Raw genomic sequence first — 56,482 nt, forward strand, 5'->3', positions numbered from 1 at the left:
CAGAATAGTCCGACCTGCGGCTTTTACACCAGCTTCCACGACGCAGAAAAAATTGTTCGCACTCCTGACTTCATAGGTGCGAATGCGACCGGGAAAAGTTATCTCGTGAGGCACGATGGGTTAAATGGAAGTCACCTCAGCCCTGTATTTATAAACAGCGCCGGACAATCGGATGCAAAAAATCAGCGTATGAATTATGCCTTCATGCAACAAGTTAGCCGCCATCTTCCAGCGTGGGTAATTATCTACCTCTCACCAAAAGAAGATAAGGGTTTACCTGCCGTTGTATTACAGCAAGGGAAAGTGCATTTTTTCTTTCGCGAAAAATAAAGCTGATCGCATCAGCGGTTGATCTTAATGTCCGCTCTGTGCCAGGAGCGGACATTCTCTGCGAATGAACATATGCACTGATAGCTGACTACCCAAATATTTTAGGGCACTCGTTCAGCTTTAGCTTAAGCGCCCCCACAATCATCTGGTTGCTGGAAGCATTTAATGGGAGATGATGACTAAGCAAGGCACTGGCAATGTTTCTTTAGCGATCGAAATTATGTCGGTCACTCACCAATGGTTTACTGCATTCAAAGATTCGCGTCGAAAATAGGTTAAAAGCGAACCACTTTTCTCAAGGGCTTTTAACCGAAATGGCAAATTATTTCTTTAAGAAAAGACTCTCCCACCATTTATTCAGAATCGAATGAGTCATATGGAAAAATACATTGAGATTTATAGGGGCTTCTTTATGAGACCATGAGGCTCCAAAGGTTGATTTCAATGGAGTAAAATTGGAGGTAGGTGGGCATACTGCTTGTTCAGCTAATCCAGAATAGTTGTCCGGTGGAGAACACATAGGTTGGGGGAAAGGTTTCCCAGCATGAAGCGCCAGTGACCGTAATCCATATATGGATTTGAATATTTTGAGTAAATTTTTCTCCTCCCATTCTATTTTTCCACTCTCCGGTCTTATTGGTGGGGCATCAGGAAGGAAATTGACGCAAAAGTCACAAAATTTCTTGGTTGCTCCAAATGTTCCTTCAAATTGTTTAGCGATATCTTCAATCAGCCCGTCAACATTATGGCCCAATAATCTATCAAACAACTCTGGTTTGGATGCTTTGAATCTTTCAACCTTATTGCCCTTGTTAGAGTCCCAGTTTCCAGCTGCCACTTCTAACGCTGAAACCATTAATAACCAAGCTAGATTTGGTGACGATTCACAAATCCAAAGGCTATCTTGGAAATTTCGAGCTGCCTTAATTAGTGAGTTAAAATCCTTTTCTGAAAGCTTGTAAATATCGTTTAATAATTTCAACTGTGAAATTTCAATATGTTTTATTGCTGAAGGAACTACAAATGATCCTTTTGACATTAAAGGTGGTGGAGGGTTTTGCTCTGCTCTTGGGTGACCATATTCAGGTGTATAACTACTATATTCTCTGACAGTTGAGCCTGCGTGTGCTCTTACGCCTAATTTCAAGCTAACCAAAGCTGCAATTTCATCACTAAGCCAACCGCCATGGAAGTCATCAGTATGTGGCTTTTCATCCATAAAAGACAACCTTGCTGGGTCTAAAGCAGACGAGGCTCTCACCGTTAAGGTTGGTTTTACACCAACATCTTCTAAAGGGATCATATTTAGGAAGGAATAAACAAAATCCCCTTTAGCTTCATCTGTGAATCTACTATCGGAATAAATTATGAATTCAGATATTCCGAACACATCACTCTTAGATTGAAATAGCTTACAGTTTTTATAAGAGAGTAAACTAGCTCTCATAACTTCATCTTTTTGAGTCATAAACTCATCCATTTTAAGTTTCCCTTGTATAATTCAAATCTAATCAATTTCATTAAAAAAGTCACTACCCCCACCTTTGCATTCCCTCATAACTCACTTTCGATATGATGACCTGCTCCCCGTTGATCTAAACAGAATGCAGTTTGCAATGTCTGTTAATCGCACTTAGCAGACGTAACGTTCCACCCGCCATAAAACCTGGTAGCTATACAAACACGCCAGCCTGTTATGTTAATACGCGTTCCCCCCATCAACGAGGAATCGCGCATGACCCCACATCCGCTACGCCAGATCATCGAATCCTGCGACCACGCCATCACCACCAAAAACTATGACGCCTTGATGGAGTATTACGCCGAAGACGCGGCTCTGGTGGTCAAGCCCGGCATGACGGTTAAAGGCAAAGAGAACATCCGCAGCGCGTTTATCGCCATCTCTGATTATTTTCAAGGCCAGCTGATCGTCGAACAAGGGGAGATGCAGGTGATCGAAGGGGGTGATAATGCCCTCGTTATCATGGAAACCGTTCTGCGTTTTCCTGATGGCCAGGGTGGGATAACGGAATTGTCGCGCCGCGCGACCTATGTTTTTCGGCAGGAAAGCGACGGTCGCTGGCTTTGTACCATCGACAACTCCTACGGTACATCGCTTCTGGATACGGTGAACCGATCGCGTTAATCACGCTTTCAAAGGGGCGCTGCCGCCCCTCCATGCCAGCGCCCTTAGTGTGTAGTGATGCGCGGCTCCCTCACAAACTCAGCCAGCAGCCACACCATATCGTGCAGCAGGCCCGTCAGCTCTTTCGCTACGTGAGCGGGCAGCGTTCCACCCATAACCGCCTGCGTCAGCGCCAGAACATAGTCCACCTGAGTCAGGGTGTCCTGCCAGCAGTCCGGCACGCAGGAGTTCAGTTTCTCACCCATGATCAATTGCGCGATCAGATCTGGCGGAAGATCGACGTCGCAGAGTTCCCGTAGCTTACGCAGAGCCTGAAGGAGACGCTCGCAGAGCGCCGTAAACATCTTCGCATCCTCGATTTCGACCAGCACGCTCACCAGCGCGGCGCAGTTGTCGGCGACGTCAAACAGATCGGCATCAGCCGGAAGCGGCCGGGAGATAAGTTGCAAAATGAAGCTTTCGTCAGACGGGAGATAAGTCAGGGTCGGGATAGTAGCCATACAAGGCATCCTTCTATATGCAGTTCATTTAACCACCCAATGAGTTCCTACGCTCGGGGGGTAGCGCTGACAGAGGTAGGAATACCGCCCATATAGAAAAACGGCCAGCCTTACGGCTGCTCCGCCAGCGCCACCGCAATTGTAGCGGGATCGGTGCTGCCGCGACATACGAAATGTCACTATATGGTAGATGCGGGTTCCTACGCCCGATTGCGGATGTGCCGCAACGCAGGCACTTTACGACCCCGATCGGTCGAAGAAAAGACATAACCCTGAATTTCACGCGGTTAATTTGCGGTTTGCGAGGCGCCTTCCAGAATAACAACGCTGCCCTAGATTTTAAGCGTATCAATCACCGCTCTAAGCGCGGGCGACACGTTACGGTGCGGATAATAGAGGTACAGCCCGTCCATGCGCAGGCTATAGCGCTGCAACACCCGGATCAGCGTTCCGCGCTCCAGATCGTCAGCCACCAGCTCCACCGGGACATAGGCCAGCCCAAGCCCCAGCCGGGCAGCTTCGGCCTCCATGTAGCTGTCAGACAGCGCCCATTGCCCCTCTGGCCGATGGGTGATTTTTTTCCCGTCCTGCACCAGCTCCCACTGATAGTCACTACCGTCGGCAAGCTGGTAGGCAATGCAGGGGTGCGCCACTAAATCCGCAGGCGTCTGGGGAAAACCGTAGCGTCTGAAGTGTTCCGGGGCAGCCACTGCGGCCATTTCCATATCAGGCGTGATACGCACTGCAATCATTCCCTGCCCCACTTCCGGCCCCAGTCTGACACCCGCATCGAACCGCTCGGCGATAATGTCGACGAAGCGGCTTTCATTCATCAGTTCCAGCCTGATGTCCGGGTAACGCTGTTTAAAAATGGCGAGCTTTGGCAGCAGACATTTGTCGATAGCGTGCTGGCTGGCATTAATGCGTACCGTGCCGGACGGCGTCTGACGATAGTGTGCCAGGGTCGCCAGGCCCGTATCGAGCGTATCGAACGCGGACTCGGCGGTCCGGTAAAGCTGTTCCCCCGCGTGCGTTAGCGACAGCTTGCGCGTGGTGCGGACCAGAAGCTGAACACCCAACCGCTCTTCCAGCTCGCGAATCGAGCGGCTGATGCCGGATTGCGCCAGCCCAAGCCGCTGCGCAGCCGCCGTGAAGCTCCCTTCCCGCACCACCTGCATGAACAGGTACAGCTCATTGTAGTTTTCCCGCTTCGCCATCACGCCCCCTATTTATAACAATATGATATGAATCCTAGCAGCTTTCGGCCTCTAATCAGCACTATTTCTGCTAACTATAATGACCGCGACACAACAACCCAGGGTCCATTTTTATGAAAACATTCACCCAAAAACTGTCCGTTGCGATGCTGCTATGCGCATCATTAAGTGGAGTGACAACAATGAGTTATGCAGAAACCACCAACCCAAACGCACCGGTTTCGATGGTGACCACATGGGATAAAACCTTCGCCGAAAGTGACAAAGTCGATCACCGCAAGGTGTCCTTCCAGAACCGATACGGGATCACCCTGGTAGGCGATCTGTATCTTCCTAAAAACCGTGGTGACCGCAAGCTGGCGGCGATTGCGGTCAGCGGGCCGTTTGGCGCGGTCAAAGAGCAGTCCAGCGGCCTGTATGCGCAGACCCTGGCGGAGAATGGGTTTGTGACCCTGGCGTTCGATCCGTCCTATACGGGCGAAAGCGGCGGCCAGCCGCGCAACGTTGCGTCTCCGGATATCAACACCGAAGACTTCAGCGCGGCGGTGGATTTCCTGGGGTTGCAGAAAGAGGTTGATCGTAACCGCATCGGTATTCTCGGCATCTGCGGCTGGGGCGGTATGGCGCTGAATGCGGCCTCCATGGACACCCGCGTGAAAGCGGTCGCCACCAGCGTGATGTATGACATGAGCCGGGCGATGGGCCACGGCGTGGGCGACGGGAAAGATCGCTATTCAACGTCTGACCGCCGTGCCGTTCTGCAGTATCTGAACGCACAGCGCTGGAAAGATGCAGAGAACGGTACCTTCGCGCACGGCGGCCATGACATTTATGTCGATGAGAACGGCAAGGTGACAGCGGCTGAACGTATTCTGCCAGAGACGCTGCCAGCAGACCCGAATCCGGTACTGAAGGAGTTCTATGACTACTACCGCATGCCGCGCGGCTTCCACGCGCGTTCCGTCAACTCCACCGGCGCGTGGACCGCGACCACGCCATTATCCTTTATGAATATGCCGCTGCTGAGCTACGCCGGGGAAATTACTATCCCGACGCTTATCGTCACCGGTGAAAAAGCGCACTCCCGCTACTTTGCAGAAGATGCGTTTAAGGCGGTCGGCAGCAAGCATAAGGAACTGGTGATTGTTCCGGGCGCAAACCATGTCGATCTCTACGACAATGCTGCCGGGAAGATCCCGTTCGGCCAGTTTGAACAGTTCTTCAAAACCAGCCTGAAATAAACCTCTCCGCCGCCCGTCTTTAGCGGGCGGCCCTTCGTGAAAGATGACTATGTCCACTCTGAATCCTACCACCTCACAGAATGAGGCACGCGCGCACTGGGGCGGTATTTTTGCCATGACCCTGTGCGTATTCGTCCTGATTGCCTCGGAATTTATGCCCGTCAGCCTGCTTACCCCCCTTGCCAGAGATTTGGGCGTTACGGAGGGGCTCGCTGGCCAGGGGATCGCCATCTCCGGCGCGCTGGCGGTTCTGACCAGCCTCTTCCTTTCCCGGCTTGCCGGGAATATGAACCGCAAACACCTTCTGCTGGGCATGACGCTCCTGATGGCGCTCTCGGGGATGATTATCGCTTTCGCCCCAAACTATCTGGTTTACATGACCGGCCGCGCGCTGATCGGTATCGCTATAGGCGGATTCTGGTCCATGTCTGCCGCAACGGCCATTCGCCTCGTTCCGCAGCATCAGGTATCTCGCGCGCTGGCGATATTCAACGGGGGGAACGCGCTGGCGACGGTAGTCGCCGCCCCGCTCGGAAGCTATCTCGGCGCCACCATTGGCTGGCGCGGCGCCTTCCTGTGCCTGGTTCCCGTGGCGATACTGGCGTTCCTCTGGCAATGCTTTAGCCTGCCCGATATGAACGGCAATAAAAATACGGCGTCACGCGCATCCGTCTTTCGGCTATTCCGCCAACGGGTGGTTTCCATCGGTCTGCTGGCCTGCGGCCTGTTCTTTATGGGACAGTTTGCGCTGTTTACCTATGTGCGTCCGTTTCTCGAAACCGTGACGCAGGTTACCCCCTCCGGCCTATCGCTGATTTTACTCACCATCGGCATTGCGGGTTTTGTTGGCACACTGCTCGTTGCCATTGTTCTGAACGCGGCGTTTTACCTGACGTTAATCGCCATACCCCTGCTGATGGCCGTCATAGCAGGCGCGTTGATACTGACCGGCCACAGCATGTGGATCGTTGCCCTGCTGTTAGGCTTCTGGGGGATGCTGGCGACGGCGGCACCCACGGGATGGTGGACATGGATTGCGCGAACGCTGCCGGAAGATGCCGAAGCAGGTGGCGGGTTAATGGTCGCCGTGATCCAACTTTCTATTGCGCTAGGCTCAACGGCGGGCGGTATGGTGTTCGATCATAGCGGCTGGCAGAGCACGTTTGCATTGAGCGGAATATTGCTGCTGTGTGCAGTAGTGCTGACGTTTATCACATCGCGGCAAAAAGGAGTGATGCGATGATTTGACCGAGAATAGAGCTATATAATTTTTTAATGTATATATTAGCCTGCCGTTAATTGAATGTTCCATTCTGGGCTAGAATTAACATTATTGATAGCAGGCTATTCATATAAAAATGAATTAGTTTCACTGTATTCATAATTAATGTTTACATGTCCACTTTCAATGTCCGATTTGAAATCAATCTAATTACCTGCTGCATGATTAAAATCAAATAACAAACATAAATATTATAATAATCGAATATCACAGTGCCTTATCATATTCACGATAACAATCCTGTTATCTCTCGTTCTATGATAAGGATTACAGATGAAAGCATTGCCAAAAGTCGTAAAAGGCTCTGTCAACGAACTTTCAGGTAAAAGTATCGTACCTGTCGTTGCGGGTATTGTTGCTGGGATGATAGCGGGTGCGAGCGCCCCTGCGTTCGCCAGCAGCAGTACACCAACAATTGCACCAACGCACTCCAAGATTGCCGCCAGCAACAGCATACAGCAACCTGGTACGTCTGTTTTACTGGCTAAACCTTCTCTGGATGGACAAGCATTCGCGGCGCATTACAGCCACTCAAGTCATGCAAGCCATTCCAGTCATTATTCCTGCACGCCTGGCTCTACGTGCTAACACTCAAGGCCAGCTGCAGGCTGGCCATTCTGGAAGGAGATGCTCATGGATAACCTCAAACATGGAAAGAATGAATTAGGGGAATATTTTTTGTTGCCCCTAAACAAAACACTCTATAGCCGTGAAGCTATAATGAAAACATGCTACGCGTTTACTGATGATTTCTTCATTCATGCCATCAAATCAGAAAATGAAGATGTTGGTATCTGTATCTACCCAAAAAACGAAAGCGTTAATGATATCAATACCGTAGCAAAGCACTTTTTACATTTACTTCATGAAAATCAGATGCGTCAAATCATTCATGATGAAACTTCAGCCTTACATGAAGAGATCGTCAGGAAAGCATTCTCCCCGGCCGCCGTGTTTGTTGAAAATCGGGTACAGGCTGACACTCAAGATATTTTAAAATCGGTAGTATAAGACGATGATAATCAAGCTTGACCCACATTTTTATACTCAGGGCGCTATAGAGAATATAACCCAACAATTCAATGATTATTTGAGTGCCGAGTTTACCATTAAAGAGGCATTCTGCCTGAGGATAAATATCAATAAAGAATATCTCTCAGATGCACCTCTCATTATCAATACCTTCCTGACTAACATCCTTGATCTCAGTATACAGGACATCATGCACAATGAGCGTTAGATTTAAATCTCCCGCTGAGTTTGCTTCTCAGTCATATCAACTACTTCCATTCAGATTCAGCCAACTGGATGACGGAAACTATTTCCTTTCGACTGATTATGGCGAGTGGATGTGTATTAGCCCTTCACAACTCACTACGCTCATCAATAAGGAGAAGATTGAAGATGAAACGCTTTGGTATGAACTGAAGGCCAAACACATGGTCAGTAACGGAATTGATGACAACCAGATCGCTTTGCTCTCCTCACGATACAGAACAAAGAAATCATTCCTGGAAAACTTTTCTCAGCTCCATATTTTTGTCCTCACCGTTCGCTGCAACAATTCTTGCGTCTATTGTCAAGCCTCTCGTAAGAGCTGCCAGTCCGATCAATCTCGTTATGATATGAGTCCGGAGACCCTTGAAAAGAGTATTGATTTATTCTTATCTATGCCTTCAGACAAGCTTACGCTTGAATTTCAGGGGGGAGAGTCCACGCTGAATATGGGCCTCATCCGTCAGGCCGTCGCTGTGGTCAACAGGAAAAATACCCGAAAAGATATTCAATTCGTGGTTTGTACAAATTTGTGCGAGTTGAATGACGAAGATCTCGACTTTTTGCTAGAGCATAATTTTTCAATCAGCACATCGCTCGATGGCCCTCAGGCGTTGCATGATGCTAACCGTAAATATGCAAAATCAGGTGCATGGAGTGCGCTCATTTCAACGCTTAATAAACTCAAACAGCGTGATGCGTTTGACAGAGTTAGCGCACTGATGACAACGACCCGGCCAAGCCTTGATATGGCTGAAGAGATTATAAATGAATATGTAAGCCATGGATTTCGCAGTATTTTCATCCGCGAACTTAATCCTTATGGATTCGCACAGAAATACTTCCATAAAATCGGGTATACCACGGAACAATTTCTGGCGTTTTATGAGAAGTGTCTCGATTACATCATTCGCATTAATCACGATGGAATTGCATTTCGCGAATCCTATGCTGCATTGATCATGAAAAAGCTCATGACGCCTTGGGCAACAGGGTTTGTGGATCTTCAGTCCCCCTGTGGCTCTGGTTTTGGGGTCACATTGTATAACTATGATGGAAACATCTACCCAAGCGATGAAAGCCGAATGATGGCAGAAACGGGCGATCAGCATTTCAAAATGGGGAGTGTTTTTGAGAATAGCCCAGAAGAACTTTTCTTTGGCTCAGTCATGCAAGAACTCGCCTCTGCAGGAGTCAATGACTGCCTGCCCGTCTGCTCTGACTGTGCGTTTGCTCCCTACTGCGGCGCAGACCCTGTTCGCCGCTATCAGGTAACAGGTTCAGTTTATGGCCATCCGGGTAAAGACGATTTCTGTTTAAAAAACAAAGGTATTATTTCGATGGTTATTAAACGATTCGTTGAAGGCGATCGCGAGACCCGTCGTGTTCTGATGCAGTGGGGAATGAAATGAATACACAATGTACTGACGATACGCTTTTTCTTTCTACTCAGGCAGAAAGCATCTGGCACCTGAAGGCAGCGCTATTTGGTAAAGTCGCTGTCGAATTAAATGAAATAGCAGCGGATAGCATTGTCTTTCTGACCTCGAGCAAAACGATACCACTGTCAGCCTTTCCCCCTGTACGCGCAATCATTTGTACAAAGAACAATCCGAACGTTGACGCCTTAATCGCACAGGTGGAGACACCGGTTATCGTCGTTTCAGAAGAAACTGTATTCAGTGAGGGCGATGTAATAACCATCAGCGAGCGGGGGCGGATCCATCGCTTATTTCGTGCAAGCTCTCAGAACAACGCATTCCTGGTAACTGAAGTTTGCAACAACCTCTGTGTAATGTGCCCGCAACCTCCTAAACCGGAATCAGCAATTAACCAGGGTGATACTGAGCAGCGGATCCTAAAAACTCTTGCCCTTATTGATGACAAGCACTTTCCGGCAGCACTTTGTATTACAGGTGGCGAACCGACAATGTTAAACGAAGGACTGCTTCATGTTATTGAGGCGATTACAGAAAGGAACCAACAGACGTTAATACACTTGCTAACGAATGGCCGCTACTTAAGTCATGAGGACTATACGGCGCGTCTGGCACAGAAAAGTAATCATCATTTGCTCGCCGGCATCCCCCTCTTTGGTCATGTTTCAGAGATTCACGACTATGTTGTTCAATGCGAAGGGGCATTTAATCAAACAATGGCCGGTTTGTTAAACTGTTACAAACACGGGATAGACATTGAACTGCGCGTTGTACTGAACAAAGTAACGGTAAAATATTTGACTGCGCTGGCAGAATTTATTTCCCGAAATCTTTTTTTCGTTAAGCATGTTGCGCTTATGGGCATGGAGAACATGGGATATGCAAAGCTGAACCGGGAAGCCGTATTTATCGATCCCTGGGAGTACAAGGATACGCTATCCGCCACCATCGAGATCTTTCAGTTTTATGGCATTGATGTAAGGGTCTTTAATCTTCCTTTATGCATTGTTAATGAAGACACACAAGCCTATTGCAAACAGAGTATTAGCGACTTTAAAAATACCTGGAGCCCTGTTTGTGCCTCCTGTATGAAACGCGACGCATGCTGCGGTTTCTTCAGTTCATCGACGGATAAATTTTGGCTATCCAACCATATCAGTCCTTTTGTTACAGACCAGGAGAGAAATCACCCGAGTTTTGGAGGTTAAATTCTGTTCAAGCTAGTGTATTGTTTTAGATCGTTCATACCCTTAAAGGACAGCAGCACTATGCTAAAGATCCTCGGCAAAACCACCTCCATCAACGTGCGTAAAGTGCTCTGGACCTGCGAAGAAGCAGGCATCGCGTATCAACAGGAAGATTACGGCAGCGGTTTTGCCTCAACGGAAACGGATGCCTTCCGCGCCCTGAACCCCAACGCCATGGTGCCGGTGCTGATGGATGACGATTTCGTGCTGTGGGAGTCCAACGCCATCTGCCGCTATCTGGCGCGCAAGGCAGGACGTCACGATCTGCTGCCCGCAGAGCCGCAGGCCTGCGCCAACGTTGAACGCTGGATGGACTGGCAGGCCACCGAATTCAATAACGCCTGGCGCTATGTTTTCCCGGCGCTGGGGCGTAAAAACCCGGACTTTAACGACCCTGAACGCATTGCGGCGGGAATAAAAGAGTGGAACCACTGCATCACCATTCTGGAAAACCAGCTGCAGCGCACCGGCGCCTTTGCGGCAGGCGAGACATTTACCCTTGCGGACGTGGTGCTTGGGCTGTCGGTGAATCGCTGGAAGATGACGCCGTTTGATAAGCCCGATGTGCCTGCAATTGAGGCCTGGTTTGAACGTCTTAACCAGCGCCCGGCGTTTTTGCGTCACGGCAATAACGGCATGATATAAAGTCTTCACGCCCCTATCTTGAGCAAGGATATTTTATTTAATTACTTAACCCTTAAACGCGTCAGAGGGAATAATAATTAAGCCATATCCTGGACAGCCCGTTGCACCGCTTTGCTAGCCTGACTATTCAGGCAAAGCTCAACCCGGAGGTATTCTTGCTGATTAGACTCAAGAAAGAACGAACGCATAAGGAGGATCGCCGGCTTGCTCTCTGGCTGGCGACCTCGGCAGGTTTGCTGAATGCCATCGCCCTCGGGGCATTTGGTTTTTTCCCCTCACACATGACCGGCAATACTTCACAGTTATCCAGCGAAGTCTCTTCCACCGACCTGAGCGATATTATTTTCTTCGGCTCGATTATTCTCTCCTTTGTGGCAGGCGCCATTATTGCGCGCGCGATCGTGATATGGGGCATTATCCATAACGTCAGGCTAATTTTTTGCCAGATCCTGTTTGTCGAGGGGATATTGCTGACCGGCGTCTCGTTCTACGAGATGTATTTTCATGCCCTCACCAGCAACCGCGAGATTATTCTTTTTCTGTGCGGCCTGATGGGCATTCACAATTCCACCTCCACGCAGCTTTCCGGCGGACGGGTGAGATCGACGCACATTACCGGCACGCTGACGGACGCGGGAATATCCCTGGCCTCCGTACTGGTGGCGATGCTGCGCAGGGATTACTCCAAAGATACGGCGGCGCAAAAAAGTCAGCTGAAAACCCACTTAACCACCCTTTTCTCGTTTATTACGGGCGGTATCGCGGGGCTGCTGCTGTTCAGATGGATCGGGTTTAACGCCATGCTGGCGCTCGGACTGATGCTCGCCGTGGTCGCTATCGTTTCAATTATCACCGTCTCGACGCGGGTTCGACGGGTTCGCGCTACCGTCTGAGTGTTGCAGCTGCCCCAGCAGGCGCTGCATGTTGTCGTCGCAGGAGATCCCATCCGGCCGGTTGGTGATACTCGCGACGAGCGTCAGCAATTCCCTGCGGTTTTCCTCAAGCTGCTTCTGCATCGCTTCTATTTCGGCAATACGCGTTTTCAGGGACTGGAGCAGTCCCTCATGATCCCAGTGCTGTTGCGGCTGCGGCAGGAAGCGGCGTATTTGTTCGAGTGAGAACCCGGTACGTTGCGCGTTGTCGATGATGTTCAGCAGCGCTGCCGCCTCTTTAGAATACGATCGGTAGCCGTTCCCCTGCCTGACGGGTCGCGGCAGTAAACCTTCCGCCTCATAGAACCGAATGCGCGACGGGGAAATACCCGTCATTTTCGACAGCTCGCCAATTTTCATTTCATCTGCTCTTACGTCTTGACCTTAAAGTTAACTTTAAGCTTAAACTTTTTATACGGTCAACCGGATCGTCATCTCATCAGGAAGCTCATATGCAAACTATTCTGGGTGCCAGCGGGCAAATCGCCCGTGAACTGACCCGCGAATTAAAACGCACCTTTACCGACGATATCAGGCTGGTCAGCCGCCATCCGCAGAAAGTCCACGCCAGCGATATCACGGTTGCGGCCAATCTTCTGGATGCGCAGCAGACGCAGGAGGCGGTTAACGGCAGCGATACGGTCTATTTTACCGCCGGTCTGCCGCCGGATTCTGCGCTGTGGGAGCGTCAGTTCCCAACCATGCTGGAAAATGCGCTGGAGGCCACGCGAAAAGCGGGCGCAAGATTCGTCTATTTTGACAATACCTACATGTACCCCCAGAGCGACGTGCCGCAAACTGAAGAGACGCGCTTTGCGCCCCGGGGGCGGAAAGGCAACGTGCGTGCGCTGATGGCCAACCGGGTGCTTGCCGAAATGCAGCGGGGCGACATTCCCGTTCTCATCGGTCGGGCACCGGAGTTTTACGGTCCTGAGAGAACGCAGAGCTTCACGAATACGCTCATTATCGACAGGCTGAAGCAGCACAAACGCCCGCGCGTTCCGGTACGTGACGATACGCTCCGCACCCTCATCTGGACGCCGGATGCCAGTCGCGCCCTTGCCCTGCTGGGCAATACACCCGAGGCCTACGGGCAAACGTGGCATTTGCCCTGCTGCGACGAAAGGCTGACGTATCAACAGTTTGTCACTCTCGCCTGCGAAATCTTCGGCCAGAAGGCGGACTACGCCGTGCTGGGCAAGCTGGCATTCGCCGCGACGGCGCTGTTTTCGCAGGGCGCGCGCGAAATGCGTGAGCTGTTGCCCAGATACGACGTTGATAACCTGTTTGATTCGACGAAGTTTAAGCGGCATTTTCCCGACTTCGCCGTCACCTCATACCGGCAGGGTCTTGAGAACATCTGGCAAGAATGGACATCAAAAGCCCACAAAACAGCGTAACTGCGCTGCCGCACCGTCACGGGTGCGGCCCTCATTCGTGACAACGTCACTTTCACTTCTCGTCTTTAGGACAATTCTGCCTGCCCCTCAATCAGCCCTTACGCCATAAGGCCTGGCATAAGGTTGTCACTGTTTTCATAGGGTTACTGATTTTACCCCTTCGCTGGAACCCTTCCCAAACGCTTGCTATAGATGAAATACCCCTGCCGAAACATGGCATAACAACAGGCAACCGGTGGTTGCTATAACGCATGCGCACAGGGAGACACACCGCAATGCACCCATTACTCAAACGTTCGCTGCTGTTTGTCGGCGCCATTATCGTGGTCCTCGCCCTCCTCGTCTGGGGCATTGGGCTGGAAACGATCAGGGCGCGCCAGGTTGACCTGGTCTATCTCGGGCAACAGCACATGATTCTGGTTTTCTCATCCATGTTTTTTGCCCTGCTGGTCGGTATTCCAGCCGGTATTCTGCTGAGCCGCCCGGCCGCGCGGGGTATCGCCGAATATGTGATGCAAATCTTCAACGTCGGCAACACGCTGCCGCCGCTGGCCGTGCTGGCGCTGGCGATGGTGGTGATTGGCATTGGCGATACGCCCGCCATCATCGCCCTGTTCCTCGCCTCGCTGCTGCCGATAGTGCGTAACACCTATGCCGGGCTGTGCTCGGTCCCGCCGTCGCTGCTGGAAGCGGCAAACGGCATCGGGATGACCAAATGGCAGCGCCTGCGTCAGGTTGAGCTGCCAGCCGCCTGGCCGGTCATGCTGTCGGGGATCCGCATCGCTACCGCCATTAACGTCGGTACCGTACCGCTGGCGTTCCTGATTGGCGCCAGCAGCTACGGCGAGCTGATTTTCCCCGGAATTTACCTGAACGATTTCCCGACCCTGATCCTCGGCGCGGCGGCCACCGCCCTGTTCGCCCTGATCCTCGATACCCTGCTGGCGGCGCTGGGTCGCGCGATGAGCCCCCATCTCGCTCGATAACAATAACAAGGAGCTTTTATGAGACTGTTTTCCGGCCTGACGGCGCTGTGTGCCGCGGCGCTGTTCACCAGCCAGGCGATGGCGGCCCCGCTGATTCTGGCGACCAAGAGCTTTACAGAGCAGCACATTCTCTCGGCGATGACCGTGCAGTACCTGCAAAAGAAAGGTTTTCAGGTCCAGCCGCAAACCAACATTGCCACGGTGATCTCCCGCAACGCGATGATCAACAAGCAGATTGATATGACCTGGGAGTACACCGGCACGTCGCTGATCATCTTTAACCACATCAACAAGCGCATGTCGCCGCAGGAGTCTTACGAGACGGTGAAACGCCTGGACGCGAAGCACGGTCTGGTCTGGCTCAAACCCGCCGACATGAACAACACCTACGCTTTCGCCATGCAGCGCAAGCGCGCCGAGGCGGAACATATCAACACCATGTCGGAGATGGTGGCGAAGATTGAGCAGGTCCGTAAAACCAATCCGGACAAAAACTGGCTGCTGGGCTTAGACCTGGAGTTTGCCGGGCGCAGCGACGGCATGAAGCCGCTTCAGGCGGCCTACAAGATGGATCTGGATCGCCCGCAAATTCGTCAGATGGACCCCGGTCTGGTCTATAACGCGGTGCGCGACGGCTTCGTTGACGCCGGTCTGATTTACACCACCGACGGGCGCGTGAAAGGCTTCGACCTCAAGGTGCTGGAAGATGATAAAGGCTTCTTCCCGAGCTACGCGGTGACGCCGGTGGTGCGTAAGGACACGCTGGAGGCCAACCCCGGTCTGGAAGAGGCGCTCAACACCCTTTCCGCCCAGCTCAACAACGACGTTATCACCGAGCTGAACAAGAAGGTGGATATCGACCATCAGTCACCGCAGCAGGTCGCCCGCGATTTCCTGCGTAGCAAACAGCTGCTGTAGGAGGTGCTATGGAGACGATTCACTACATTCTGGACAACTGGGATTACCTCTTAACCCTGACGCTGCAGCACCTGTGGCTGGTGGCGCTGGCCGTAGGTTTAGCCATCATCATCGGCGTACCGCTGGGCATTCTGATTGTCCGCCATAAGTGGCTGGCAACGCCGGTGCTGGGGATAGCCACCATCGTGCTGACCATTCCGTCCATCGCCCTGTTTGGCCTGATGATCCCGCTGTTTTCGCTGATCGGTCAGGGTATTGGTGCCCTGCCCGCGATTACGGCGGTGTTTCTCTACTCGCTGCTGCCAATAGTGCGTAACACCCATACGGCGCTCGACAGCCTGCCGCCGGGCCTGCGCGAAGCCGGCCGCGGCATCGGCATGACCTTCTGGCAGCGCCTGCGCTGGGTCGAGATCCCGATGGCGCTGCCGGTGATTTTCGGTGGGATCCGCACCGCCGTGGTGATGAATATCGGCGTGATGGCGATTGCCGCCGTCATCGGCGCAGGCGGCCTGGGCCTGCTGCTGCTCAACGGCATCGGTGGAAGCGATATTCGCATGTTGATTGCGGGCGCGCTGATGATTTGTCTTTTAGCGATTGTGCTCGACTGGCTGCTGCACCGTCTGCAGGTGGTTCTGACTCCAAAGGGGATTCGATAATGATAAAACTGGAAAACCTCACCAAACAATTTTCACAGAAGCACGGCCAGACCTTTAAGGCCGTCGATAACGTCAACCTGAACGTGCCCGAAGGGGAAATGTGTGTCCTGCTCGGCCCGTCCGGCTGCGGGAAGACCACCACCCTGAAGATGATTAACCGCCTCATTACCCCAAGCAGCGGGACGATCCTGATCAACGGTGAAGACACCAGCGGGATGGACACCGTCACCCTGCGCCGCAACATCGGCTACGTGATCCAGCAGATTGGCCTGTTCCCGAACATGACCATCGAAGAGAACATCACCGTCGTGCCGCGCATGCTGGGCTGGGATAAAGCGCGCTGCAAAACCCGCGCCGAAGAGCTGATGGATATGGTCGCGATGGATCCGCATAAGTTCCTGAATCGCTACCCGCGTGAAATGTCCGGCGGCCAGCAGCAGCGTATAGGCGTCATCCGCGCCCTGGCGGCGGATCCTCCGGTACTGCTGATGGATGAACCCTTCGGCGCGGTGGACCCGATCAACCGCGAGGTGATCCAGAACCAGTTCCTGGAGATGCAGCGCAAGCTGAAAAAAACCGTCATGCTGGTGAGCCACGATATCGACGAAGCCCTGAAGCTCGGCGACCGTATAGCGGTGTTCCGTCAGGGGAAAATCGTGCAGTGCGCCAGCCCGGATGAGCTGCTGGCGAAACCGGCGAATGAGTTTGTCGGCTCGTTTGTCGGCCAGGACCGCACCCTGAAGCGCCTGCTGCTGGTCTCGGCGGGCGACGTCACCGACCAGCAGCCGACCATTACGGTGCGGGGCTCTACTCCGCTTCCCGACGCCTTTGCGACCATGGATGATAATGATATTCGCGCGATTACCGTTGTCGACGAGCACGGCAAACCGCTGGGCTTTGTGAAGCGTCGCGAAGCGCGAAACGCCAGCGGTACCTGCGCCGACATCCTGCATCCGTTCCGCATGACCGGCAAAGCGGAAGACAACCTGCGCGTAGTGCTTTCACGTCTGTATGAGAGTAATACCAGCTGGATGCCGATCGTGGATGAGGACGGTCGCTACAACGGCGAGATTTCGCAGGACTATATTGCCGAGTACCTGAGTTCAGGGCGTACGCGCCGGGCGCTGAATATTCATAGCGACAGCTAACCTTTCTGGCCGGGCATCGCCCGGCTTTTTCGCACGCATACCTTTTGCTAACCCCGCTATTTGCCGCCACAATATTGTATCGTCCCCGTTTAATCGCGACTCATGCAACGTCTTCATACGTACCCCGACATCCGCGCGATGTTTCGCCGACTGCTGATTGCCACCGTCACCGGCGTGCTGGCCGCGCTGGCCGTGGCGGTGTTCCGCCACAGCATGTACCTGCTGGAGTGGCTGCTTCTCAGCAACGACAGCGGCAGCCTGGTGAATGCCGCCGCGTCGCTCTCGCCCTGGCGGCGCGCGCTGACGCCAGCGCTGGGTGGGCTGGCCGCCGGGCTGCTGCTATGGGGATGGCAGCGTCTGACGGCGCAGCGGCCTCATGCCCCCACCGATTATATGGAAGCGCTGGAGACCGGTGACGGTCAGTTTGACTACGGCGCCAGCCTTGTGAAATCCCTTGCGTCGCTGCTGGTCGTGGCCAGCGGAAGCGCCATCGGGCGTGAAGGTGCGATGATCCTGCTTGCCGCCCTCGCCGCCTCCTTTTTCGCCCGGCGCTTTACGCCCAAATCCGAATGGAAATTATGGATAGCCTGCGGTGCCGCCGCCGGGATGGCCAGCGCCTACCATGCTCCCCTGGCCGGAAGCCTGTTTATTGCTGAGATTCTGTTTGGCACGCTGATGCTGGCCTCGCTCGGCCCCGTAGTCATTGCGGCGGTGGTGGCGCTTCTTACGACGCAGCTTCTGGCACCGGGTGCCGGTACGCTCTACGCGGTCCATCTGAGCGGCATCCTCACCGCGGCCGATTATGCCCTGCTGGTCGCGATGGGGCTGGTGGCAGGCCTCTGCGGACCGCTGCTGATGTGGCTGATGGCGTTCAGCCACGCTCTTTTCCTGCGCCTCAAGCTTTCGCCGCCGTGGCAATTAGCGCTGGGCGGTGCGATCGTCGGGCTGCTGTCTCTCCTGACGCCGAAGGTATGGGGGAATGGCTACAGCGTGGTTCAGGCTTTTCTGCTCGCGCCGCCGCTGCTGTCGGTGATTGCCGGGGTGTTCATCTGTAAACTGCTGGCGGTACTGGCGAGCAGCGGTTCGGGCGCGCCGGGCGGGGTGTTTACGCCCACGCTGTTTGTCGGTATGGCAACGGGGATGCTGTTCACGCAGCTGTTCGCGCTGTGGCTGCCGGGTTCTGAAACGGCGATTCTGCTGGGTCTGGCGGGGATGGCAACGCTACTTGCCGCGACCACGCATGCGCCCATTATGTCGGCGCTGATGGTCTGTGAAATGACCGGGCAGTATTTTCTACTGCCCGGCCTGCTGGTCGCCTGCGTGGTGGCGTCCGTGTTGTCGCGGACGTTACGCCACGACTCGATCTACGGTCAACACGCCACCGAGGGCAGAGAGATCGATGTACTGCGCTAGCTCGCGCTGCTCGGCGCGAGGCAGATAAGGCAGCTCGCCCACCAGCGGCCCGGGCAGCTTGGTGCTCAGCACGTCGATGATCTCCGCGTAGTGCGCCAGGCCTGGGTTAATGCGGTTTGCCACCCAGCCAACCAGCGGCAGGCCGTCATTGGCAATCGCCTGAGCCGTCAGCAGCGCGTGGTTGATGCACCCTTCCTGGATCCCCACCACCATCACTACCGGAAGCTGCTCCTGCACGACCCATTCAGACAGCGGGCGCAGGTCATTCATCAGGCTGCGCCAGCCGCCCGTCCCTTCAACCACCACGTGGTCAACCTTCTCGCTCAGGTTCGCCAGGCCGTCGGACAGCAGGGGATAATTAATCAGGCCGCTGTGCGCCACGCTGCTCTCGTCTTCGCTTAACGCAATGGGATTGACCGCGTGATAAGGCAGCTCCAGTGACGAGACGCTTTGCAGCACCAGGGCGTCTTTATTACGCAATCCCTCTGGCGTCTCTTTACTGCCTTTTGCGACCGGTTTGTACCCTGCCACGCGTTTACCGCTTGCTGCCAGCGCCTGCAGCAATGCGCGGGATACGACGGTCTTGCCGACAGAGGTATCTGTACCAGTAACAAAGAAACGCTTAAGCATGACTCACTCCACCTCTTGGGTATGCTTCGAAAATATAAACCAGGTAAATAATTCAGTGGAGGAAGTCTACGGGATGCGTGCGCTACCCGGCTTGAGATAGCGCAATTTTTCTTACATCTGCGGAAAAGAGTTAACCCTGTAACAGGCGGATCAACAGCGAGCCGTTATACATGGCATCTTTGACCAGCGCCGCACCTGCCATCGTACCCTTGTTGGAAAACTGGGTGCTTTCTACCGCAATATTTTTGCTGTAGGCGGGAAGCGACTGCTGATGGATACAGGCCGAGATCGCCGGGAAGAGGATCTCTGCCGCCTGGCTCAGCGGCGAGCCAATGAGGATTTTTTGCGGGTTGAAGAGGTTCACCATAATCGCCAGAATGCGGCCAACGTTATTCCCCACCCCGGTAATAATGTCCTTCGCCAGCAGATCGCCCTCGCGCGCGGCGGCGCAGAGAGAGTCCACCGTTAAGGGTTGTCCGTGCAGCGAGGAGCTCATGGACTGGCCGAGCCGGACCTGCGCCAGTTCCAGCACGCTTTCCACGCTGGCAATGGTCTCCAGACAGCCGTGGTTCCCGCAGTAGCAGCGCTTGCCGTACGGGTCGACCTGGGTGTGGCCAATTTCCACCAGGCTGCTGCTTCCGGCGTGGAGAAGACGTCCGTCGGTGATCACGCCCGCCCCGACGTTATGGTCGATGACCACCTGAATCACATCCCTCGCGCCGCGCGACGCGCCAAACAGCGCCTCTGCCATCGTCCAGGCGCTAATGTCATGCTGAATATAGACCGGCACGCCGGTATGATTTTTCAGCACCTCGCCCAGCGGCATCTCTTTGACGTCGTCGTAAAACGGCATGCGGTGAACAATACCGTTTTCGGTATCAATAATCCCCGGCATGGTGATGGCAATCGCCGTTAAGCGTTCGAGCCGCTGCTGATGGCGAATAAAGAAGTGATCGATGTGCGACACAATCGCGTCGAGGAGCGGTTCCTCCGCGTTGAGCGGCAGTTCAAGGCGGTCTTCCACCACCAGCTTGCTGCTCAGGTCGCGCAGCGCGAGGAAGATCTCCCCCCGGCTGATGCGCAGCGACAGGTAGTGCCACGCTTCCGTTTCAACCACCAGCCCGACTGCCGGACGGCCACGGCTGCCCGGCTCCTGAATTTCCGTCTCCTGAACCAGGTGCGCTTCCAGCATCTCGCGGACAATTTTGGTGATACTGGCAGGTGCCAGCTGTGCCAGGCGCGAAAGATCGATACGCGAAACCGGACCAAGCTGATCAATCAGGCGATACACCGCGCCAGCGTTGGTCTGCTTAATCTGATCGATGTGCCCTGGCTGACTATCAGCAACCACCTCGTACTCCCTTATTTTCGAGCTTCGAAATAAACTGTTTGCTATGGTGAAGCACTTCCATGTCCGTCGTCAAATATTTACTTAGCCATGTGATTTACCGCACATTTTTGCCCCCTTTTCCCTGGGAATGCCGTCCGGCAGAGGCGCTAATTAACTGCTGTTTGAAGCGCTGCGCGGCGTGGCTCTGCTCGCGATGTTTCGACCAGACCAGCCACATCTCTGAAACGGCGTCCTCTTCGGCGATGGTCACCCAGCGCATTTCGCGCAACTGTACCCGCTTAAAGGAGGCCGGAAGAATCGACACGCCCAGCCCGGCCGCGACCAGGCCTATAATCGTCATCGCTTCCCCCACCTCCTGGGTAATGACCGGGGCAAGATCGTAGCGGCGCATCAGTCCCAGGATATCGTCATACAGACCCGTCCCGACCTGGGGGTCAAAAAAAACAAACGGCTCTTTTGCCAGCTCTGCCAGCGAGACCGCCGGACGCGACGCCAGCGGGTGATCGTGTGGGATCATCGCCATCAGCGGCTCGCGCAGGATCACCTCCCACGCCAGCGTGTCCGGCAGCTGGGTGTTACGCATCAGCCCCAGATCCAGCGAACCTTCATTCAGCGGCGCAATCTGCTCGCGGGTGTTGATTTCGCGCGTCTGAATATGAACATCCGGAAAGTGACGACGGAATGACGAAAGGGTCTCCGAGACGGCGCTGATAAACGGCGCGGACGAGGTGAACCCGATTCGCAGCTCTCCCGCTTCCCCGAGATAGAGCCGTTCTGCCCGAGCGGCGGCGTCATCGACCATGCTCAGAATTTGTCGGCTGTCGATCAGGAACTGCCTACCCGCCGCCGTCAGGCTCACGCTGCGGTTGGTGCGGGCCAGAAGGCGCGCCCCGACCTGCTGTTCCAGGATCTGAATCTGCTGGCTTAACGGTGGCTGAGAGATATTCAGCCGTGCCGCCGCGCGGCCAAAATGCAGCTCCTCGGCGACGGCGACAAAGTAGCGAAGATGACGCAGCTCGATATTCATATTTTTAAAGTATCATTTGAGATTATTAATATATTAGACAGAATATTTACATTTTCCTACCCTGAACACGTGGTCATACCCGTCACCAGAAATCACGGGGATGTTTAAGCAAGGAAACTGTGTGAGTCGTACAACTACTATTGATATCGATCCGGCAAGCGATATCAATGATTTACCCGCAGCACCGCAGCCGGTCCAGTTTATTAAACGTGGTACCCCCCAATTTATGCGCGTCACGCTGGCGCTCTTTTCCGCCGGTCTGGCGACCTTCGCCCTGCTCTATTGCGTTCAGCCGATCCTGCCCGTTCTCTCTCATGAGTTTGGCGTATCGCCTGCCAGCAGCAGTATTTCACTTTCAATTTCAACCGGGATGCTGGCGATTGGCCTGCTCTTTACCGGCCCGCTCTCGGATGCCATAGGCCGTAAACAGGTGATGGTGACCGCGCTGATGCTGGCATCGGTCTGCACCTTGCTCTCGACGATGATGACCAGCTGGCACGGCATTCTGGTGATGCGCGCGCTGATTGGGCTCTCTCTCAGCGGCGTGGCGGCGGTCGGGATGACCTACCTCAGCGAGGAGATCCACCCGAGCTTTGTTGCTTTTTCTATGGGGCTTTACATCAGCGGGAACTCGATTGGCGGAATGAGCGGACGCCTGCTGAGCGGGGTGTTTACCGACTTCTTTAGCTGGCGTATTGCGCTGGCGGTCATCGGGTGTTTTGCGCTGGCATCAGCCCTGATGTTCTGGAAAATTCTGCCGGAATCGCGCCATTTCCGCCCGACCTCCCTGCGCCCAAAAACGCTGTTTATCAACTTCCGCCTGCACTGGCGTGACAAAGGGCTGCCGCGCCTGTTTCTGGTCGGCTTCCTGCTGATGGGCTCGTTCGTCACGCTGTTTAACTATATTGGCTACCGCCTGATGCTCTCGCCGTGGCATCTGAGTCAGGCTATCGTCGGTTTACTCTCGGTTGCTTATTTGACCGGAACGTGGAGTTCACCGAAGGCCGGGGCGATGACCGCACGCTATGGGCGCGGCCCGGTGATGCTGTTCTTCACGGCGGTGATGCTGGTCGGCCTGCTGCTGACGCTCTTCTCCTCCCTGTGGCTTATTTTTGCCGGCATGCTGCTCTTCTCCGCGGGGTTCTTCGCGGCTCACTCGGTCGCCAGCAGCTGGATTGGCCCGCGCGCGCGTCGCGCCAAAGGCCAGGCATCGTCGCTGTATCTGTTTAGCTATTACCTGGGTTCCAGCATCGCCGGGACCCTCGGCGGCGTGTTCTGGCATAGCTACGGCTGGAACGGTGTGGGCGGGTTTATCGCGCTGATGCTGTGCGCGGCGCTGCTGGTGGGAGCAAGTCTTCATAAACGTCTGAGATAATAAGGGACTGATCTCCGGTAAGACGAACGATCCCGATAAACGGCACCAGCGGACTGGTGCCGTTTCACGTTCAGGAATCCCAGGCCTGCTCTATCTTAGCGGCTTCAAACTGCGGAGGCGGCTTTCGGAAACGGCGCGTTAGCCATGTCAGGTAAAGGATCCCCAGTGCCGCCCAGATAAGGCCAAGGGTCAGGGACGTTGCTTCGAGGTTTATCCACAGCACGCCGACCGTTACGGCACCAATGAGCGGCAGCAGGAGATAGTGGAACCGATCTTTCCACGTTTTGTTCAGCCCCTTACGCCGCCAGAAATGGTTGTACACCGAGAGATTAACAAACGTAAACGCCACCAGCGCGCCAAAGTTGATCAGCGCCGTCGCGGTCACGAGGTCAAAGTACAGGGCCGACAGCGCCACTATCCCTACCATAATGACGTTCAGGGCCGGAGTACGCCATTTCGGATGCACGTAGCCAAACACCCGCTCCGGAAAGACGTTGTCACGCCCCATCACATACAGCAAGCGTGAGACGCTGGCGTGCGAGGCCAGTCCTGAAGCGAGCGTATTCACAAACGTTGTACACAGAAATACCGACTGGAAGAGCTTGCCGCCTACGTACAGCGCAATTTCCGGCAGCGCGGCGTCCGGGTTCTTGAAGCGCGCGATTGACGGGAAAAAGAGCTGCATGAAAAACGAGGCAACAATGAATATCAGCCCGCCATACAGTGCGGTCAGGAAAATGGCTTTGGGAATCACCCGCGCCGCGTTTGGCGTCTCTTCCGACAGCGTGGTGACCGCGTCAAAGCCGAGGAAAGAGAAGCAGACGATAGTCGCGCCGGTAATAATAGGGATCAGGTGTGCGTTCTCGCTGATAAACGGCTGGAGCGACCAGACGGTGCCGACACCCTCACCCTTGTGGAGACCATGCACCACGAGAATGATAAACACCACCATGATGGCGACCTGCACCAGCACAAACAGGGTGTTAAAGTTGGCGACCAAATTAACGCTCTTCAGGTTCGCCAGCGTCAGGATCGTCACAAACCCTACCACCCAGACCCACGGCGGAACTTCGGGGAACAGCGCGGAAAGGTAGATCTTCGCCAGCAGCACGTTGATCATCGGCAGGAAGAGATAGTCCAGCAGCGATGACCAGCCGACCATGAAACCCAGGTGGGGTCCGATCGATTTCTGCGTGTAGGTGAACGCAGAGCCCGCTTCCGGGAACTGTCGCACCAGCTTGCCGTAGCTGATGGCGGTAAACATGACGCCAGCCAGCGCCAGGAGATACGAGGCGGGCACGTGGCCATTGCTGATACCAGACACAATGCCGAAGGTATCAAACACGGTCATGGGGGTGAGGTAAGCCAGCCCCATCATGACCACCTGCCAGAGCTTGAGGGAGCTGCGCAGCCGGGTTTTTCCGGCCATGCCCGGCGAGTCAAGAGACGTGTTAGTCGCCATAAACCGTCCCCCCCATGCTTACCGTGGTTTGCAATCGCGTTGACCTTAACGCAAACCTGCTTAGCAAAGGGGGAAATTGTAAAGAACAAACGCGATCGTACCAGCGCACCGTCTCTGGCTCGCACTCACAGCAGGAGCCTGACTGGCCCCCTTCGCCCTGCGGATAGTTGAACATCTGCATCATTTCCTACCTCGTCACACAGTGTCGTTAAGAAAATCCCTGTGCCGCCTGCGCTCCATAACGCGACTCCCGGGAGATAGCTGGCGTGCCAGCGAACAGTTCGGCCAGGCTCCGCGCAGGCCGTTTGGTGATACGTATGCGATGAAACAAAGCGGCCCCTTACCGGGGCACGTCATCAGGCGTTTTTCAGCATCCACTCAATTTCAGTTTCGGTAATCAGGCGTTCAAACTGCAGCAACTCATCATTTTTGCAGGCGTGATAGACGTGGCAGAAACGTTCGCCCAGCCGCTCTCGAAGATTATCGTTTTGCATAAATTCCCACAGCGCATCGCTCTGACGGATCGGGAACGGCAGCCCGTCCTGCTCCAGGCCATTGCCTTCAACTTCTTCCTGCAGGGGTAAATCGTTATCCAGCCCGTGTAAAATGCCGGCAAAAATCGCCGCCATCACCAGATACGGGTTCGCGTCTGCTCCCGCCACCCTGTACTCGACCCGGTGGTTATGGCGATCGCCGCAGGGGATACGCAGGGCAACCGTGCGATTGTTGTGTCCCCATGACGCCTGCGTCGGTACGTACATTCCCGGCTGGAAACGGCGGTAGGAGTTGACGTTCGGTGCCAGCAGCGCCATGGACGCCGGCATCAGATCGATCATCCCGGCCAGCGCGCGCTTCAGCAGCGCGGAATCCTCGCCGCTGGCGTCTGCGAGCACGTTTTCGCCTCTGTTGTTTTGCATGCTGATATGGATATGCATCCCGCTCCCTGCATGCTCTTCATACGGCTTTGCCATAAACGTGGCGTGCATCTTATGTTTTTCCGCCATCTGCCTGACGAGACGTTTTAGCGCCAGCGCATCATCGCAGGCATCAAGCACGTTTTCCGTATGGTGCAGGTTAATCTCAAACTGGCCCGGAGAGGCCTCGGCCACTGCTCCGTCGGCGGGGATCAGCTGCAGCTGCGCCAGCTCGTCAATGTCATTCAGCACGTCAGCAAAGTGGTTCAGGTTATCAACCGAGTAGACCTGACTCTGCGTGTTACGCACGTCGGTGCCCGGCGCGCAGGGTGGCTGCAGATAGCCTTCGGCATCGCGTTTGCGGTCAAGTAAATAGAACTCCAGCTCTACCGCTACCACGGGGAACAGACCGCGCTGGCGCAGCTGCTGCCAGAGTCGGTTGAGTACGTTCCGCGGCTCAACGTCAAAGGGAGCGCCATCTTCATCGACCATGGTGAGCTGCACCTGACCAATGTATTCCGGGTCGGCGGCGGACGGCGTCAGGGTGCCCGGCACCGGCACGCAGATACAGTCCGGCTCGCCGAGCTCCTGCCCCAGGCCCGCCTCTTCCACTACGTTACCCAAAATGTCCATGGCGAAAACCGATGCCGGGAAATAGCAGCCTTTTTCAAGTTTGCTCAGTCCGGCAACCGGGATGCGTTTGCCGCGAAAACAGCCGTTCAGGTCGGTCAGGAGGACGTCAATAAACTGGGTGTCAGGATACTTTTCTAAATAGCGCTTCACTTCCTGCGTAAAGGCGCTGCCCCGCCTCTCATCCGTGTGCTGCACAAAGTTCTCAACTTCTACGATATTGGTTTCCATGATTTACCACCGTTTTTGGGTTTTGCGTTCGCTGCTCAGGACTGTCAAATATAATGTCCACTCTATCGAATCTGTATGCAAACAAATTGTTTGTCAAATGTTAAATTAAGTTTGCAAAAGGCAGATCCCGTTGCTAGATTGAGAAAATATTGAACGAAAAGGCCGTTTCAGAGGCGATAATGGCCTAAATTTAGTCCACTTTGTGAGGGCGATCATGGAAAATATAATGAACAAGCCAGTTATTGGCGTGGTGATGTGCAGAAACAGGCTTAAGGGTCATGAGACCCAAACCCTGCAAGAAAAATACCTGAATGCCGTTATTAACGCGGGGGGCTTACCTATTGCCTTACCGCATGCGCTGGCAGAGCCAGAGCTAATGACCGCTCTGCTGCCAACCCTGGACGGAATTTACCTGCCGGGCAGCCCAAGTAACGTGCAGCCGCACCTGTATGGTGAAAACGGCGATGAGCCTAACGCCGATCCCGGGCGAGATCTTCTGAGTATGGCGCTGATTGCCGCCGCGCTCGAAAGGCGCATCCCCATTTTCGCCATCTGCCGGGGGCTGCAGGAACTGGTTGTTGCGACGGGAGGAACGCTGTATCGCCGCCTGTTCGAGCAGAACGATCTGCTTGAACACCGGGAGGATGCTGAACTGCCGGTTGAGCTACAATACGCCCCGTCTCATGAAGTTCAGGTTCAGGAGGGAGGACTGCTGTCTCAATTAATACCAGGCTGTAACAAATTTTGGGTAAACTCGTTACACGGGCAAGGTGCACGAACGTTAGGACCACGGCTTCGCGTGGAGGCCCGCTCGACGGACGGGCTGGTCGAAGCGGTTAGCGTTCATGACCACCCTTTTGCCCTCGGCGTGCAATGGCACCCCGAATGGAACAGCAGCGAGTACGCCCTGTCACGCATGTTGTTTGAAGGTTTTATCACCGCCTGTCAAAGCCACGTTGCCGAGAAGCAACGGCTTTGACCACTATCGTAAAGGAAATGCAACTATGAGCGATGACGGACTGGCGCCAGGGAAACGTCTGTCAGAGATCCGCCAGCAGCTGGGTCTCTCGCAGCGGCGTGCCGCCGAACTGTCTGGGTTAACACACAGTGCCATCAGCACCATTGAGCAGGATAAAGTCAGTCCTGCCATCAGTACGCTGCAAAAGCTGCTGAAAGTTTATGGGCTGTCGCTCTCGGAATTCTTTTCGGAACCGGAAAAACCTGATGAACCGCAGGTGGTTATTAATCAGGAAGACCTTATCGAAATAGGCAGTCAGGGTGTTTCGATGAAGCTGGTTCATAACGGAAATCCGAACCGTACGCTGGCGATGATTTTTGAAACTTACCAGCCTGGAACCACGACCGGAGAGAGGATCAAACATCAGGGTGAGGAGATCGGTACGATACTGGAAGGTGAAATAGTGCTGACCATTAATGGCCAGCCTTATCACCTGGTTGCGGGGCAGAGCTATGCCATCAATACCGGCATACCGCACAGCTTCAGCAACACCTCGGCAGGCATCTGCCGCATTATCAGTGCCCACACCCCCACCACGTTCTAATTACCACTTGGTCCCGGCGTAAGCGCGCTTACGCCGGGACAAATAAAAACGATTAATGTCGGCATTCAACGGGTTAATTCCCGGGATGCCCCACGGCTTCGTATTGCCTGAAACGGCCATGCCTTTATTTATCTGATTGCGAAAGAAAGGAGTGAATATGCATTTTCAGCACCTGACTTACTGGCAGGATAAAGCAAAAAACAGCGCTATTGAGACCCGGCTATTTATTAACGGTGCCTATTGTGACGCCGCCGATAATGCCACGTTTGAAACCGTCAATCCCGCTACCCAAAAGACGCTGGCGAACGTGGCCCGGGGCAAGCAGGCGGACGTGGACCGTGCGGTTCATGCCGCGCGTGAGGTATTTGAACGCGGTGACTGGTCGCAGGCGTCTCCGGCTCAGCGTAAGGCCGTGCTAAATAAGCTCGCCGATTTGATGGAACGCCACGGCGAAGAGCTGGCCTTACTGGAAACGCAGGACACCGGTAAACCCATTCGCCACAGCCTGCGCGACGATATTCCCGGCGCTGCTCGCGCCATTCGCTGGTACGCCGAAGCGGCGGATAAAGTCTACGGCGAAGTGGCGCCTACGGGTCCGGGCGAGTTGGCGATGATCGTGCGCGAGCCGATCGGGGTTGTCGCTGCCATCGTCCCCTGGAACTTCCCGCTGCTGCTGGCCTGCTGGAAGCTGGGTCCGGCGCTGATCGCGGGCAACAGCGTGGTACTGAAACCGTCGGAGAAATCGCCGCTCTCCGCCCTGCGGCTGGCCGGGCTGGCGAAAGAGGCGGGCCTGCCGGACGGCGTGCTGAATGTGATAAGCGGTTACGGCCACGAAGCGGGCCAGGCGCTGGCACTGCATCCGGAGGTCGAGGTGCTGACGTTTACCGGCTCTACCCGTACCGGCAAGCAGCTGTTGAAGGACGCGGGTGAAAGCAACATGAAGCGCGTCTGGCTCGAGGCAGGCGGCAAGAGCGCCAACATTATCTTTGCCGACTGTCCGGACCTGGACAAGGCCGTGAGCGCAACCGCCGCCGGGATTTTTTATAACCAGGGGCAAGTCTGCATCGCCGGTACCCGCCTGCTGCTCGAAGAGAGCATCGCCGATGACTTCCTGGCAAGGCTGAAAGCGCAGGCCCGTCACTGGCAGCCGGGCGATCCGCTCGACCCCGACAGCACGATGGGAATGCTCATCGACGCTGCGCACGCCGATACCGTCCACACGTTTATTCGCGAGGGAACCCAAAAAGGTACGCTGCTGCTGGACGGGCGGGAACAATCATGGCCTTCCGCAGTAGGTCCAACCATTTTTGTCGACATCGACCCTGCCTCCCCGCTGTGCCGGGAAGAGATTTTCGGGCCGGTGCTGGTCGTCACCCGTTTTAAAACCGAAGAGGAAGCCTTAACGCTGGCCAACGACAGTGAATATGGGCTTGGCGCGGCGGTATGGACCCGCGATCTCTCCCGCGCGCACCGCATGAGCCGCCGCCTGAAGGCAGGCTCGGTCTTCGTCAATAACTATAACGACGGTGATATGACAGTACCCTTTGGCGGCTATAAGCAGAGCGGCAACGGTCGCGATAAGTCCCTGCACGCGCTGGAAAAATTTACCGAACTGAAAACCATCTGGATTGCCCTGGAGCCTCAATCATGACCGAACATACCACCAGCTACTACGCGGCCAGCGCGAACGCTTACGAACCTTTCCCGACGCTTAACGAGTCGATCAGCTGCGACGTGTGCGTGGTAGGCGGCGGCTATACTGGCCTCTCCTCCGCGCTGCATCTCGCCGAAATGGGCTACGACGTGGTGCTCCTTGAAGGGGCGCGCATCGGCTTCGGCGCCAGCGGACGTAACGGCGGCCAACTGGTTAACTCCTACAGCCGCGATATCGACGTGATTGAGAAAAACTACGGCCCTGATGCCGCCAGAGTCCTCGGAAGCATGATGTTTGAAGGCGGGGAAATCATCCGGGAGCGTATCAAGCGCTATCAGATCCAGTGCGACTATCGTCCCGGCGGGCTGTTTGTGGCGCTAAACGATAAGCAGCTCGAGACGCTGGAGGAGCAAAAAGCCAACTGGGAACGCTACGGCAACACGCAGTTGGAACTGCTGGACGCCAGCGCCATCCGCCGGGAAGTCGATAGCGAGCGCTATACCGGCGCGCTGCTGGACCGCAGCGGGGGGCACATTCATCCGCTGAACCTGGCGATCGGCGAAGCGGACGCCATTCGCCTGAACGGCGGGCGGGTATATGAACAGTCCCCGGTGACCGCCATTCAGCACACCAGCCCGGCCGTGGTGAGCACGCAGCATGGCCAGGTGACGGCCCGCTACGTGATCGTCGCCGGGAATGCCTATCTGGGCGACAAGATAGAACCGGAACTGGCAAAACGCAGCATGCCCTGCGGCACCCAGGTGGTGACCACCGCCCCGCTGCCGGAAGAGGTCGTCCGCACGCTGATCCCTAATAACTACTGCGTGGAAGATTGCAACTACCTGCTGGATTACTACCGTCTCACCGCCGACAACCGCCTGCTGTACGGCGGTGGCGTCGTCTATGGCGCGCGCGATCCGGACGATGTCGAGCGCATGGTGATGCCAAAGCTGCTGAAAACCTTCCCTCAGCTGGCAGGCGTCAAAATCGACTACCGCTGGACGGGCAACTTCCTGCTGACCCTGTCACGCATGCCGCAGTTTGGTCGTCTGGATAAAAACATCTATTACATGCAGGGCTACAGCGGCCACGGCGTGACCTGCACCCACCTGGCCGGACGGCTGATCTCGGAACTGTTGCGCGGTGACGCTGAGCGCTTTGATGCGTTTGCCAAACTCCCGCACTACCCCTTCCCGGGCGGTCGCAGCCTGCGGATCCCATTCACGGCGATGGGCGCGGCGTATTACAGCCTGCGCGATCGTCTTGGCGTATGATCGTTTCGACAAAAAGGTATCTGACATGAGTAACCAGGAATTTCATCAGCGCAGACTTTCTGCCACCCCGCGCGGCGTAGGCGTAATGTGTGATTTCTTTGCCCGCACGGCGGAGAATGCCACGCTTACCGACGTGGAAGGCAACGACTATATCGATTTCGCCGCCGGGATCGCGGTACTGAATACCGGCCATCGTCATCCTGAACTGGTGGCCGCAGTGGAAAAACAGCTTCACCAGTTCACCCACACGGCCTACCAGATTGTGCCGTATGAAAGCTACGTTTCATTAGCCGAAAAACTTAACGAGCTGGCCCCGGTGCAGAGCCCGGCCAAAACGGCGTTCTTCACTACGGGCGCGGAAGCAGTGGAAAATGCCATTAAAATCGCCCGGGCCCACACCGGCAGACCGGGCGTGATTGCCTTCGGGGGAGGCTTTCACGGCCGAACCTATATGACCATGGCGTTAACCGGCAAGGTCGCGCCTTATAAGCTGGGATTTGGCCCCTTCCCGGGGTCCGTTTATCACGTGCCGTATCCCTCCGAGCTGCACGGCATAACGACCCAGGATGCCATCACGGCGATAGAACGCCTGTTCAAAGCAGATATTGAGGCGAAACAGGTGGCGGCGATTATTTTTGAACCCATTCAGGGTGAAGGCGGATTCAACGTCGCCCCGCCTGAGCTGGTGGCCGCCATCCGCCGTATCTGCGACGAGCACGGGATCGTGATGATTGCAGACGAAGTGCAGAGCGGCTTCGCCCGGACGGGTAAACTGTTTGCCATGGAACACTACGCGGACAAGCCCGACCTGATGACGATGGCTAAAAGCCTGGCAGGCGGAATGCCGCTGTCCGGCGTGGTAGGCCACGCCGGGATCATGGACGCGCCGGCTCCCGGCGGTCTGGGGGGGACCTATGCAGGCAACCCGCTGGCGGTGGCCGCCGCGCACGCGGTGCTGAATATTATCGACAGCGAGTCACTGTGCGCGCGCGCCCGTCATCTGGGCGATCGACTGAAAGCCACGCTGGAGGAGATTCAGGGCGGTTTTCCTGCGCTCGTGGCGATAAGGGGAAGAGGATCGATGATTGCGGCGGAGTTTTTTGATCCCGAGAGCCGTGAACCGTCGGCCGCCATCGCGCAGGCGATCCAGCAAAAGGCGCTCTCCCAGGGCCTGCTGCTGTTGATTTGCGGCCAGTACGGCAACGTGATCCGCTTCCTTTATCCGCTGACCATTCCGGATGCCCAGTTCACCCAGGCGCTGGCGATCCTGCAACAGGTTATGCGTGATAAGGCCTAAGTGCCCACCGAAAACCGTCTCCCTGAATTCCGGCGACGGTTTCAACGGAGGAGATCTGGATTGATTTCCTCCGTGTGGGAAATGTTGGGGAATTTGGTCTGTTTCATTGTATGCTCCCTGAAACACATCCCTGGCAAGAGGAAATAAGAATTGCAAAAAACATCCGCCTATCAGTCACTTGTGAAAATCTTCCAGCGCCTCTCCCGCTTCTCGCACCTCTCCTCCATCGCCAGCTGGGACATGTTCACCATGATGCCGCCCGGCGGCAGCGCCGCGCGCGGCGAGGCGCTGGCGGAGATGAGCGTCCTGCAGCACCAGATCCTGACCGATAAAAAGTCGGCGACCTGTTAGCGGCGGCGGCAGGTGAAGATCTGAATGACGTCGAACAGGCCAACCTGCGCGAAATGACGCGCCACTACCAGCAGGCCACCCTGCTGCCGGAATCGCTGGTGGAAGCCAAATCCCTCGCGGGCAGCAGGTGTGAACACGCCTGGCGCACGCAGCGCCCAGCCAACGACTGGCAGGGTTTTTCCGCCAACCTGAAAGAGGTGGTCAAACTCAGCCGCGAAGAGGCTCGCCTGCGGGCCGAAGCCAAAGGCTGTACGCCGTACGACGCGCTGCTGGATATTTTTGAGCCCGACATGACCAGCGCGCGTCTGGACGTTCTGTTCGGCGATATGAAGTCCTGGCTACCGGACCTGCTGGCAAACGTGGTGGAAAAACAGGCTCAACGGTCGTTTATTCCCCCGCAGGGCCCCTTCCCGACGGCAACCCAGCGCGAGCTGGGCCTGGAAGCCATGAAGATGCTCGGCTTCGATTTTAACGGCGGCCGCCTGGACGTGAGCGCGCACCCGTTCTGCGGCGGCGTCCCGGAGGACGTGCGCATCACCACGCGCTATGACGAGGATGAACTGCTCAGCGCGCTGTTTGGCGTGATCCACGAAACCGGACACGCCCGCTACGAACAAAACCTGCCGCGCGCGTGGGCAGGACAGCCGATTGCCCTGGCGCGTTCAACAGCAATCCATGAATCACAGAGCCTGTTCTTTGAAATGCAGCTGGGACGCAGTGAAGCCTTCCTCAAGCATCTTCTCCCTGCGGTGCATGCCCGCTTTGGCAGCCAGGCGGCGTTCAGCGAAGAGAACTTTATTGCCTGGAACCAGCGCGTGAAGCCTGGCTATATCCGCGTCGATGCGGACGAAGTGAGCTACCCGGCACACGTGGTGCTGCGCTATGAGATTGAGCGTGCGCTGATCAACGGCGAGATAGAGGTGGACGATATTCCTGCCCTGTGGGATGAGAAAATGCAGGCCTGGCTCGGGTTATCCACCAAAGACAACTACCGCAACGGCTGTATGCAGGATATCCACTGGACCGACGGCGGTTTTGGTTACTTCCCGTCCTATACGCTTGGCGCTATGTATGCCGCGCAGCTGTTCCATGCCGCAAGCACCGCACTTCCGGGTCTGCAGGCCTCCATCGCCGAGGGCGATTTTTCCGCACTCTTTGAGTGGCTGCGTCAGAACATCTGGCAGCACGGTAGCCGCTTCAGCACGTCGCAATTAATCACCCAGGCGACGGGCGAGGATCTGAATATCCGTTACTTCCGCGAACATCTGATCTCGCGCTATTTGTAATTTGTTTTGCCGGGGTTGAGGTACCTCCAGTGAATTTTTTAAGCAGAAGCGATACAGATTTTCGAAGCGTAATGATTGACTCGCAGCGATGCCCTGGTCCGGCTGTAAATCGCTGAGGCGTTTGCCTTCCGGCCGGGGCGAGGCGCATGGATGCGCCGAGAGGGCGGGCTTTACAGGGACGTTACCTCCGCCCGTCCCTGATAAGCCGGAAGGAATTAGCCGAAGGTACCGCGCAGCGGTGATTTACCGCCGGGAGCCCGGGTCGCCAGGGTGGTGGCGATTGAGCCGCCCTGGCACGTTCACCGGTCACGTCGTAACCGAGTAGCAAGGAACATAAAGTGAACGGAATGACCACTACAGCCGTATGTTCCCCCTCACCCCAGCCCTCTCCCTCAAGGGAGAGGGGGTCGTCCGTGCTGGCAATATTTTCTGAGGAACCCCGGCAATGTACATATGGTTACACGCCGATACCAATCACTCACGGAAACCTCGAATTTACAGGGATATAGTTATTTCAACGGCCCCGCAGTGGGGTTAAATGAAAAACCAAATTCGAGGGTATGAGAATGAATAAAGTATTAGCTCTGGTTGTTGCCGCTGCTATGGGTCTGTCTTCTGCTGCGTTTGCTGCTGACACTACCGCAACTACTGCACCGGCTGCCGCACCTGCTGCAACCACCACCGCTGCGCCAGCAAAAGCGGTTCACCATAAGAAACATCACAAAGCTGCAGCGAAAAAAGAAGCCGCTGCACCAGCAACCGCAGCACCAACCGAGCAGAAAGCTCAGGCTGCCAAAAAGCACCACAAAAAAGCCGCTAAACCAGCTGTAGAACAGAAAGCTCAGGCTGCTAAAAAGCATCACAAAAAAGCAGTAAAACACGAAGCTGCTAAACCAGCTGCACAGCCAGCTGCGTAAGAGTACAAGCTTAACCGTGCCCTTCGGGGCACGTTGGTAAACCGGCGCTGAACCGGAACAGGTTCCGCGCCGTTTTTTTTTATCCGGAGGGCGTATGCTGCGACGCTATCGGTTTGAGCTGATTCTGATCCTGCTTATTTTATGCGCGCTCATCGCAAGCCATTTTTATCTTTCCTGATTGTAGCACGCTGATTTTACTCCCACTTTAGCGCTGTCCCGTCTATAGTATTTTCATAGGGTTCACTTTTAATAATCATAATTACCCCCACCAGAGTGTGATATGCGTAAATCTGTTGTGTTGTTACTGGGAACGTTTGGTCTTTTTTCTGGATTCTCACATGCGGATGATGGCGGTGATGACACCATTAGCGCGAAAGAGCTAAAGACGCTTTTTTTCGGTCATGACGATCGTACGCGCGTCGCCGATCCCACCCAGGCCCCCTGGGATGCAATAGGTCAACTGGAAACCGCCAGCGGTAACTTATGTACCGCGACGTTGATCACCCCACAGCTTGCCCTGACGGCAGGCCACTGTCTGTTAACACCGCCAAACGGCAAGCCGGATAAAGCGGTTGCCTTGCGGTTTGTGTCGCAAAAAGGGACCTGGCGCTATGAAATCCACGGCATTGAAGGCCGGGTCGATCCGTCTCTCGGCAAACGACTGAAACCGGATGGTGACGGCTGGATAGTGCCACCGGCGGCCGCCTCATGGGATTTTGGCCTGATCGTTTTACGCTACCCGCCTTCAGGCATTACGCCGCTGCCGTTATTTGACGGCGACAAAGCCGCACTCACCGCCGCGCTGAAAGCCGCCGACCGAAAGGTGACGCAGTCGGGCTATCCTGTCGATCATCTTGATACGCTTTATACGCATACCGACTGTATTGTGACGGGCTGGGCGCAAAACAGCGTGCTTTCGCATCAGTGCGATACGTTGCCGGGCGACAGCGGTTCGCCGCTGATGCTGAAAACGGAAAACGGCTGGCAGCTGATCGGTGTACAAAGCTCGGCCCCGGCGGCAAAAGACCGGTGGCGCGCCGACAACCGGGCCCTGTCCGTTACCGGTTTCCGCGACCAGCTGGAAGCGCTGGCGCAGCAGTAAATCAGCAGCGTCTGACCTTACGTAACGCTCTGATTGACTCAATCGGCATCGGCTGGCTGAACCAAAAACCCTGCAGTTGATCGCAGCCAGCCAGCCGCAGCAGTTTCATTTGCTTCTCGGTTTCCACCCCTTCTGCTACCACCGCCATGCCCAGCGCATTGGCGATCCGCACCGTGCCGCTCACCAGCGCTGCCGCCTGTTCATCGTGGTCCACCAGCCCGGCCAGGGATTTATCGATCTTGATGGTGTCGAAGTTAAAACGCCGCAGATAGCCAATGCTGGAATAGCCGGTACCAAAATCATCCAGCGCCACCGCGGTGCCCAGCGCTTTGAGATTGGCTATCGCCATGCGGGCACGCTGCGGATTTTCCAGCACATAGCTCTCCGTGACCTCAAGCTGCAGCCGGTGGGCCGGAAAACGGGTGCTCTCCAGCACGCTGGCCACTTTTTCTTCAAAGGCAGGGTCGCGAAATTGCGCGGGCGAGATATTAACGGAAAGCTTTAATTCACCGTACGGCTGCAGATCCTCACATGCCCGCTGCAGCACAAACTGACCCAGTTTGTAAATCAGACCGCTGGTCTCCGCAATGGCGATAAAGGTATCCGGACCAAGCGGCCCCTCCGGGCGACGCGGCCAGCGGACCAGCGCTTCGACGCTGCTCATTGTCTGGCTGCGGGCGTCAACGATCGGCTGATACCAGACCTCAAACTCATCGCGCTCCAGACCGTCACGAATCTGATTTTCAATCGCCAGCTTGCGTTCCCGGACGCTGTTCAGCTCCGCGTCGTAGTGGGTGATACGCCCTTTCCCGCTCATTTTGGCGTGATACATGGCAATATCGGCGCGGCGAAACAGTTCCGAGCTGTTGCATTCAGTCAGGGTTCCGCTGGCGATACCGATGCTGGCACCGATATGGATTGTGCGTTCCCCCAGCAGAACCGGGGTGGTCAGAAAATCCAGCACGGAAACGGCAAAGGCGGTAGCCTGCTCCTCTGCATCATCACCGCCGATGGTCATGGCGAACTCATCCCCGCCCATGCGCGCCAGCATCCCGCCGGGCGGCACGCGTTCATTCAGCGTTTTCGCTATCGCCACGATGAGATCGTCACCGACGCTGTGGCCGTAGATGTCATTCACATCCTTAAAGCCATCGAGATCGATAAACACCACGCTTTTGACGTCGGTATCGCCGCGTAAACGCACCCGATCCAGCGCCTCAATGAGCGCGCGACGGTTAGGCAAATGGCTTAGCCAGTCCGTTCTTGCGACCAGACGCGCCTGGCTTTCGCCGCGCGCGAGTTTGTACAGCCCCACGCTGCTCACCAGAATGAAAAGCAGGATCAGCGCCGACGCCAGCACCACAATCTGCCTGATGTCAGAAGATGCCGCCCGGGCAGCCTGCGCGCCCGGAAGCCGCGCCTGCCAGTTCAGAAATCCGACTAACTCCCCTGCTGCACTGTGCAGCGGCATGCTGCGCTCGTTAATTTTGTCTGGGGTAAAGTGGAGGTTATCGATCTGAAAGGTGCTGCCCAGGTCGGATAAGATTCTGGCGTTCAGATGGCGGGTAATCACCAGATAGCGACGCGTTCCGTCGTGGATCTGTAACCTGCCGACCATCGGGCGGATCAGCCCAATGCCGACAAAGGCCACGCCGGTGCGCGTCTGGCTGATCCCCGCATAGATATTTTTTTCGCCCGCGAGCGCTCGCCCGTGCTGGTCGATAAGCGCTTTGAGGCCGTTGCCAAAGAAGTCGAGGTTTTTTTCGTTAAAGGACCGGCTTTGGAACGATCCCCAGAGGACGTTGAAATGCTCATCCAGCACGAAGGTCCCGTCATAGAGGTTATTGATTTTAAAGCCGGTACCCCAGGTGTTGTACAGCCAGTCGGTATCGAGCGTGGGACGGTAGGCCTCCCGCACCGCATCGTCCCAGACGGCGTTATCAAGCACCAGAGAGGAGACGCGGTTAACCGAGGTCTGAATGGCCCCCTGCACGGAAAGCGCCGTGCGGTGTTCATCAATTTCGTTGGTTTTGGTGCTGATAAGATGCAGGGAAAGATAGAGCAGCGCGACGATGGAGATGATTAAGCCGATCCCCGCCATGAAGACCATGGCAAACAACGTTCTCGCATTGGGAATATTGCGCCAGCTTAATGTGCGATACATCAGCCATCCTCTTCATGTTTTGCTTTTCTAAGCGTAATACAGGCAGCGAATTTCGCTGCCTGTAAATCATGGATAGAGGTCTGTCAGGCGAGTTTTATCATGATCATGCCGGCAAGCAGCAGTATTAGCCCCATCCAGCCCTTGTTATTTAAGCGCTGGCCGAAGAGTACCCAGCCTGCGGCCAGCGTGGCGGCGATACCAAAACCACCCCACAGCGCATAGGCCACCGAAAGATCGATCCCTTTTACCGCCTGGGACAGGGCGCTGAACGCCCCCAGCACCGCGGCAATCGACATCAGGCCGTAAAGTTTACGGCGAAAACCATCCGAGAATTTCAGCAGAACGTTTGCCAGGATTTCCAGCACGATGGCGAGCCCCAGCCAGGCCGCATGAACCCACTCAAACTGTTGCATGGTTCTGCTCCTTCTGCTGTTTGCCAGGCTTTCGGGTACCGGATTTAATCAACACAATACCCGCGACCAGCGTCGTTAATCCGGCGACCTTCATTGTTGTTAACGTTTCGTCAAATATCAGCACGCTGAACAGCGTAATCAACAAAATACCGATCCCTTCCCAGAGTGCATACGCGACGCCCAGCGCAATTTTTTTCACCGCAAACGAGAGGAAAATATAAGAAAGCGAAATCATCACCAGCATCAAAATAAATCCGGTGTTGCCATCGCTGACGCTTGCCCACTTCATAGACAGCGTGCCGGTAATTTCAGCGATAATTGCCAGCGCTAATAGGATCCAGTAAAACATGTTTTTCTCCTGCTTGAGAATATAATCCATCGTGGCCCGCTGCATGCAGCAAACCAAAAAATACGAATTGAAATCAGACAGCTAAGCGCTTAGCGCCAGCTCAGGCAGAAGAAATGACTATAGTGCGGTGCGCCAGTGTTGCTCACCAGAAAGCAGGCAGAAGGAGGTGGAGTATACAGCGGTATTGTTTGAAGAGTACGTCCTGAACATATTGTCCATAAAATTACAATTATCCGCGTTGTTGCTTCTCGTCTTTGCGGATGAAAATTGTCCTCGGTAGTTAAACACACCAAATTTGTACCATAAGCTAGGATTTTACTCAAAGCCTTTGCAATTCTTTACCCATCCCGTTTGATTTTGGTTAGTTTATTGCAACGCCTTTCACCTTTATTATAAATAAAAAGATTATTCCGGAGTCACCATGGCTAAACCCATCATTACCCTGAACGGGTTAAAAATTGTCATCATGCTGGGCATGCTGGTGATCATACTGACTGGCGTTCGTTTTGCCGCCGATATTATTGTGCCTTTTATTCTGGCCCTGTTTGTTGCGGTGATCCTTAATCCGCTGGTACAGCGCATGACGCGGCTACGCATTCCGCGCGTGCTGGCCATCACGCTGCTTATCAGCATCATTATTGTGGCGATGGTCTTGCTGATGGCGTATCTGGGGACCTCGCTAAATGAGCTGGCGCGAACGCTTCCGAAATACCGCTCTTCGCTGGCGATACCGCTGCTGCAGCTGGAACCCTGGCTGCAGCGCGCGGGTATCGAAGTCTCGGTTGAGGAGCTCCTGAAATACATCGACCCCAACGCGGCTATGACGATCGTCACCAGCCTGCTGGCGCAGCTTTCCAATGCCATGACCTCCATTTTCCTGCTGTTTTTAACGGTGGTGTTCATGCTGCTGGAGGTTCCGCAGCTGCCGGCAAAGCTGCAGCAGATAATGGTCCGCCCGGTTGAAGGAATGGGGGCGATTCAGCGCGCGCTGGACAGCGTCTCCCGCTATCTGGTGCTGAAAACCGCCATTAGCCTGGTCACGGGCGGCGTCGTCTGGGTGATGCTTCTGGCGCTGGACGTTCGCTTTGCGTTTGTCTGGGGGCTGCTGGCGTTTGCGCTTAACTACATTCCCAACATCGGCTCCGTGCTGGCGGCGATCCCCCCTATCCTTCAGGTGCTGGTTTTCAGCGGGCTTTATGACGCGCTGATCCTGCTGGCCGGATACCTGGTCATCAATCTGGTGTTCGGTAACATTCTTGAGCCGCGCATGATGGGACGGGGGCTGGGACTCTCAACGCTGGTGGTCTTTTTGTCCCTGATTTTCTGGGGCTGGCTGCTCGGGCCGGTGGGGATGCTGCTCTCCGTCCCGCTGACCATCATCGTTAAGATTGGCCTGGAACAGACGGCGGGCGGGCAAAGCATCGCCGTGCTGCTGAGCGATATGAGCCATCAATAGCGGTCAGTCCGCCATCGACAGGAGGGGCTTGCGGGTCCTTCCTCCTTCGCGATACGTACCGATCGCCCTCTGCCATTCCGCCAGTGGATACACCGTAACGTCGCTGTACCCGCTGTTGGGCAAATTAAGCCAGATGCGGTCAAACTCCGCGCGCCACGCCTCGGCGCTGAGCGCATCCAGACCGTTTCGGATATGGAACCACGCCACGCGCGGCAAGGGCCGTTGCTGTCTGAACGTTTGCCCGGAGAGCAGCCCGTAGCAGACAAACATGCCCTGCTCGGGCATCACGCTGAGGATCGCTTCCGCAAGCGGCCCGCCGGTGGCATCGTAGACGAGGTCGGTACGCGCGGCGACGGAGCCGATCCTCTGCGCGTCATGCTGCGCGACGGGAATGATCCCCATCGCCACCAGCCGTTCAGCGTGAACGGCGGAACGGTGAATTCCGTACACCGCTTCAGCACCCGCCTGACGCGCCCACTGCCCCAGCAGGATGGCGCAATCCGACCCGGCTGCCGTGAGCAGCACCCGCTTTCCCTGAGGCGGATAGCGGGTAAGCATCATCTGCGCCGCCAGCGGGTTGATATAGGCCCGCGCGGCCAGATGTGCGTCAACAGCGTCCGGAACGGGGATGGCATACTCTGCCGGGCAATCAACATAGCGCTGCCAGGTGCCTTGACCGCGCAGCGGCAGGACGCGTTTACCCAGCAGATGCGCAAACGACGCGGGCGCGTCGGTGACAACGCCGACACCTTCATATCCCGCTACCGCCGGTAACGGGGTTCGGTGGCGGTAGGCGCCGGTGATGGGAATGAGATCGGACGCGTTCACCGGGGAAAACAGCATTCGCGCGCGGAGATGACCCGGCGCAAGCGCCCCCAGCGGCGCGGTTTCAGGTTGCAGAACGGTTTCTGGCTCGCCAAAACGGCGATACCAGAGGGCCAGGTTTTCCATTACGATCTCACGGCTGATAGCGGAACAACTACTCGCGCCAGCCCATTGCCGGTGCGACATGTTTGAGAATAGACTCAATCACGTGCGCATTATAATCCACACCCAGCTGGTTCGGCACGGTCAGTAATAACGTATCGGCTTCGGCAATCGCGTCGTCCTTTTTCAGCTGTTCGATCAGCTTGTCCGGCTCCGCCGCATAGCTGCGTCCGAAGATGGCGCGCGTTTTCTCATCAAGGTAACCCACGCTATCGCTGTCGTTACGGCTGGCACCGAAATACATCCGGTCGCGGTCGTCTATCAGCGCAAAAATACTGCGGCTGACCGACACCCGCGGCTCTCGCGTATGCCCTGCCTCTTTCCAGGCCTGGCGGTACGCGCGGATCTGTTTTGCCTGCTGAATATGGAACGGCTCACCGGTTTCATCGTCCTTCAGGGTTGAGCTTTGCAGGTTCATTCCCAGCTTTGCGGCCCATACGGCCGTCGCATTTGAACCGGCGCCCCACCAGATACGCTCGCGCAGCCCTTCAGAATAAGGCTCCAGGCGCAGCAGCCCCGGCGGATTCGGGAACATAGGCTGTGGGTTAGGTTTTGCAAACCCTTCACCGCGCAGTACCTCAAGCAGCACCTCGGTATGACGGCGCGCCATATCCGATTCGTTTTCCCCTTCCTGCGGGACATAGCCGAAATGACGCCAGCCATCAATGACCTGCTCCGGCGAGCCGCGGCTGATGCCAAGCTGCAAACGACCGCCGGAAATCAGATCCGCAGCGCCCGCATCTTCGGCCATGTACATCGGATTTTCATAGCGCATATCAATCACGCCGGTACCGATTTCGATGGTTTTCGTTTTTGCGCCTATTGCCGCCAGCAGTGGGAACGGCGAGCTAAGCTGTCGGGCAAAGTGGTGCACGCGGAAATACGCCCCGTCTGCCCCCAGCTCTTCAGCCGCCACGGCTAAATCGATGGACTGCAGCAGCGTGTCTGCCGCCGAACGCGTGCCGGACTGCGGTGAAGGCGTCCAGTGGCCAAACGATAAAAACCCGATCTTTTTCATAACCCTGTGTCCTGATAATGCTTTGCGTTGTACCTACTTTACGCATTACCGGGTGAGAATAAATGGCGTTTCTTTAACGGAGTGATTCAAATAAATTGACAGAATTGAGCGGGGCGTCATTACGCGCCATAATGGGATATAATATCCCCCACTTTTTTCATGGCAGGTAAAACCGGCAATGGCTCTGATCCCTAAAAACTACGCGCGGCTGGAAAGCGGCTATCGCGAGAAAGCATTAAAAATCTATCCCTGGGTCTGCGGACGCTGCTCGCGGGAGTTCGTCTATTCCAATCTGCGTGAATTGACGGTTCACCATATCGATCACGACCATACCAACAACCCGGAAGATGGCAGCAACTGGGAGCTGTTGTGCCTGTTTTGCCACGATCACGAGCATTCGAAATACACCGAAGCGGATCAGTACGGCACCACCGTGGTCGCAGGGGAAGACGCGCAAAAAGACGTGGGCGTCGCCACGTTTAACCCGTTTGCCGATTTAAAAGCGATGATGGATAAGAAGAAATAATCGTTTACCGCCCATACCTGCCGTATGGGCGGTTCAGGAAAGGATAAAGGCCATGGACACCCTCCGCTGCTACTGGGATATGTTTTATACCGCCTACGGTTTACTTTTCACGAGAATACTTAGCCTCATACTTCTGGTCTGGCTGTGCCATGATTTGCTGCGCCGCCCAGGAAAAAACGCTGGTGATGCCGCAGGCCCGATCGCAGAAGCCGATGCCCGGGAGCGGTATCAATGGCGTTTTCAGCTATGGTCATTGCGAACCGTACAAATCCTCTGCCTGCTCTCACTTTTCTGGATGCTTATTAAGGGACTCTTTGCCTGACCCTGTCCCTGGTTAAAATGTCCAGGTGATAGCGGCGGTCGCAGACCCTTCATTACGCCGCATCACGATCGGGCTGTCATTCGCACGATCGCCAAGCCAGGTATAGTCCGCGCTCAGAACCGTCCCCCAGTGGGCATCGAACTGATGGCTCCAGGTCAGACTGGTGTCGACGCCGTAAAATCCACCCGGCGCTGAATAGCGCCGATATCCGGTGCGGCTGCTCTGCTGCTCGCTGACACCATACCAGGTATTCAGATAACGGCCGTCGCCAAACAGGGCCGCGGACTGAAAGGCGATCGTGTCCTGGTTATTTTGTACGGGGATTAGCGTCACGGAGGCCTGATAGCTGGCCCCCTGGCTGTCCGTTATCGGCAGCGTCGCTTTCCCCTCCACACTCAGCCAGGGCGCGGCCTGCCAGCCCACGGCAAGGCCGGTATTCAGGGTGGCATCAATGTCCCCCATCCCTTTCAGATTGTTTGCGCCCTCACGCCAGCCAGAATTTTTCTCAGCCCTTCCGAAGTCGTACCCCAGCGTGTGTTCGAAATACCAACCGCTGTCGTTTTGCAGGTCATATCCCACCCCTTTTTGCGCATCAATAAAGAAAGCGCCTTTACGACCCTGCAGCACCGGAACCACCTGCCACACCTGCTTGTCTGAGCCTGAGTAACGCGGGGCATACTGCCCTCCCAGCCCGACGGTTAAGGAATCGGAAGCGGAGCCATCATCCGCCTGCACGCCGGACGTCACGACCATCAGAAGCGGGACGGACATATACAGGACTTTTTTTATCGCTATCATACTGCTCTCCATACAGACGCTGGTGTCTCCTGATTCAGGGGCGGCCATACAATGTTGGCGCAGTATGATTTGGCTGAATCAATGAATCGTCGGGAAAGTGTTAAGAAATGGTCAAGGTGAACGGATGTTGTCCAGAAGAGTGCTGATTATTGAAGATGACGCCGATGCGGCTGGCGTGCTCGAAGCCTATTTACGGCGTGAAAATTACGACGTGACCATTACCGGGGACGGTCTTTCCGGGCTGGATATGGCGCAGCGGTGGAAGCCCGACCTCATCCTGCTGGACGTGATGCTGCCGGGGCTTAACGGCACCGAGGTGCTGGCGGGACTGCGTCGTAAAAGCGACGTGCCGGTGATTATGGTCACGGCCATGGGGGATACCCCCGACCGCATTGGCGCCCTGCGGTACGGTGCCGATGATTACGTTGTGAAGCCTTATCATCCGGGAGAAGTTGTGGCTCGGGTGCAGGCGGTGCTGCGGCGCAGCAGTAAAAAAGAGGCTGACGAAGCGATCCTTCGCTGGCAAACGCTGGAGGTGGATGTCGCCGCCATTGTGGCGAGCGTGGATAACGGCGGCGACGCGCCCGTGATGCTCGATCTTACGCCAACGGAATTCTCGCTTCTGGCAACGCTGCTGCGTTCTCCTGCGCACCCGTTTTCCCGTCAGTATTTACTGGAACACTGCTTGCCGGAAAGCGAGGCGCTGGAGCGCGTGGTGGACACCCATATTTATAACCTGCGTAAAAAACTCGAAGCGGCGGGTATTTCCGGCGTGCTGATCAACGTTCGCGGCGTGGGTTACAGGTTCAGACAGCCATGATAAAAAACCGGCACTCCTCTCTGTGGCGCTGGATTTGCGCTCGCATCTTAGCGCTGGCCATCGGCAGCGTGATCGTCATTGCCACCTGTATGTGGCTACGCTATGCGGTGCAGAACTACTGGATAATGGGCAAGATGCCGTCGGCGGTCCGGCAGGAGTTTCTTACGCTCAGCCAGAACCCGCAGGCCAATCCGGCCCGCTTCCACACGATTGTGGACACCTGGTGGGGCCTGAGCTATTCCACGCCGTCTATCGCCTCAGCCGACTGGGTCACGGTGGCCCTGCTGGTGCTGGTAATGATCCCGTTTATCGTGGTGATGGGGCTAAAACACGCCCGGCCGCTGGCGCTGCAGTTCAGCCGTCTTCGCGATGCGGCCAAGGATGTCGCCGACGGGCAGTTCGGCCGTCAGGCGGAACTTATCAAGGATGCGCCGGCGGAAATGGTCAGCTTTGCGGCCGACTTTAACTCCATGACGGGGCAACTCGCCCGCTATGAAAAAGAGCTCCGCGCCTCACACGTCGCGATGGCGCACGAGCTGCGCTCGCCCCTGACGGCCGCCATTGGGCGTCTGCAGGGCATGTTAGACGGCGTGTTTGATGCCAGCCCGGCGCAGCTGGGCATGGTGATGAAACAGCTCCAGCACCTCAACCGCCTTACCGATGAGCTCCACCTTCTCTCGTTGGCCGACGCGGGTAACCTTGTGCTGGAGGACCAGCCGTTCTGTCTGGATGAGCTGATTCAGGAGCGGGCTGCCTGGATTATGCCCCAGGCTGATGCGCATCATTTCCGGATCACGCTTCGTAACCCGCGTACCTGCCCCTTCAGAGGCGATGCGTTCCGTCTGGGACAGGCCGTGACCATCCTCATGGAAAATGCGCTACGCTACGGACGCGATGGCGGCCATCTTGAGGTGACGCTGCACTACGCCAGCGGGCATTACACCCTCGAATTTACCGATGACGGGCCGGGGGTATCGCCTCAGTTCCTACCGGAAATGTTTAAACGCTTTAGCCGCGAGGAGCAGTCCCGCGCGCGGCATTCCGGCGGCAGCGGCCTCGGTTTGTCCATCGCCCGGGCGATTTGTCAGGCGCATGGGGGTGAGATTAGCGCGTCGTTACCGGAAACCGGCGGCCTCGCCGTGCGCATTTTGTTGCCCTGGCATCCGTCCGATAATGAAAATCTCCACTCTTGATAAAGCCTTGACAGAACATCGAATCTTTCTCGACGTAGCCCGCATTTAATAACGCCATTCCCTTTATGGAGCGGCGTTATGTCAGACGAATTCTTTCTCTCCCTCCGCCACTGCCTGCATCATTTGTACGGCGTGGCGCGCACCCTTTCCTGGCTGAATTTTCTTCCCCTGGCCCTGCTTGCGCTGGCGATTTTTCCGCTGACCGGCTGCGGTGATAAACACGAAAATAAGCCCGGCCCCGTGCGGGCGGTACGCTACGTCGTCGTTGGCACCGCCCAAACCCTTCCCGCGCTGGAAAGAACCGGTGAGATCCGTGCCCACGATGAAACGACCCTGAGCTTTCGCACCGGGGGCCGGATACTGACGCGCAGCGTCGATATTGGTGACAGTGTCACCGCCGGACAGCTGCTGGCCACGCTTGACAACACGACCGGGCAAAACCAGCTCGACGGCGCTGAGGCCGACTATGAAGGCGCCAAAGCCTCAGCGCAGGTCGCCGCGCTTAACGTCAGTCGCATGCAAAAGCTCATGCCAACGGGTGCGATAGCCCGCACGCAGCTCGACAGCGCCCGTGCGGACTGGCTTGTCGCCAGCGCACGCTTAAAAAGCAGCGAGGCCGCGCGGCGAAATGCCCGCGAAAGCCTCGGCTGGACGCGCCTGATCGCGCCACAAGCGGGCGTCATCACGGCCGTGAACGCCTCAGCGGGACAGGTTGTCAGCGACGGTCAGTCCGTGCTGACGCTGGCGACCGGGGAAGATCGCGACGTGGCGTTTGATATAGCCACCCCCGATGCGATCCCGCCTCTGGTTAAGGCGGTTTTGCAGGTTTCCCTCCTCAGCGACCCGTCGCTGCAGGCAGCTGCCGTGCTGCGGGATATCACCCCGCAGGCCGATCCTCAGACCCGTACCTGGCGCGTCAGAGCCACCCTGCAAAACCCGCCGACGGCCATGGCGCTGGGTGCCAGCGTTACCGTCACGTTGCCATCGTCAGCCCCGCACGGGTACACCCTTCCCGCGTCGGCGCTGACCCGCGCCGGCGACAAACCGGCGGTTTTTGTGATTACCCCGCAGTCGCGGGCGCAGCTGCGCGCGGTGGTGCCCGCGAGCTATACGGCCTCCTCCGTCATGATTGCCTCCGGCCTTGAGCCCGGCGATCGGGTGATTACGGCGGGCGTGAGCACATTACGATCCGGCGAGCCGGTGATGCCCGGAGAGGTTCAGCCATGAACTCAGGATCGGAAGACAAATTTAACCTCTCTGCCTGGGCGCTGAAGAACCAGCAGATGGTCAGCTTTTTCATGCTGCTGGTGATTGCGATGGGCGTGTTCTGCTATGAGAAGCTGCCGCGTAACGAAGATCCGGCTTTCACCATTAAAACGGCCGTCGTCTCCGCGCAGTGGTCGGGAGCATCCGTGGCGGATACCACCCGTCTGTTGACCGATACGCTTGAAAAAAAGCTCCAGGAAACGCCCTGGCTGGACTATCTCGAAAGTGAAACCCGGGCCGGACGCACCGTTATCCACGTCAACCTCCGTGACGATACGCCCCCGCAAAGCGTGCCGGACATCTGGTATCAGGTTCGCAAAAAAATGCAGGACATCGCGCCGTCCCTGCCTGAAGGGGTGCAGGGTCCTGCCGTGGACGACGAGTTTGACGACACGTTCGGCACAATTTATGCCTTTATTCCCGAAGGTTTCACCCTGCGGGAGGTGCGGGATCGCGTAGAGACCCTACGTCGCGAGCTCATGTCCCTGCCGGATATGGGCAAAACCACCCTGCTGGGCGAACAGCAGGAGCAGTGGGTCCTCGCCTTTTCTCCGGCACGCCTGGCCGGGATGGGGCTCGATATTCAGGCGGTCGCCGACGCCCTTCGGGCGCAGAACGCGGTTGTTCCGGCAGGCACTCTGCGTACCGGGCAGGAGAACATGGCGATAAAGGTCAGCGGGGCGCTCACGACCGAAGAGAATTTACGTGCCGTCACGCTGCACGTGAACAATCGCTATATTCCGCTGACCGACATTGCCACCGTCACCCGGGAAATCGCCGAGCCACCGGCCCCGGCCTACCGGGTGAACGGCAAACCGGCTATCGGGCTGGCGGTGTCGATGGCGCCAACGGGCAACATGCTGCGTTTCGGTGCTGCGCTGAACGCCAGAATGGCGGCCCTCAGCGCCGGGCTGCCGCACGGTATCGAGATGGTAAAAGTCGCCGATCAGTCAGCGGTGGTCAGCGACGCGGTAAGCGGGTTTATCCGGGTGCTTATCGAAGCCGTTATTATCGTGCTGGCGGTTTCATTTGTCTCACTGGGCTTACGGGCCGGGCTGGTGGTGGCGACGGCCATCCCGCTGGTGCTCGCCATGACGTTTGCCGGCATGATGCTCGCCGGCATCGGCCTTCAGCGTATCTCGCTCGGGGCGCTGATCATTGCCCTGGGCCTGCTGGTGGATGACGCCATGATCGCCGTCGAAACGATGGTCTCCCGGCTGGAAGCGGGGGATTCACGTCGGCATGCGGCCACCCATGCATTCAAAACGACGGCGTTTCCGATGCTCACCGGTACTCTGGTGATGATTGCCGGTTTTATTCCCGTTGGTTTTGCGGCTTCCAGCGCCGGTGAATACTGTTTTTCCCTGTTTGCGGTGGTGCTCATTGCCCTGCTCTGTTCCTGGATTGTCGCGATCCTGTTTTCGCCGCTGACGGGCACGTGGCTGTTGCCGGAAAAAGTCAGACATCACGCGGCAGGCCCCGGAAGGATCGCCCGCGGGTACGGACGGCTTTTACGCCTGGCACTGCGTCACCGGCTCGCTACCGTGCTGTTCGCCCTTTCCGCGCTGGGGCTGTCCGCGTACGGCACGACGTTTATGCAGGGCGAGTTTTTCCCCGCTTCGGACCGGCCTGAGCTGCTGGTCAGCCTGACGCTTCCGGCCAACGCGTCGCAGGCGGAAACGTTAAGAGAGGTGGAAAAGCTGGAAAAGGCGTTGGTCGGCAACGGCAACATCGATCGCTACTCGACCTACGTCGGGTCGGGCGCCATCCGTTTTTACCTGCCGATGGACGTGCTGCTGGAAAATGAAAATATCGCCCAGATGGTCGTGGTGGCTAAAGACCTTGAGGCGCGGGATCGTCTGCATGCGCAGCTCAACAGGATCCTGGCGACGCAGTTTAGCGACATCATCACGCGCGTGTCGCCCCTTGAGCTGGGGCCGCCCGTCGGCTGGCCAATCAAATACCGGGTGAGCGGGCCTGATTATCTGCAGGTCCGGGCGTTTGCGAACCGTCTCACGGACGCGATTGGCCAGTCCCCGTTCTCACGCGACGTTAACCAGACGGCCGGAGAGCCGGAGAGGGTCATAACCCTTGAGGTGAATCAGACGGCGGCCAGGGCGGCGGGAATATCGTCAGAAAGCCTCGCCCGCACGCTGAACACCGTCTGGTCCGGCAGCGTTGTCACGTCTATCAGGGATAACGACCGCCTTGTCGACGTGGTGCTCCGGGCCACGGACGATGCACGTCACAGCACCGCTACCCTCTCCTCGCTCACGATTCAGGGGAATGACGGTAAAAAAATTCCGCTCGGCGCCGTCGCGACGCCGGTCTGGGGCGTGGACGATCCGGTCATCTGGCGTCGCCAGCGCGTGCCCTTTATCACGGTGCAAACGGATCTTGCCCCGGGGCTGAAGGCTGAAGCGGTATCTGCGGCGCTGCGTCCGGCGGTCGATAAACTGCGCGCGAGCCTGCCGGCAGGTTACAGCATTGAAGAAGGCGGCGCGGTTGCCGAATCGGATAAGGGGAACAGCTCCGTCTTTACCGTCCTTCCGGTGACGCTGGTCATCATGCTGTTGCTGCTGATGCTTCAGCTACGGCGATATTCCCGTATGCTGCTGGCACTCCTGATGGCCCCGTTTGGTTTACCGGGGATCGTGCTGGCTATGCTGCCCGGCGGAACGCCGATGGGGTTTGTCGCGCTGCTGGGCGTCATCGCCCTGGCGGGGATGATCGTGCGAAACGCGGTGATATTAATTAGCGAGGTTGACAGCAATCTTGCTCAGGGGATGGCAAACGATGCCGCGATTATGGCGGCTGCGGAACACCGGGCCAGACCCATCTGTCTGACCGCCTGTGCCGCCATTCTGGGAATGATCCCCATTTCTCACCAGGTCTTCTGGGGCCCAATGGCCTATGCCATCATCGGCGGACTGCTGGCTGCGACGCTGGTGACGCTGACCGTGTTACCCGCGTCGTTTAGCCTGCTGTTACAGTGGGGCACTCAGCGCAACGCCACAGAAGACGGATTGCGCTGAGGCCCTACCGTTTCCCGGCAGATTACGCGGCAGTCAGCGCAAAACGGTTTTTCAGGACATGGCGGATTTCCTCCTCCGCCAGCTGCCGCGTTTCAGTGCCGTTCGCCGTGATGGTTTTCAGCATATCGCCCAGTAAAATCTGGCGTCCCTCCGGGCTGTGCTGCACCACTACCCGCTTCTGCACAAAGATCGCATCCGGGTGCGTGGAGTTAAGGTAGTTGGCCGGGACGAAATCAATCCATTCCTGAGGCGTGAGATCAAAGCCGTATTGCCGGGCCCATTCTCCTTCAACCTTCGCCTCAAGCAGATACTCACCCTCCGTGCTGCGGCTTAGCCGAAACGTGTCGAAATCCTGCGTGATTTCCACATCAAGCGCGTCCAGCGCCATCGGCGCACGAATGCCGTAGCTGCCAAACCCGAGGTCGCAAAGCCACTGTCGGCTCTCTACCTCAGCGACGAGCGCCATATGGGTTTTCGGCCGCCGCGCGGGGTAGAACATCGGGCGCGCCGCCACGAAACGGTAAGGTATCCCTAACGCCTCCAGCGCCATGGCAAAAAGCCCGTTTACCTCATAGCAGTAGCCGCCGCGTCCCTGCGTTAACACCTTATCGGCAATGTCGTCTGGCGCCAGCGAGACAATTTTACCCGCCTGCACGTCCAGATTCTCAAAGGGAACGGAAAAGAGCTGATGACGCATCAGCGCATGCAGGGTGGCCGTATCAGCAGACGCCGGTCCGGTGTAGTTTATGCGTTTGAAATAGGTGGAAATGTTGAAATTATCGCTGTGCATAATGCCTCCTTGTCCTGAACATGCCGGACACTATAGATGGCGCACATCATTGGCTGTATAGTCAGTTTTATCGAAAATTAGCCTGAACAGATACCCATGTCTGCCCCGTCCCCGTCGTCCCCACACTATCGCCGAATTGCCGAGATGCTGCGCCTCACGCTGACGTCTGGCGCGCTGCGCGTCGGTGACAGGATGATCTCCGCTCGTAAACTGGCCGAACGCGAGCACGTTAGCCTTCCAACCGCGCTGGAGGCCCTTCGCTGCCTGGAGGCTGAAGGGCTGATCGTTGCGCGCCCGCGTTCAGGATATTACATCCGCCAGACCAGCCTGCCACCGCGCGTAGAGCCCGCGCGTTCCTTACCAGGCCCGGTCCCCGTTACAATGTCCGCCGTGGCCCGGTCGCTGTTCAGCAGTGCAGAAGCCCGGCTGATCCCGCTGGGCGCCGCCCTGCCCGATCCCGCATGGCTGCCGGGAGACGCGCTGCAGCGGGCGTTGCACTCTGCGGGCCGTCGCCTGGACGCGCATGGACAGAGCTACAGCCTGCCTCCGGGAAGGGGGGATTTGCGAAGTAAGATTGCCGCGCGTTCTGCGCAGTGGGGAGCCCGGTTCGGCGCGGACGATCTCATCATTACCGCAGGCGCGACGCAGGCGCTGCGCCTGGCCCTTCGGGCCGTGTGTCAGCCGGGCGATGTCGTGGCGATTGAACAGCCAGCCTACTTTGGCACGCTCCTGCTTCTGGAGGATTTAGGCCTGAAGGCCTTAGCGATCCCCACCGACCCTGTCGAAGGCCTGCTGCTGGAACCGCTGGCGGACGCCATTCGCCGCCACCGCCCCGCTGCCGTTCTGGCCTCGCCCACCGTGCAAAACCCTTTGGGTGCCAGCATGCCCGTCGCGCGCAAGCAGGAACTGGTTGCCCTGCTTGAAGAGGCGGGAATTCCTTTGATTGAGGACGATGTCTACGGTGACCTGGTCGGCGAGGGGCAGCGCCCTCCGGCCTGCAAGGCGTTCGACCAGAGCGGGAATGTGATTTACTGCAGCTCCCTGTCTAAAACGCTTGCGCCGGGCTGGCGAATCGGCTGGATTGCGCCCGGACGCTACCACCCGCAGGTCCTACAGGCCCGCATGGCCGGAGACTGGGCCGGCACGCCGCTGCTGGAAGCCGCGGCGAGCGAGATGCTGGCAAGCGGCGACTACGATCGTCACCTGCGGCGGCTGAAGCGCCGGGTCGCAGAGGGGATCCGCGCCGTTGTGGCGCGGGTCGTGGCCAGTTTCCCACCCGGCACGCGCGTTAGCGTACCCGCAGCCGGTTTCCTGCTGTGGGTAGAACTGCCTCAGCAGGTCAACGCGCTGGAGGTGCATCGCCGCGCGCTGGCGCTGGGTATTGGCGTCAGCCCTGGCCCTCTGTTTTCCCCGGCCGCCGAGTTAACACACTGTCTGCGGCTGAACTGCGCAAACGAACCCACGCCCCGCCTGCTGAACGCCGTGGACCAGATTGGCGCGCTGTGTCACGAGCTGGCTGTTTTCACACCAGACTTTCCAGCCACTCGGTAAAGACCCGCACCTTGCGGGAGAGGTGACGGTGTGGATAGAGCAGTGACAGCCTGCGGTCCGGCGAGCGATAGTCCGGCAGGACTTCAACCAGAAGACCGCGGTCAATGTAAGGCTGGAGAAAGAGATTCATCCCCTGCATTAACCCCAGCCCGGCCAGGCCTGCCGCGATGTAGGCCTCGGAGTTATCCACGACAAGCTTACCGGGCAGGGTAATCTCCGCGACGCCTTCTGGCGTGCTAAACGTCCACGGATGAATTTGTCTGCTGCTGTTATTAATCCAGTTGATGGCCTGATGTTTGCGTAAATCATCCGGCGTTTCTGGCGTACCGTGTTGTGCCAGCCAGGCCGGGCTGGCGCAGGTCGTGATTTTGATGTTCCCGATTTTACGCGCGATATACTCGCCGTCCTCCAGCTCCCCCACCCGCAGCACGCAGTCCAGGCCATCCCGCAGCATATCCCGACGGCGGTCCGAGCTGCTCAGAATGATGTCAATCTCAGGGTGCTGGCGATAGAAATCAGGCAGGTTGGGTATTACCCGCAGCGCCGCAAAAGAGATAGGCATATCCACGCGCAGCTGACCGTGTATTGCCCGGTCAGCGCCAAACGACTCCAGTAATTCGTCAGCCTGCGCCAGCAGGGGTTTACTCCGGCGATAAAACGCTTCCCCATCAGGCGTCAGGCTAATCCGACGCGTTGTGCGCTGCAGTAGCCGCGTGCCGCTGTGTTGCTCCAGAACCTGTAACGCTTTGGTGACGGCCGGGCGATGGACCTGCAGATTCTCTGCCGCCTGGGTAAGACTGCCTGACTCAACAATTTCAATAAAAATTCGAATAGATTCAAATAGGTTCATTTGCATAAGAGACGCTCTTACCGCGAGCGGGATAAAATGATTGTTATTAATTTTATAACAGTGATGAATCTTTTTGGCTATTTTTCCTAACAATCCTGCGCCCTACACTCTTCCCCATTCAAACGAGAGGGAGAGTCAGCTATGAAAAATAACCGTATTTGTCAGATCCTGGGTATTGAAAAACCTGTTATTCAGGGGCCGCTGTCCTGGCTCACTGACGCCCGTTTAGTCGCCGCAGTCAGCAATGCCGGCGGACTCGGCGTGCTGGGGCCCAATGCCGGTTTAACCGCCGACACCGCGGTATCCACGCCGGAAGAGACCGCCGAAAAAATGCGCGAAGAAATTCGTAAAACCAAACGGCTGACTGAGAAACCGTTTGGCGTGAACCTGATCCCCACGGCCGTTAATGACGTCTGGACAGGGCCTATTCTTCAGGTGGTGAAAGACGAAGGCGTCAGGGCCGTGGTGTATACGGGCTACGGGGAAGGCAGCATTATTCCCGCGCTGTTCAGCGAGTTAAAAGAGGCGGGTATCGCCATTATCTACCGCGACATCAACCCAACGCCGGAGAACACCCGCCTCGCGGAAGAAATGGGGGCTGACATTATCGTCGCCACCGGTTTTGATGAGGGCGGGACGTTACCCGCAACGGCGCTTGGCACCTTTTCCATCGTGCCGCTGATTGCCGATGCCGTGAAGCACATCCCGGTGATGGCCGCGGGCGGCATTACCGATAATCGCACCGCCAGAGCGCCACATGCGTTAGGTGCGGAAGGCGTATTTGCCGGGTCGGTCTTTATCAGCACGGAAGAAAGCCGCGTGCCGCAGGGGGTCAAAGAGAAAATTGTTGCCGCCAACGGCCTCGATCTGCTGCTTTTCCGCACCGTGCCCCATTACTATCGCTCTTTACCCGGCAAGCTGGCGGACAAACTGGCGGCGATGGATAAAGCTGGCGCAAGCAACGAAGCGCTGGGCAAGGCGATGGGAGGATTACGGGGCCTGCGCCTGGGCATGCTGGAAAATAACACCGACGAAGGCTATATCGCGCTCGGCACGGGGATTGGGAACATCCGCAGCGTGAAAAGCGTGGCCGAGGTTGTTAATGCGTTAACGGTTGAGTAAGCCCTTAATCCGGATGCTATGGACGCTGCACAAGAGCAGCGTCCGCAAACCGTCTGCGGTTGTTTTTCACAGATTGAGGATTGAGCGTTCTTTAACGACAGCGTCAGGATTGGCATTTTTTATCGCTGCCAGAAAAGCCGTGAAGTTATGGTTCCAGAGGGTGAGATTGTTATAAAACTGCACCTGCTTTTCACTAGCACCGTCACGGTAAATAACAATCCAGATCCGTCTGCTATTTATCTCGGTATTCCCCGGCCCGATCTTAATGATATTAGCCAGCGCAATTTTACGGGTGGCGTTGTTTTTAACTTCATATAAAAACTGGTCATCATAAAACCAGGTTTTACCTGCATTCCCGCCAAATATTGAGGGGTTGGCAGATATCTTTTTCATCCCGTTACAGTCTGAAATGATGCGTTTTGCCTGGCGAATGCGTCTGACAAAAAAGCTTAACAGAATGAAAAGCGCAATCAGGGGCAGCGCGACTGATATCATTTTTAGACTCTCGTGCATATCCCTGCCCCACCATCTATTATTCTCAACGCGTGAGTATAACGCGCCGATCGTTGATGACAACAACCCTTACGGTCAGGGAATAATCTGCCCGGCTCTCAGCTGCGCGAACAGGCGGAAAAACATCTCATCGGTGGCCTGCATTTGCGTGAAGCCCGCCCGCCTGAGCTTGCTCCCGTCACCAAACATGTCGTAATCCCAGCTAAAGACAAAATCGGCAAACCGCCCGTCGCTCAGCTGCAGAATATCCGCCTCCACCAGCCGCTCTTCGGCAAGCTCGCGCCATACCCCGCGATAGTCGTTAAACAGCTGATGAAATGACAGCCTCACCGGCGGCGCAGAGTCCAGTTCAAACCAGCGTGCGATACGCGGCCACAGCTCGCTCCAGCGCCAGATATCGCCGTTATTCACGTTGAAGGCCTGATTCTGTGCCGCAGGTGACGTGGCGGCCCACAGGGTTGCCTCGGCCAGCAGCCCGGCGTCGGTATGGTCCACGATGCTGTGCCAGGCCTGTTCCGAACCGGGAAAACGCAGCGGTAAACCTAGAGCCTTACACAGGGAAGCGTACAGGGCAATGCTCAGCGCAAGGTTCATGGCATTACCCGGTACCGCACTCCCCACCACGCCCGGCCTGATGGCATTCCAGTGCCAGCCTTTCCCCCGCTGAAACTGGCTGAGCCACGTGAGCTGCGCGGCGTTAAATTCAGCACCCGGTACGCCGGGATCGCTTTCCCGCGCCGGGGTTTTAAACGGTCCCAGATGCGCACCATAGACTTTGTATCCCTGCATCAGGCTCACCGTCTGCAAAGGTGCCGTTTTTTCGAGGGTGCTGACCAGATTACGCAGCATGGTGACGTTCGGCTCAACCATGTCCGTCCAGTTCGCCGCGTTCGCCCAGGCGCTGTAAAAGAGGTGGGTGACACCGCTCAGGGCGTGCAGCGCCCGTGCAGTGTCCTGCGCATCCAGTAAATCGACGTTCACCACGGGAATGCCGTCCGGGTGGGTTACCGCGTGGCGACTGAGGCCGATCACCTCCCACTGATGGTGCAGGAGCGTGTTGACCAGCTGTCTGCCGACAATGCCGCTGGCGCCCGCGACCAGGGCGACGTTGCGTTGCTGCATCTTATTCATGGTGTTTCTCCGGAAAGGGTGACAGACGCAGTGTGATATATTATTTTTTCTGGAGATATCCCCTGAAACCGATGGCACTTATAAGCAGAATCATTAAATGAATAATAAGCTCACTGCCATTTCGACCTTTCTACGCGTCGCTGAAGCGGGCTCGTTTTCGGCGGCCGCCCGTCAGACCGGTATTAAGCAGTCCGCCGTCAGTCAACAGATCGCGGCACTTGAGGAAGCGCTGGGTGTGGTACTGCTGCACCGTACGACGCGTACGATGAAGCTGACCGAACAGGGTGAGCGTTACCGGCGTGATATGCAGCTTGTGCTGGACGCCATGGGGGAAGCTGAG

General features: G+C 56.5%; 55 protein-coding genes and 1 pseudogene (2 of these 56 running past the window's edge). 35 read left to right on the forward strand and 21 right to left on the reverse strand.

Annotated features, from left to right (window positions below; translation table 11 throughout):
- A protein-coding gene (locus V4835_RS13010; RefSeq protein WP_331412414.1) for a hypothetical protein crosses the window boundary here: on the forward strand, positions 1 to 330 show its 3' end. It extends 594 nt beyond the left edge of the window; the window shows 330 of its 924 coding nt (coding positions 595–924); the start codon falls outside the window, past its left edge; the stop codon is at positions 328 to 330.
- Positions 331 to 652: 322 nt separating this feature from the next.
- On the opposite strand, the gene V4835_RS13015 is transcribed toward V4835_RS13010, so the two are convergent.
- Positions 653 to 1,810 (reverse strand): hypothetical protein, encoded by a 1,158-nt coding sequence (locus tag V4835_RS13015; protein ID WP_331412415.1) that lies wholly within the window; start codon positions 1,808 to 1,810, stop codon positions 653 to 655.
- 255 nt (positions 1,811 to 2,065) lie between these two features.
- Here V4835_RS13015 and V4835_RS13020 point away from each other — a divergent pair, with 255 nt between their 5' ends.
- Positions 2,066 to 2,476 (forward strand): YybH family protein, encoded by a 411-nt coding sequence (locus tag V4835_RS13020; protein ID WP_331412416.1) that lies wholly within the window; start codon positions 2,066 to 2,068, stop codon positions 2,474 to 2,476.
- Positions 2,477 to 2,520: 44 nt separating this feature from the next.
- Here V4835_RS13020 and V4835_RS13025 read toward each other — a convergent pair whose 3' ends face one another.
- The gene (locus tag V4835_RS13025; RefSeq protein WP_331412417.1) at positions 2,521 to 2,976 is read right to left on the reverse strand and encodes a hypothetical protein; all 456 of its coding nucleotides are present in this window, start codon (positions 2,974 to 2,976) and stop codon (positions 2,521 to 2,523) included.
- A 332-nt stretch (positions 2,977 to 3,308) separates the two neighbouring features.
- The gene (locus V4835_RS13030) at positions 3,309 to 4,193 is read right to left on the reverse strand and encodes a LysR family transcriptional regulator (RefSeq protein ID WP_331412418.1); all 885 of its coding nucleotides are present in this window, start codon (positions 4,191 to 4,193) and stop codon (positions 3,309 to 3,311) included.
- A 113-nt stretch (positions 4,194 to 4,306) separates the two neighbouring features.
- Here V4835_RS13030 and V4835_RS13035 point away from each other — a divergent pair, with 113 nt between their 5' ends.
- From V4835_RS13035 to V4835_RS13070, 8 genes are all read left to right on the forward strand, one after another.
- Positions 4,307 to 5,434 (forward strand): alpha/beta hydrolase, encoded by a 1,128-nt coding sequence (locus V4835_RS13035; RefSeq protein WP_331412419.1) that lies wholly within the window; start codon positions 4,307 to 4,309, stop codon positions 5,432 to 5,434.
- Between the two features lie 49 nt (positions 5,435 to 5,483).
- Complete coding sequence (locus V4835_RS13040; RefSeq protein ID WP_331412420.1) at positions 5,484 to 6,677, forward strand: MFS transporter; 1,194 nt, start codon at positions 5,484 to 5,486, stop codon at positions 6,675 to 6,677.
- 312 nt (positions 6,678 to 6,989) lie between these two features.
- Complete coding sequence (locus tag V4835_RS13045) at positions 6,990 to 7,304, forward strand: hypothetical protein (protein ID WP_331412421.1); 315 nt, start codon at positions 6,990 to 6,992, stop codon at positions 7,302 to 7,304.
- A gap of 45 nt (positions 7,305 to 7,349) precedes the next feature.
- Positions 7,350 to 7,727, forward strand: a complete 378-nt coding sequence (gene hxsD / locus V4835_RS13050; RefSeq protein ID WP_331412422.1) for a His-Xaa-Ser system protein HxsD — start codon at positions 7,350 to 7,352, stop codon at positions 7,725 to 7,727.
- 218 nt (positions 7,728 to 7,945) lie between these two features.
- Positions 7,946 to 9,403 carry a His-Xaa-Ser system radical SAM maturase HxsB gene (hxsB, locus tag V4835_RS13055; RefSeq protein ID WP_331412423.1) on the forward strand — a complete coding sequence of 486 codons (1,458 nt, stop codon included), beginning with the start codon at positions 7,946 to 7,948 and terminating at the stop codon, positions 9,401 to 9,403.
- Entirely contained in the window at positions 9,400 to 10,638 is a 1,239-nt protein-coding gene (gene hxsC, locus V4835_RS13060) for a His-Xaa-Ser system radical SAM maturase HxsC (protein WP_331412424.1), read from the forward strand. The genes hxsB and hxsC overlap by 4 nt, the downstream gene beginning before the upstream one ends.
- A 60-nt stretch (positions 10,639 to 10,698) precedes the next feature.
- Positions 10,699 to 11,322, forward strand: coding sequence for a glutathione S-transferase family protein (locus V4835_RS13065; protein ID WP_331412425.1), 624 nt, complete (start codon positions 10,699 to 10,701; stop codon positions 11,320 to 11,322).
- A 155-nt stretch (positions 11,323 to 11,477) separates the two neighbouring features.
- On the forward strand, positions 11,478 to 12,215 hold the full coding sequence (locus tag V4835_RS13070; protein WP_331412426.1) for a YoaK family protein: 738 nt from the start codon (positions 11,478 to 11,480) through the stop codon (positions 12,213 to 12,215).
- Here the strand turns inward: V4835_RS13070 and V4835_RS13075 are convergent.
- Positions 12,165 to 12,614: a MerR family transcriptional regulator gene (locus tag V4835_RS13075; protein ID WP_331412427.1), complete on the reverse strand. Its 450-nt coding sequence runs from the start codon at positions 12,612 to 12,614 to the stop codon at positions 12,165 to 12,167. The genes V4835_RS13070 and V4835_RS13075 overlap by 51 nt on opposite strands.
- Positions 12,615 to 12,706: 92 nt before the next feature.
- Between V4835_RS13075 and V4835_RS13080 the strand changes: the two genes are divergently transcribed.
- The 6 genes from V4835_RS13080 to clcB all read left to right on the forward strand — a co-directional run bounded on the left by V4835_RS13080 (position 12,707) and on the right by clcB (position 18,775).
- The gene (locus tag V4835_RS13080) at positions 12,707 to 13,654 is read left to right on the forward strand and encodes an NAD-dependent epimerase/dehydratase family protein (RefSeq protein WP_331412428.1); all 948 of its coding nucleotides are present in this window, start codon (positions 12,707 to 12,709) and stop codon (positions 13,652 to 13,654) included.
- Positions 13,655 to 13,929: 275 nt separating this feature from the next.
- Positions 13,930 to 14,640 (forward strand): osmoprotectant ABC transporter permease OsmY, encoded by a 711-nt coding sequence (gene osmY, locus V4835_RS13085; protein ID WP_331412429.1) that lies wholly within the window; start codon positions 13,930 to 13,932, stop codon positions 14,638 to 14,640.
- A gap of 18 nt (positions 14,641 to 14,658) precedes the next feature.
- Positions 14,659 to 15,558, forward strand: coding sequence for an osmoprotectant ABC transporter substrate-binding protein OsmX (gene osmX / locus V4835_RS13090; RefSeq protein ID WP_033145383.1), 900 nt, complete (start codon positions 14,659 to 14,661; stop codon positions 15,556 to 15,558).
- Between the two features lie 8 nt (positions 15,559 to 15,566).
- A complete protein-coding gene (osmW, locus tag V4835_RS13095) occupies positions 15,567 to 16,214 on the forward strand; it encodes an osmoprotectant ABC transporter permease OsmW (RefSeq protein WP_006808875.1) in 648 nt (215 codons plus the stop codon).
- Positions 16,214 to 17,362, forward strand: a complete 1,149-nt coding sequence (osmV, locus tag V4835_RS13100) for an osmoprotectant ABC transporter ATP-binding protein OsmV (RefSeq protein ID WP_063143041.1) — start codon at positions 16,214 to 16,216, stop codon at positions 17,360 to 17,362. Before osmW ends, osmV begins: the two co-directional genes overlap by 1 nt.
- Before the next feature lie 102 nt (positions 17,363 to 17,464).
- The gene (gene clcB / locus V4835_RS13105; protein ID WP_331412430.1) at positions 17,465 to 18,775 is read left to right on the forward strand and encodes a voltage-gated ClC-type chloride channel ClcB; all 1,311 of its coding nucleotides are present in this window, start codon (positions 17,465 to 17,467) and stop codon (positions 18,773 to 18,775) included.
- Here the strand turns inward: clcB and bioD are convergent.
- The 3 genes from bioD to V4835_RS13120 form a co-directional block, all read right to left on the reverse strand.
- A complete protein-coding gene (bioD, locus tag V4835_RS13110) occupies positions 18,710 to 19,405 on the reverse strand; it encodes a dethiobiotin synthase (protein ID WP_063143039.1) in 696 nt (231 codons plus the stop codon). The genes clcB and bioD overlap by 66 nt on opposite strands.
- 130 nt (positions 19,406 to 19,535) lie before the next feature.
- Complete coding sequence (mlc, locus tag V4835_RS13115) at positions 19,536 to 20,756, reverse strand: sugar metabolism global transcriptional regulator Mlc (RefSeq protein ID WP_063143038.1); 1,221 nt, start codon at positions 20,754 to 20,756, stop codon at positions 19,536 to 19,538.
- Positions 20,757 to 20,850: 94 nt separating this feature from the next.
- A complete protein-coding gene (locus V4835_RS13120) occupies positions 20,851 to 21,783 on the reverse strand; it encodes a LysR family transcriptional regulator (RefSeq protein WP_331412431.1) in 933 nt (310 codons plus the stop codon).
- 121 nt (positions 21,784 to 21,904) lie between these two features.
- Between V4835_RS13120 and V4835_RS13125 the strand changes: the two genes are divergently transcribed.
- Positions 21,905 to 23,158: an MFS transporter gene (locus V4835_RS13125; protein WP_331412432.1), complete on the forward strand. Its 1,254-nt coding sequence runs from the start codon at positions 21,905 to 21,907 to the stop codon at positions 23,156 to 23,158.
- A 70-nt stretch (positions 23,159 to 23,228) separates the two neighbouring features.
- On the opposite strand, the gene V4835_RS13130 is transcribed toward V4835_RS13125, so the two are convergent.
- The 3 genes from V4835_RS13130 to V4835_RS13135 all read right to left on the reverse strand — a co-directional run bounded on the left by V4835_RS13130 (position 23,229) and on the right by V4835_RS13135 (position 26,395).
- Entirely contained in the window at positions 23,229 to 24,620 is a 1,392-nt protein-coding gene (locus V4835_RS13130; RefSeq protein ID WP_331412433.1) for an APC family permease, read from the reverse strand.
- On the reverse strand, positions 24,610 to 24,804 hold the full coding sequence (locus V4835_RS24405; RefSeq protein ID WP_063143034.1) for a YmjE family protein: 195 nt from the start codon (positions 24,802 to 24,804) through the stop codon (positions 24,610 to 24,612). The genes V4835_RS13130 and V4835_RS24405 overlap by 11 nt, the downstream gene beginning before the upstream one ends.
- A gap of 172 nt (positions 24,805 to 24,976) precedes the next feature.
- Positions 24,977 to 26,395 carry a glutamine synthetase family protein gene (locus V4835_RS13135; RefSeq protein WP_063143033.1) on the reverse strand — a complete coding sequence of 473 codons (1,419 nt, stop codon included), beginning with the start codon at positions 26,393 to 26,395 and terminating at the stop codon, positions 24,977 to 24,979.
- A gap of 214 nt (positions 26,396 to 26,609) precedes the next feature.
- Here V4835_RS13135 and puuD point away from each other — a divergent pair, with 214 nt between their 5' ends.
- The 8 genes and pseudogenes from puuD (at position 26,610) to V4835_RS13175 (ending at position 35,838) form a co-directional block, all read left to right on the forward strand.
- Complete coding sequence (puuD, locus tag V4835_RS13140) at positions 26,610 to 27,374, forward strand: gamma-glutamyl-gamma-aminobutyrate hydrolase (RefSeq protein ID WP_063143032.1); 765 nt, start codon at positions 26,610 to 26,612, stop codon at positions 27,372 to 27,374.
- A 25-nt stretch (positions 27,375 to 27,399) separates the two neighbouring features.
- The gene (gene puuR / locus V4835_RS13145; RefSeq protein WP_013096835.1) at positions 27,400 to 27,957 is read left to right on the forward strand and encodes an HTH-type transcriptional regulator PuuR; all 558 of its coding nucleotides are present in this window, start codon (positions 27,400 to 27,402) and stop codon (positions 27,955 to 27,957) included.
- A 157-nt stretch (positions 27,958 to 28,114) separates the two neighbouring features.
- Positions 28,115 to 29,608 (forward strand): aldehyde dehydrogenase PuuC, encoded by a 1,494-nt coding sequence (puuC, locus tag V4835_RS13150; RefSeq protein ID WP_331412434.1) that lies wholly within the window; start codon positions 28,115 to 28,117, stop codon positions 29,606 to 29,608.
- Positions 29,605 to 30,885 (forward strand): NAD(P)/FAD-dependent oxidoreductase, encoded by a 1,281-nt coding sequence (locus tag V4835_RS13155; RefSeq protein WP_331412435.1) that lies wholly within the window; start codon positions 29,605 to 29,607, stop codon positions 30,883 to 30,885. The genes puuC and V4835_RS13155 overlap by 4 nt, the downstream gene beginning before the upstream one ends.
- Before the next feature lie 25 nt (positions 30,886 to 30,910).
- Positions 30,911 to 32,182: a 4-aminobutyrate transaminase gene (gene puuE, locus V4835_RS13160; RefSeq protein ID WP_331412436.1), complete on the forward strand. Its 1,272-nt coding sequence runs from the start codon at positions 30,911 to 30,913 to the stop codon at positions 32,180 to 32,182.
- Positions 32,183 to 32,332: 150 nt separating this feature from the next.
- Positions 32,333 to 33,819 (forward strand): annotated as a pseudogene (locus V4835_RS13165) (carboxypeptidase M32).
- A gap of 566 nt (positions 33,820 to 34,385) precedes the next feature.
- Positions 34,386 to 34,736: an acid resistance repetitive basic protein Asr gene (gene asr / locus V4835_RS13170; protein WP_331412437.1), complete on the forward strand. Its 351-nt coding sequence runs from the start codon at positions 34,386 to 34,388 to the stop codon at positions 34,734 to 34,736.
- A 280-nt stretch (positions 34,737 to 35,016) separates the two neighbouring features.
- Positions 35,017 to 35,838 (forward strand): trypsin-like serine peptidase, encoded by an 822-nt coding sequence (locus V4835_RS13175; protein ID WP_063143028.1) that lies wholly within the window; start codon positions 35,017 to 35,019, stop codon positions 35,836 to 35,838.
- A gap of 1 nt (position 35,839) precedes the next feature.
- Here V4835_RS13175 and V4835_RS13180 read toward each other — a convergent pair whose 3' ends face one another.
- From V4835_RS13180 to V4835_RS24410, 4 genes are all read right to left on the reverse strand, one after another.
- Positions 35,840 to 38,002, reverse strand: coding sequence for a bifunctional diguanylate cyclase/phosphodiesterase (locus tag V4835_RS13180; protein ID WP_331412438.1), 2,163 nt, complete (start codon positions 38,000 to 38,002; stop codon positions 35,840 to 35,842).
- An 83-nt stretch (positions 38,003 to 38,085) separates the two neighbouring features.
- Entirely contained in the window at positions 38,086 to 38,415 is a 330-nt protein-coding gene (gene mdtI, locus V4835_RS13185; RefSeq protein WP_024909144.1) for a multidrug/spermidine efflux SMR transporter subunit MdtI, read from the reverse strand.
- On the reverse strand, positions 38,402 to 38,764 hold the full coding sequence (gene mdtJ / locus V4835_RS13190) for a multidrug/spermidine efflux SMR transporter subunit MdtJ (RefSeq protein WP_029739354.1): 363 nt from the start codon (positions 38,762 to 38,764) through the stop codon (positions 38,402 to 38,404). Before mdtJ ends, mdtI begins: the two co-directional genes overlap by 14 nt.
- Positions 38,765 to 38,881: 117 nt before the next feature.
- Positions 38,882 to 39,052, reverse strand: a complete 171-nt coding sequence (locus tag V4835_RS24410; protein ID WP_085930315.1) for a protein YdgV — start codon at positions 39,050 to 39,052, stop codon at positions 38,882 to 38,884.
- A 133-nt stretch (positions 39,053 to 39,185) separates the two neighbouring features.
- On the opposite strand from V4835_RS24410, the gene V4835_RS13195 reads away from it, so the two are divergent.
- Complete coding sequence (locus V4835_RS13195; protein WP_213328439.1) at positions 39,186 to 40,220, forward strand: AI-2E family transporter; 1,035 nt, start codon at positions 39,186 to 39,188, stop codon at positions 40,218 to 40,220.
- A gap of 3 nt (positions 40,221 to 40,223) precedes the next feature.
- Here V4835_RS13195 and V4835_RS13200 read toward each other — a convergent pair whose 3' ends face one another.
- Together V4835_RS13200 and V4835_RS13205 are read right to left on the reverse strand one after the other, a co-directional pair.
- Entirely contained in the window at positions 40,224 to 41,171 is a 948-nt protein-coding gene (locus V4835_RS13200; RefSeq protein ID WP_331412439.1) for a zinc-dependent alcohol dehydrogenase family protein, read from the reverse strand.
- A gap of 28 nt (positions 41,172 to 41,199) precedes the next feature.
- Positions 41,200 to 42,225: an LLM class flavin-dependent oxidoreductase gene (locus V4835_RS13205; protein WP_331412440.1), complete on the reverse strand. Its 1,026-nt coding sequence runs from the start codon at positions 42,223 to 42,225 to the stop codon at positions 41,200 to 41,202.
- 178 nt (positions 42,226 to 42,403) lie between these two features.
- Here V4835_RS13205 and yajD point away from each other — a divergent pair, with 178 nt between their 5' ends.
- Both yajD and V4835_RS13215 read left to right on the forward strand, forming a co-directional pair.
- Entirely contained in the window at positions 42,404 to 42,751 is a 348-nt protein-coding gene (gene yajD / locus V4835_RS13210) for an HNH nuclease YajD (RefSeq protein ID WP_003857471.1), read from the forward strand.
- A gap of 52 nt (positions 42,752 to 42,803) precedes the next feature.
- Positions 42,804 to 43,073, forward strand: a complete 270-nt coding sequence (locus V4835_RS13215) for a hypothetical protein (RefSeq protein WP_331412441.1) — start codon at positions 42,804 to 42,806, stop codon at positions 43,071 to 43,073.
- A gap of 12 nt (positions 43,074 to 43,085) precedes the next feature.
- Here V4835_RS13215 and V4835_RS13220 read toward each other — a convergent pair whose 3' ends face one another.
- Positions 43,086 to 43,871 (reverse strand): MipA/OmpV family protein, encoded by a 786-nt coding sequence (locus V4835_RS13220; protein ID WP_331412442.1) that lies wholly within the window; start codon positions 43,869 to 43,871, stop codon positions 43,086 to 43,088.
- 124 nt (positions 43,872 to 43,995) lie between these two features.
- Here V4835_RS13220 and V4835_RS13225 point away from each other — a divergent pair, with 124 nt between their 5' ends.
- From V4835_RS13225 to V4835_RS13240, 4 genes are all read left to right on the forward strand, one after another.
- Entirely contained in the window at positions 43,996 to 44,691 is a 696-nt protein-coding gene (locus V4835_RS13225; RefSeq protein ID WP_193939780.1) for a response regulator, read from the forward strand.
- The gene (locus V4835_RS13230) at positions 44,688 to 45,884 is read left to right on the forward strand and encodes a sensor histidine kinase (protein WP_331412443.1); all 1,197 of its coding nucleotides are present in this window, start codon (positions 44,688 to 44,690) and stop codon (positions 45,882 to 45,884) included. The genes V4835_RS13225 and V4835_RS13230 overlap by 4 nt, the downstream gene beginning before the upstream one ends.
- A 78-nt stretch (positions 45,885 to 45,962) precedes the next feature.
- Entirely contained in the window at positions 45,963 to 47,111 is a 1,149-nt protein-coding gene (locus tag V4835_RS13235) for an efflux RND transporter periplasmic adaptor subunit (RefSeq protein WP_331412444.1), read from the forward strand.
- A complete protein-coding gene (locus V4835_RS13240; protein WP_331412445.1) occupies positions 47,108 to 50,185 on the forward strand; it encodes an efflux RND transporter permease subunit in 3,078 nt (1,025 codons plus the stop codon). Before V4835_RS13235 ends, V4835_RS13240 begins: the two co-directional genes overlap by 4 nt.
- Before the next feature lie 22 nt (positions 50,186 to 50,207).
- On the opposite strand, the gene V4835_RS13245 is transcribed toward V4835_RS13240, so the two are convergent.
- Entirely contained in the window at positions 50,208 to 50,975 is a 768-nt protein-coding gene (locus tag V4835_RS13245; RefSeq protein ID WP_331412446.1) for an arylamine N-acetyltransferase family protein, read from the reverse strand.
- A gap of 96 nt (positions 50,976 to 51,071) precedes the next feature.
- Here V4835_RS13245 and V4835_RS13250 point away from each other — a divergent pair, with 96 nt between their 5' ends.
- The gene (locus V4835_RS13250; protein WP_331412447.1) at positions 51,072 to 52,526 is read left to right on the forward strand and encodes an aminotransferase-like domain-containing protein; all 1,455 of its coding nucleotides are present in this window, start codon (positions 51,072 to 51,074) and stop codon (positions 52,524 to 52,526) included.
- On the opposite strand, the gene V4835_RS13255 is transcribed toward V4835_RS13250, so the two are convergent.
- Positions 52,498 to 53,382, reverse strand: coding sequence for a LysR family transcriptional regulator (locus V4835_RS13255; protein WP_331412448.1), 885 nt, complete (start codon positions 53,380 to 53,382; stop codon positions 52,498 to 52,500). The genes V4835_RS13250 and V4835_RS13255 overlap by 29 nt on opposite strands.
- Positions 53,383 to 53,517: 135 nt before the next feature.
- Here V4835_RS13255 and V4835_RS13260 point away from each other — a divergent pair, with 135 nt between their 5' ends.
- On the forward strand, positions 53,518 to 54,498 hold the full coding sequence (locus tag V4835_RS13260; RefSeq protein WP_331412449.1) for an NAD(P)H-dependent flavin oxidoreductase: 981 nt from the start codon (positions 53,518 to 53,520) through the stop codon (positions 54,496 to 54,498).
- Between the two features lie 66 nt (positions 54,499 to 54,564).
- Here V4835_RS13260 and V4835_RS13265 read toward each other — a convergent pair whose 3' ends face one another.
- Complete coding sequence (locus V4835_RS13265) at positions 54,565 to 55,011, reverse strand: hypothetical protein (protein ID WP_331412450.1); 447 nt, start codon at positions 55,009 to 55,011, stop codon at positions 54,565 to 54,567.
- A 75-nt stretch (positions 55,012 to 55,086) separates the two neighbouring features.
- The gene (locus V4835_RS13270) at positions 55,087 to 56,142 is read right to left on the reverse strand and encodes an SDR family oxidoreductase (RefSeq protein WP_331412451.1); all 1,056 of its coding nucleotides are present in this window, start codon (positions 56,140 to 56,142) and stop codon (positions 55,087 to 55,089) included.
- Between the two features lie 97 nt (positions 56,143 to 56,239).
- Here V4835_RS13270 and V4835_RS13275 point away from each other — a divergent pair, with 97 nt between their 5' ends.
- Positions 56,240 to 56,482, forward strand: the start of a protein-coding gene (locus V4835_RS13275) for a LysR family transcriptional regulator (protein ID WP_331412452.1). 654 nt of this gene lie beyond the right edge of the window; only the first 243 of its 897 coding nucleotides appear in the window; it begins with the start codon at positions 56,240 to 56,242; its stop codon lies beyond the right edge, outside the window.

It is taken from the genome of Enterobacter cloacae complex sp. CARB60 (genome assembly GCF_036487345.1).
GTDB lineage: Bacteria > Pseudomonadota > Gammaproteobacteria > Enterobacterales > Enterobacteriaceae > Enterobacter > Enterobacter asburiae_D.

Excerpts from the sequence above, each read along its gene's own strand:
- V4835_RS13015 (WP_331412415.1), bottom strand. The coding sequence starts at position 1,810 with ATGGATGAGTTTATGACTCAAAAAGATGAAGTTATGAGAGCTAGTTTA.
- V4835_RS13020 (WP_331412416.1), top strand. The coding sequence starts at position 2,066 with ATGACCCCACATCCGCTACGCCAGATCATCGAATCCTGCGACCACGCC.
- V4835_RS13025 (WP_331412417.1), bottom strand. The coding sequence starts at position 2,976 with ATGGCTACTATCCCGACCCTGACTTATCTCCCGTCTGACGAAAGCTTC.
- V4835_RS13030 (WP_331412418.1), bottom strand. The coding sequence starts at position 4,193 with ATGGCGAAGCGGGAAAACTACAATGAGCTGTACCTGTTCATGCAGGTG.
- V4835_RS13035 (WP_331412419.1), top strand. The coding sequence starts at position 4,307 with ATGAAAACATTCACCCAAAAACTGTCCGTTGCGATGCTGCTATGCGCA.
- V4835_RS13040 (WP_331412420.1), top strand. The coding sequence starts at position 5,484 with ATGTCCACTCTGAATCCTACCACCTCACAGAATGAGGCACGCGCGCAC.
- V4835_RS13045 (WP_331412421.1), top strand. The coding sequence starts at position 6,990 with ATGAAAGCATTGCCAAAAGTCGTAAAAGGCTCTGTCAACGAACTTTCA.
- hxsD (WP_331412422.1), top strand. The coding sequence starts at position 7,350 with ATGGATAACCTCAAACATGGAAAGAATGAATTAGGGGAATATTTTTTG.
- hxsB (WP_331412423.1), top strand. The coding sequence starts at position 7,946 with ATGAGCGTTAGATTTAAATCTCCCGCTGAGTTTGCTTCTCAGTCATAT.
- hxsC (WP_331412424.1), top strand. The coding sequence starts at position 9,400 with ATGAATACACAATGTACTGACGATACGCTTTTTCTTTCTACTCAGGCA.
- V4835_RS13065 (WP_331412425.1), top strand. The coding sequence starts at position 10,699 with ATGCTAAAGATCCTCGGCAAAACCACCTCCATCAACGTGCGTAAAGTG.
- V4835_RS13075 (WP_331412427.1), bottom strand. The coding sequence starts at position 12,614 with ATGAAAATTGGCGAGCTGTCGAAAATGACGGGTATTTCCCCGTCGCGC.
- V4835_RS13080 (WP_331412428.1), top strand. The coding sequence starts at position 12,707 with ATGCAAACTATTCTGGGTGCCAGCGGGCAAATCGCCCGTGAACTGACC.
- osmY (WP_331412429.1), top strand. The coding sequence starts at position 13,930 with ATGCACCCATTACTCAAACGTTCGCTGCTGTTTGTCGGCGCCATTATC.
- osmX (WP_033145383.1), top strand. The coding sequence starts at position 14,659 with ATGAGACTGTTTTCCGGCCTGACGGCGCTGTGTGCCGCGGCGCTGTTC.
- osmW (WP_006808875.1), top strand. The coding sequence starts at position 15,567 with ATGGAGACGATTCACTACATTCTGGACAACTGGGATTACCTCTTAACC.
- osmV (WP_063143041.1), top strand. The coding sequence starts at position 16,214 with ATGATAAAACTGGAAAACCTCACCAAACAATTTTCACAGAAGCACGGC.
- clcB (WP_331412430.1), top strand. The coding sequence starts at position 17,465 with ATGCAACGTCTTCATACGTACCCCGACATCCGCGCGATGTTTCGCCGA.
- bioD (WP_063143039.1), bottom strand. The coding sequence starts at position 19,405 with ATGCTTAAGCGTTTCTTTGTTACTGGTACAGATACCTCTGTCGGCAAG.
- V4835_RS13120 (WP_331412431.1), bottom strand. The coding sequence starts at position 21,783 with ATGAATATCGAGCTGCGTCATCTTCGCTACTTTGTCGCCGTCGCCGAG.
- V4835_RS13130 (WP_331412433.1), bottom strand. The coding sequence starts at position 24,620 with ATGGCGACTAACACGTCTCTTGACTCGCCGGGCATGGCCGGAAAAACC.
- V4835_RS24405 (WP_063143034.1), bottom strand. The coding sequence starts at position 24,804 with ATGATGCAGATGTTCAACTATCCGCAGGGCGAAGGGGGCCAGTCAGGC.
- V4835_RS13135 (WP_063143033.1), bottom strand. The coding sequence starts at position 26,395 with ATGGAAACCAATATCGTAGAAGTTGAGAACTTTGTGCAGCACACGGAT.
- puuD (WP_063143032.1), top strand. The coding sequence starts at position 26,610 with ATGGAAAATATAATGAACAAGCCAGTTATTGGCGTGGTGATGTGCAGA.
- puuR (WP_013096835.1), top strand. The coding sequence starts at position 27,400 with ATGAGCGATGACGGACTGGCGCCAGGGAAACGTCTGTCAGAGATCCGC.
- puuC (WP_331412434.1), top strand. The coding sequence starts at position 28,115 with ATGCATTTTCAGCACCTGACTTACTGGCAGGATAAAGCAAAAAACAGC.
- V4835_RS13155 (WP_331412435.1), top strand. The coding sequence starts at position 29,605 with ATGACCGAACATACCACCAGCTACTACGCGGCCAGCGCGAACGCTTAC.
- puuE (WP_331412436.1), top strand. The coding sequence starts at position 30,911 with ATGAGTAACCAGGAATTTCATCAGCGCAGACTTTCTGCCACCCCGCGC.
- asr (WP_331412437.1), top strand. The coding sequence starts at position 34,386 with ATGAATAAAGTATTAGCTCTGGTTGTTGCCGCTGCTATGGGTCTGTCT.
- V4835_RS13175 (WP_063143028.1), top strand. The coding sequence starts at position 35,017 with ATGCGTAAATCTGTTGTGTTGTTACTGGGAACGTTTGGTCTTTTTTCT.
- V4835_RS13180 (WP_331412438.1), bottom strand. The coding sequence starts at position 38,002 with ATGTATCGCACATTAAGCTGGCGCAATATTCCCAATGCGAGAACGTTG.
- mdtI (WP_024909144.1), bottom strand. The coding sequence starts at position 38,415 with ATGCAACAGTTTGAGTGGGTTCATGCGGCCTGGCTGGGGCTCGCCATC.
- mdtJ (WP_029739354.1), bottom strand. The coding sequence starts at position 38,764 with ATGTTTTACTGGATCCTATTAGCGCTGGCAATTATCGCTGAAATTACC.
- V4835_RS13195 (WP_213328439.1), top strand. The coding sequence starts at position 39,186 with ATGGCTAAACCCATCATTACCCTGAACGGGTTAAAAATTGTCATCATG.
- V4835_RS13200 (WP_331412439.1), bottom strand. The coding sequence starts at position 41,171 with ATGGAAAACCTGGCCCTCTGGTATCGCCGTTTTGGCGAGCCAGAAACC.
- V4835_RS13205 (WP_331412440.1), bottom strand. The coding sequence starts at position 42,225 with ATGAAAAAGATCGGGTTTTTATCGTTTGGCCACTGGACGCCTTCACCG.
- yajD (WP_003857471.1), top strand. The coding sequence starts at position 42,404 with ATGGCTCTGATCCCTAAAAACTACGCGCGGCTGGAAAGCGGCTATCGC.
- V4835_RS13215 (WP_331412441.1), top strand. The coding sequence starts at position 42,804 with ATGGACACCCTCCGCTGCTACTGGGATATGTTTTATACCGCCTACGGT.
- V4835_RS13220 (WP_331412442.1), bottom strand. The coding sequence starts at position 43,871 with ATGATAGCGATAAAAAAAGTCCTGTATATGTCCGTCCCGCTTCTGATG.
- V4835_RS13225 (WP_193939780.1), top strand. The coding sequence starts at position 43,996 with ATGTTGTCCAGAAGAGTGCTGATTATTGAAGATGACGCCGATGCGGCT.
- V4835_RS13230 (WP_331412443.1), top strand. The coding sequence starts at position 44,688 with ATGATAAAAAACCGGCACTCCTCTCTGTGGCGCTGGATTTGCGCTCGC.
- V4835_RS13235 (WP_331412444.1), top strand. The coding sequence starts at position 45,963 with ATGTCAGACGAATTCTTTCTCTCCCTCCGCCACTGCCTGCATCATTTG.
- V4835_RS13240 (WP_331412445.1), top strand. The coding sequence starts at position 47,108 with ATGAACTCAGGATCGGAAGACAAATTTAACCTCTCTGCCTGGGCGCTG.
- V4835_RS13245 (WP_331412446.1), bottom strand. The coding sequence starts at position 50,975 with ATGCACAGCGATAATTTCAACATTTCCACCTATTTCAAACGCATAAAC.
- V4835_RS13250 (WP_331412447.1), top strand. The coding sequence starts at position 51,072 with ATGTCTGCCCCGTCCCCGTCGTCCCCACACTATCGCCGAATTGCCGAG.
- V4835_RS13255 (WP_331412448.1), bottom strand. The coding sequence starts at position 53,382 with ATGCAAATGAACCTATTTGAATCTATTCGAATTTTTATTGAAATTGTT.
- V4835_RS13260 (WP_331412449.1), top strand. The coding sequence starts at position 53,518 with ATGAAAAATAACCGTATTTGTCAGATCCTGGGTATTGAAAAACCTGTT.
- V4835_RS13265 (WP_331412450.1), bottom strand. The coding sequence starts at position 55,011 with ATGCACGAGAGTCTAAAAATGATATCAGTCGCGCTGCCCCTGATTGCG.
- V4835_RS13270 (WP_331412451.1), bottom strand. The coding sequence starts at position 56,142 with ATGAATAAGATGCAGCAACGCAACGTCGCCCTGGTCGCGGGCGCCAGC.